Source organism: Afifella pfennigii DSM 17143 (assembly GCF_000688515.1).
GTDB classification, from domain to species: Bacteria; Pseudomonadota; Alphaproteobacteria; order Rhizobiales; family Afifellaceae; genus Afifella; species Afifella pfennigii.
Genome location: NZ_JHZK01000002.1, coordinates 165,387 through 221,127 on the forward strand (window position 1 = coordinate 165,387; position 55,741 = coordinate 221,127).

Annotated in this window: 52 protein-coding genes (1 of these 52 running past the window's edge); 21 read left to right on the top strand and 31 right to left on the bottom strand. The window is 65.8% G+C overall.

Annotation, left to right across the window (positions count from 1 at the left end):
- Window positions 1–195: the 5' portion of a hypothetical protein gene (locus Q331_RS19675; RefSeq protein WP_210164896.1), read on the bottom strand. The gene continues 72 nt to the left of window position 1, outside the view; the window shows 195 of its 267 coding nt (coding positions 1–195); its start codon is at window positions 193–195; its stop codon lies beyond the left edge, outside the window.
- Window positions 196–253: 58 nt separating this feature from the next.
- Here Q331_RS19675 and Q331_RS0102865 point away from each other — a divergent pair, with 58 nt between their 5' ends.
- Both Q331_RS0102865 and Q331_RS0102870 read left to right on the top strand, forming a co-directional pair.
- Complete coding sequence (locus Q331_RS0102865; RefSeq protein WP_034490858.1) at window positions 254–709, top strand: hypothetical protein; 456 nt, start codon at window positions 254–256, stop codon at window positions 707–709.
- Window positions 710–714: 5 nt separating this feature from the next.
- Window positions 715–963, top strand: coding sequence for a hypothetical protein (locus tag Q331_RS0102870; RefSeq protein ID WP_156953246.1), 249 nt, complete (start codon window positions 715–717; stop codon window positions 961–963).
- Between the two features lie 136 nt (window positions 964–1,099).
- On the opposite strand, the gene Q331_RS0102875 is transcribed toward Q331_RS0102870, so the two are convergent.
- Window positions 1,100–1,327 (bottom strand): hypothetical protein, encoded by a 228-nt coding sequence (locus Q331_RS0102875; RefSeq protein ID WP_026379437.1) that lies wholly within the window; start codon window positions 1,325–1,327, stop codon window positions 1,100–1,102.
- Between the two features lie 16 nt (window positions 1,328–1,343).
- Between Q331_RS0102875 and Q331_RS0102880 the strand changes: the two genes are divergently transcribed.
- On the top strand, window positions 1,344–1,523 hold the full coding sequence (locus Q331_RS0102880; protein WP_026379438.1) for a YegP family protein: 180 nt from the start codon (window positions 1,344–1,346) through the stop codon (window positions 1,521–1,523).
- Between the two features lie 352 nt (window positions 1,524–1,875).
- Here the strand turns inward: Q331_RS0102880 and Q331_RS0102885 are convergent, their stop codons facing one another.
- Window positions 1,876–2,838: an IS1595 family transposase gene (locus Q331_RS0102885; protein ID WP_026379439.1), complete on the bottom strand. Its 963-nt coding sequence runs from the start codon at window positions 2,836–2,838 to the stop codon at window positions 1,876–1,878.
- Between the two features lie 106 nt (window positions 2,839–2,944).
- Here Q331_RS0102885 and Q331_RS0102890 point away from each other — a divergent pair, with 106 nt between their 5' ends.
- Window positions 2,945–3,166 carry a DUF6471 domain-containing protein gene (locus Q331_RS0102890; RefSeq protein WP_026379440.1) on the top strand — a complete coding sequence of 74 codons (222 nt, stop codon included), beginning with the start codon at window positions 2,945–2,947 and terminating at the stop codon, window positions 3,164–3,166.
- Here Q331_RS0102890 and Q331_RS0102895 read toward each other — a convergent pair.
- Together Q331_RS0102895 and Q331_RS19680 are read right to left on the bottom strand one after the other, a co-directional pair.
- Window positions 3,163–4,089 (bottom strand): hypothetical protein, encoded by a 927-nt coding sequence (locus Q331_RS0102895; RefSeq protein WP_026379441.1) that lies wholly within the window; start codon window positions 4,087–4,089, stop codon window positions 3,163–3,165. The two genes, Q331_RS0102890 and Q331_RS0102895, sit on opposite strands and share 4 nt — an antisense overlap.
- Window positions 4,090–4,189: 100 nt before the next feature.
- Window positions 4,190–5,392: a glycosyltransferase gene (locus Q331_RS19680; RefSeq protein WP_051630442.1), complete on the bottom strand. Its 1,203-nt coding sequence runs from the start codon at window positions 5,390–5,392 to the stop codon at window positions 4,190–4,192.
- A 302-nt stretch (window positions 5,393–5,694) separates the two neighbouring features.
- Between Q331_RS19680 and apaG the strand changes: the two genes are divergently transcribed.
- Window positions 5,695–6,087, top strand: a complete 393-nt coding sequence (apaG, locus tag Q331_RS0102905; protein ID WP_026379442.1) for a Co2+/Mg2+ efflux protein ApaG — start codon at window positions 5,695–5,697, stop codon at window positions 6,085–6,087.
- A 28-nt stretch (window positions 6,088–6,115) separates the two neighbouring features.
- On the opposite strand, the gene Q331_RS0102910 is transcribed toward apaG, so the two are convergent.
- The 6 genes from Q331_RS0102910 to Q331_RS0102935 form a co-directional block, all read right to left on the bottom strand.
- The gene (locus Q331_RS0102910) at window positions 6,116–6,895 is read right to left on the bottom strand and encodes a class I SAM-dependent DNA methyltransferase (RefSeq protein WP_026379443.1); all 780 of its coding nucleotides are present in this window, start codon (window positions 6,893–6,895) and stop codon (window positions 6,116–6,118) included.
- 149 nt (window positions 6,896–7,044) lie between these two features.
- Complete coding sequence (locus tag Q331_RS19685; RefSeq protein WP_051630444.1) at window positions 7,045–10,437, bottom strand: efflux RND transporter permease subunit; 3,393 nt, start codon at window positions 10,435–10,437, stop codon at window positions 7,045–7,047.
- Window positions 10,434–11,876 (bottom strand): efflux RND transporter periplasmic adaptor subunit, encoded by a 1,443-nt coding sequence (locus tag Q331_RS19690; RefSeq protein ID WP_051630447.1) that lies wholly within the window; start codon window positions 11,874–11,876, stop codon window positions 10,434–10,436. Before Q331_RS19690 ends, Q331_RS19685 begins: the two co-directional genes overlap by 4 nt.
- Window positions 11,877–12,029: 153 nt before the next feature.
- Complete coding sequence (locus tag Q331_RS0102925) at window positions 12,030–13,028, bottom strand: Hsp33 family molecular chaperone (RefSeq protein ID WP_051630449.1); 999 nt, start codon at window positions 13,026–13,028, stop codon at window positions 12,030–12,032.
- Complete coding sequence (gene argF, locus Q331_RS0102930) at window positions 13,025–13,945, bottom strand: ornithine carbamoyltransferase (RefSeq protein ID WP_034490763.1); 921 nt, start codon at window positions 13,943–13,945, stop codon at window positions 13,025–13,027. The genes Q331_RS0102925 and argF overlap by 4 nt, the downstream gene beginning before the upstream one ends.
- A 13-nt stretch (window positions 13,946–13,958) precedes the next feature.
- Window positions 13,959–15,164: an aspartate aminotransferase family protein gene (locus Q331_RS0102935; protein ID WP_026379446.1), complete on the bottom strand. Its 1,206-nt coding sequence runs from the start codon at window positions 15,162–15,164 to the stop codon at window positions 13,959–13,961.
- 351 nt (window positions 15,165–15,515) lie between these two features.
- Here Q331_RS0102935 and Q331_RS0102940 point away from each other — a divergent pair, with 351 nt between their 5' ends.
- Window positions 15,516–16,013 (top strand): GcrA family cell cycle regulator, encoded by a 498-nt coding sequence (locus Q331_RS0102940; protein ID WP_026379447.1) that lies wholly within the window; start codon window positions 15,516–15,518, stop codon window positions 16,011–16,013.
- A gap of 146 nt (window positions 16,014–16,159) precedes the next feature.
- Here the strand turns inward: Q331_RS0102940 and Q331_RS19695 are convergent, their stop codons facing one another.
- Window positions 16,160–17,509 carry an ATP-binding protein gene (locus Q331_RS19695; RefSeq protein WP_156953247.1) on the bottom strand — a complete coding sequence of 450 codons (1,350 nt, stop codon included), beginning with the start codon at window positions 17,507–17,509 and terminating at the stop codon, window positions 16,160–16,162.
- A gap of 80 nt (window positions 17,510–17,589) precedes the next feature.
- Between Q331_RS19695 and ppk2 the strand changes: the two genes are divergently transcribed.
- The gene (ppk2, locus tag Q331_RS19700; protein ID WP_084174676.1) at window positions 17,590–18,462 is read left to right on the top strand and encodes a polyphosphate kinase 2; all 873 of its coding nucleotides are present in this window, start codon (window positions 17,590–17,592) and stop codon (window positions 18,460–18,462) included.
- A 21-nt stretch (window positions 18,463–18,483) separates the two neighbouring features.
- On the opposite strand, the gene Q331_RS19705 is transcribed toward ppk2, so the two are convergent.
- Window positions 18,484–19,662: a glycosyltransferase family 4 protein gene (locus Q331_RS19705; RefSeq protein WP_034490871.1), complete on the bottom strand. Its 1,179-nt coding sequence runs from the start codon at window positions 19,660–19,662 to the stop codon at window positions 18,484–18,486.
- A gap of 108 nt (window positions 19,663–19,770) precedes the next feature.
- Between Q331_RS19705 and folP the strand changes: the two genes are divergently transcribed.
- Together folP and folK are read left to right on the top strand one after the other, a co-directional pair.
- A complete protein-coding gene (gene folP, locus Q331_RS0102960) occupies window positions 19,771–20,673 on the top strand; it encodes a dihydropteroate synthase (protein ID WP_245615498.1) in 903 nt (300 codons plus the stop codon).
- Window positions 20,670–21,173: a 2-amino-4-hydroxy-6-hydroxymethyldihydropteridine diphosphokinase gene (folK, locus tag Q331_RS19710; RefSeq protein ID WP_034490764.1), complete on the top strand. Its 504-nt coding sequence runs from the start codon at window positions 20,670–20,672 to the stop codon at window positions 21,171–21,173. The genes folP and folK overlap by 4 nt, the downstream gene beginning before the upstream one ends.
- Window positions 21,174–21,437: 264 nt before the next feature.
- On the opposite strand, the gene Q331_RS0102970 is transcribed toward folK, so the two are convergent.
- The 5 genes from Q331_RS0102970 to Q331_RS0102990 all read right to left on the bottom strand — a co-directional run bounded on the left by Q331_RS0102970 (window position 21,438) and on the right by Q331_RS0102990 (window position 27,901).
- On the bottom strand, window positions 21,438–22,895 hold the full coding sequence (locus tag Q331_RS0102970) for an NAD-dependent succinate-semialdehyde dehydrogenase (RefSeq protein WP_026379449.1): 1,458 nt from the start codon (window positions 22,893–22,895) through the stop codon (window positions 21,438–21,440).
- Window positions 22,896–22,898: 3 nt separating this feature from the next.
- Window positions 22,899–23,909, bottom strand: coding sequence for an Ldh family oxidoreductase (locus tag Q331_RS0102975; RefSeq protein ID WP_026379450.1), 1,011 nt, complete (start codon window positions 23,907–23,909; stop codon window positions 22,899–22,901).
- Entirely contained in the window at window positions 23,906–24,841 is a 936-nt protein-coding gene (locus Q331_RS0102980; RefSeq protein WP_026379451.1) for a hydroxyacid dehydrogenase, read from the bottom strand. Before Q331_RS0102980 ends, Q331_RS0102975 begins: the two co-directional genes overlap by 4 nt.
- 18 nt (window positions 24,842–24,859) lie before the next feature.
- On the bottom strand, window positions 24,860–26,842 hold the full coding sequence (locus Q331_RS0102985) for a tripartite tricarboxylate transporter permease (protein WP_026379452.1): 1,983 nt from the start codon (window positions 26,840–26,842) through the stop codon (window positions 24,860–24,862).
- Between the two features lie 102 nt (window positions 26,843–26,944).
- On the bottom strand, window positions 26,945–27,901 hold the full coding sequence (locus tag Q331_RS0102990; RefSeq protein WP_026379453.1) for a tripartite tricarboxylate transporter substrate binding protein: 957 nt from the start codon (window positions 27,899–27,901) through the stop codon (window positions 26,945–26,947).
- A 196-nt stretch (window positions 27,902–28,097) separates the two neighbouring features.
- Between Q331_RS0102990 and hemN the strand changes: the two genes are divergently transcribed.
- Window positions 28,098–29,444 (top strand): oxygen-independent coproporphyrinogen III oxidase, encoded by a 1,347-nt coding sequence (gene hemN, locus Q331_RS0102995; RefSeq protein WP_026379454.1) that lies wholly within the window; start codon window positions 28,098–28,100, stop codon window positions 29,442–29,444.
- A 133-nt stretch (window positions 29,445–29,577) separates the two neighbouring features.
- Here hemN and Q331_RS0103000 read toward each other — a convergent pair whose 3' ends face one another.
- Window positions 29,578–30,759 carry a UxaA family hydrolase gene (locus tag Q331_RS0103000; protein WP_034490765.1) on the bottom strand — a complete coding sequence of 394 codons (1,182 nt, stop codon included), beginning with the start codon at window positions 30,757–30,759 and terminating at the stop codon, window positions 29,578–29,580.
- Between the two features lie 79 nt (window positions 30,760–30,838).
- Window positions 30,839–31,126 (bottom strand): UxaA family hydrolase, encoded by a 288-nt coding sequence (locus Q331_RS0103005; RefSeq protein WP_026379456.1) that lies wholly within the window; start codon window positions 31,124–31,126, stop codon window positions 30,839–30,841.
- Between the two features lie 106 nt (window positions 31,127–31,232).
- Here Q331_RS0103005 and Q331_RS0103015 point away from each other — a divergent pair, with 106 nt between their 5' ends.
- The 3 genes from Q331_RS0103015 (at window position 31,233) to Q331_RS19720 (ending at window position 33,932) form a co-directional block, all read left to right on the top strand.
- Window positions 31,233–32,006, top strand: coding sequence for a GntR family transcriptional regulator (locus Q331_RS0103015; protein WP_245615499.1), 774 nt, complete (start codon window positions 31,233–31,235; stop codon window positions 32,004–32,006).
- A gap of 133 nt (window positions 32,007–32,139) precedes the next feature.
- Window positions 32,140–33,120 (top strand): diacylglycerol/lipid kinase family protein, encoded by a 981-nt coding sequence (locus tag Q331_RS19715; RefSeq protein ID WP_084174702.1) that lies wholly within the window; start codon window positions 32,140–32,142, stop codon window positions 33,118–33,120.
- Window positions 33,114–33,932: a metallophosphoesterase family protein gene (locus tag Q331_RS19720; RefSeq protein WP_034490766.1), complete on the top strand. Its 819-nt coding sequence runs from the start codon at window positions 33,114–33,116 to the stop codon at window positions 33,930–33,932. The genes Q331_RS19715 and Q331_RS19720 overlap by 7 nt, the downstream gene beginning before the upstream one ends.
- An 87-nt stretch (window positions 33,933–34,019) precedes the next feature.
- On the opposite strand, the gene Q331_RS0103035 is transcribed toward Q331_RS19720, so the two are convergent.
- From Q331_RS0103035 to Q331_RS0103050, 4 genes are all read right to left on the bottom strand, one after another.
- The gene (locus Q331_RS0103035) at window positions 34,020–34,229 is read right to left on the bottom strand and encodes a cold-shock protein (protein ID WP_026379458.1); all 210 of its coding nucleotides are present in this window, start codon (window positions 34,227–34,229) and stop codon (window positions 34,020–34,022) included.
- A gap of 195 nt (window positions 34,230–34,424) precedes the next feature.
- A complete protein-coding gene (locus Q331_RS0103040) occupies window positions 34,425–35,729 on the bottom strand; it encodes a DEAD/DEAH box helicase (protein ID WP_156953248.1) in 1,305 nt (434 codons plus the stop codon).
- Between the two features lie 444 nt (window positions 35,730–36,173).
- On the bottom strand, window positions 36,174–37,592 hold the full coding sequence (locus Q331_RS19725; protein ID WP_084174678.1) for an SLC13 family permease: 1,419 nt from the start codon (window positions 37,590–37,592) through the stop codon (window positions 36,174–36,176).
- Between the two features lie 51 nt (window positions 37,593–37,643).
- Window positions 37,644–38,756, bottom strand: coding sequence for an NADH:flavin oxidoreductase/NADH oxidase (locus Q331_RS0103050; RefSeq protein WP_026379460.1), 1,113 nt, complete (start codon window positions 38,754–38,756; stop codon window positions 37,644–37,646).
- Between the two features lie 196 nt (window positions 38,757–38,952).
- Between Q331_RS0103050 and Q331_RS0103055 the strand changes: the two genes are divergently transcribed.
- Window positions 38,953–39,678 (top strand): SDR family oxidoreductase, encoded by a 726-nt coding sequence (locus Q331_RS0103055; RefSeq protein ID WP_026379461.1) that lies wholly within the window; start codon window positions 38,953–38,955, stop codon window positions 39,676–39,678.
- Window positions 39,679–39,708: 30 nt separating this feature from the next.
- Here the strand turns inward: Q331_RS0103055 and Q331_RS19730 are convergent, their stop codons facing one another.
- The 4 genes from Q331_RS19730 to Q331_RS19740 all read right to left on the bottom strand — a co-directional run bounded on the left by Q331_RS19730 (window position 39,709) and on the right by Q331_RS19740 (window position 44,147).
- Window positions 39,709–40,851, bottom strand: a complete 1,143-nt coding sequence (locus tag Q331_RS19730) for a CobW family GTP-binding protein (RefSeq protein ID WP_051630457.1) — start codon at window positions 40,849–40,851, stop codon at window positions 39,709–39,711.
- Between the two features lie 48 nt (window positions 40,852–40,899).
- Entirely contained in the window at window positions 40,900–42,219 is a 1,320-nt protein-coding gene (locus Q331_RS0103065; RefSeq protein ID WP_169738463.1) for a metal-dependent hydrolase family protein, read from the bottom strand.
- Between the two features lie 109 nt (window positions 42,220–42,328).
- Window positions 42,329–43,318 (bottom strand): NAD(P)-dependent oxidoreductase, encoded by a 990-nt coding sequence (locus tag Q331_RS19735; protein WP_051630459.1) that lies wholly within the window; start codon window positions 43,316–43,318, stop codon window positions 42,329–42,331.
- Window positions 43,311–44,147 (bottom strand): cupin domain-containing protein, encoded by an 837-nt coding sequence (locus Q331_RS19740; protein WP_034490767.1) that lies wholly within the window; start codon window positions 44,145–44,147, stop codon window positions 43,311–43,313. The genes Q331_RS19735 and Q331_RS19740 overlap by 8 nt, the downstream gene beginning before the upstream one ends.
- Window positions 44,148–44,460: 313 nt before the next feature.
- Between Q331_RS19740 and Q331_RS0103080 the strand changes: the two genes are divergently transcribed.
- The 7 genes from Q331_RS0103080 to Q331_RS19745 all read left to right on the top strand — a co-directional run bounded on the left by Q331_RS0103080 (window position 44,461) and on the right by Q331_RS19745 (window position 52,961).
- Entirely contained in the window at window positions 44,461–45,444 is a 984-nt protein-coding gene (locus Q331_RS0103080) for a Bug family tripartite tricarboxylate transporter substrate binding protein (protein WP_026379463.1), read from the top strand.
- A gap of 23 nt (window positions 45,445–45,467) precedes the next feature.
- Complete coding sequence (locus Q331_RS0103085) at window positions 45,468–46,052, top strand: tripartite tricarboxylate transporter TctB family protein (protein ID WP_026379464.1); 585 nt, start codon at window positions 45,468–45,470, stop codon at window positions 46,050–46,052.
- A 14-nt stretch (window positions 46,053–46,066) separates the two neighbouring features.
- Complete coding sequence (locus tag Q331_RS0103090; RefSeq protein ID WP_026379465.1) at window positions 46,067–47,560, top strand: tripartite tricarboxylate transporter permease; 1,494 nt, start codon at window positions 46,067–46,069, stop codon at window positions 47,558–47,560.
- Window positions 47,561–47,567: 7 nt separating this feature from the next.
- Complete coding sequence (locus Q331_RS0103095) at window positions 47,568–49,691, top strand: acetate--CoA ligase family protein (RefSeq protein ID WP_026379466.1); 2,124 nt, start codon at window positions 47,568–47,570, stop codon at window positions 49,689–49,691.
- Between the two features lie 116 nt (window positions 49,692–49,807).
- Window positions 49,808–50,809, top strand: a complete 1,002-nt coding sequence (locus Q331_RS0103100; protein ID WP_034490769.1) for a Bug family tripartite tricarboxylate transporter substrate binding protein — start codon at window positions 49,808–49,810, stop codon at window positions 50,807–50,809.
- A gap of 126 nt (window positions 50,810–50,935) precedes the next feature.
- Window positions 50,936–51,385, top strand: a complete 450-nt coding sequence (locus Q331_RS0103105; protein WP_026379468.1) for a tripartite tricarboxylate transporter TctB family protein — start codon at window positions 50,936–50,938, stop codon at window positions 51,383–51,385.
- Between the two features lie 34 nt (window positions 51,386–51,419).
- Window positions 51,420–52,961: a tripartite tricarboxylate transporter permease gene (locus Q331_RS19745; RefSeq protein ID WP_051630465.1), complete on the top strand. Its 1,542-nt coding sequence runs from the start codon at window positions 51,420–51,422 to the stop codon at window positions 52,959–52,961.
- Window positions 52,962–53,003: 42 nt separating this feature from the next.
- On the opposite strand, the gene Q331_RS0103115 is transcribed toward Q331_RS19745, so the two are convergent.
- From Q331_RS0103115 to Q331_RS0103125, 3 genes are read right to left on the bottom strand one after another with little or no spacing between them, the layout of a single operon-like run.
- Window positions 53,004–54,152, bottom strand: a complete 1,149-nt coding sequence (locus Q331_RS0103115) for a thiolase (RefSeq protein WP_245615500.1) — start codon at window positions 54,150–54,152, stop codon at window positions 53,004–53,006.
- 8 nt (window positions 54,153–54,160) lie between these two features.
- Window positions 54,161–54,538 (bottom strand): Zn-ribbon domain-containing OB-fold protein, encoded by a 378-nt coding sequence (locus Q331_RS0103120; RefSeq protein ID WP_026379470.1) that lies wholly within the window; start codon window positions 54,536–54,538, stop codon window positions 54,161–54,163.
- A gap of 16 nt (window positions 54,539–54,554) precedes the next feature.
- Entirely contained in the window at window positions 54,555–55,721 is a 1,167-nt protein-coding gene (locus tag Q331_RS0103125) for an acyl-CoA dehydrogenase family protein (protein ID WP_026379471.1), read from the bottom strand.
- Window positions 55,722–55,741 lie beyond the last annotated feature (20 nt).

The window sequence follows — 55,741 nt, forward strand, 5'->3', positions numbered from 1 at the left end:
AGCGGTCGAGGCGATGACGCAAAGGCGATCGTTCGGGTCCATGACCCTGCGGATCGCGTCGTGGACAGCTTGCAGCGACATGTCGCTCTTGAGGTAAAAGAGTGAGAACTGGAACTGATACCACGGCCCTAGCGCATCGATGGCCTGTCGTACGGCGTCGTAGTTCTGACCGGGCGACATGAGGTCATAAGCCACGAACTAATTTGCCATTGCGTGTCCTCCCTCTCGACTATTGTTGATGGGAGATTACACGATGGACATAGCTCGACTAGCTACTACGCAGACATTCGAGCACACGATATCCGGCCTTCTCCGCAAGCGCGCCGACCTATTCAACGAGGCGGAGCGCATCCGCGACCGCCTTGCCGAAATCAAGAACGACATAGGCGCTATCGACCGCACCTTGAACGTGCTCGGCTACAGTGGCGATCTGGATGCACAGACGCCGCGACAGAAGCGGGAAGTGATCTTCGGCAGGGGAGAGCTATCGCGGGCCGTGCGCGGCGTTCTGCGGGACGCTGAACAACCGTTGACCAGCCGGCAGATCGCGCAAGAGATCGTCAGCCTGAGCGGCCACGACGCCAGAGATCGCCGCTACGTCTCCGATCTGACGAAGCGCGTGGGGAAGGCGCTGCGGAGCATGGAGAACGACGGCGGCGTAAAGCGGGCCACGGATCGACACGGCAACATCGTGTGGAGCAGATACTAAAGCTCTTGGATATTTCCGTATTATTGAATGTCGATCTAACATATCGTACAAAAGCAATATTTGGGGGCGAAACAATGTGCGATGCTCAGTGGGCGCCGCCGTTCAGCGCAGAAAATACGGCTGAAGAACTGTTTGCTTTATCGACCGCGGCCAGGAATGCCGGTTTTGGCTTCCTTGCCTACCTCTTGGAAATGGCCCGCTATGAGGCTCTGGAGATCAAGGCGCGGGATTGCGGCGACTGGGGCACGCTATGACGGCGCAGCGCGGCCGACGAGTGCAGGATGATTCTGGATCGGCACATATTTTGTGGATGACATATCCGCGTCCACAATATATTGAATCAATAGCTGTTGACGAAGGCGCGGCGGGCCTGGCTGCCACGCTGACGAATCAGCTAAAAAAAGCGTGCGTTGCGTTGCGGAATGCGACCGCGAGTCGAGCAAGAGGCCCCATCGCCGCAGGAACTCGTGCAACCAAGACGCCGTCGTATTCGGCCCAAGCAAGCGCTTTCAGCCTTGCCTTCGCCTCTTCGGCATCCTTGGCGACGATGTCTACGGTATAGGACCTGCCCTCGAAGCGGTAGCTGAACAGATGCGTGGCGTATTCTGAAACTGCCATGAAAGGAGATTCCTGTATGGCAACCACCACCGGGTACTACGAAGTGTACCGATCCGGTGGTCAGTGGCGTTGGCGCTTCAAGGCCAACAACCACGAGATCATCGCGCACGGGGAGTCGTACTGGAATAAGTCCGACTGCCTGAATGCGATTGGGTTGGTGAAGGGCTCATACAACGCCCCTGTCTACGACGCGTAGCAGAGACCCTTCACCCATCCCGTGAGATGGAGAGGCGGCTAGCCCGCCTCTCTTTTTTTATCCAAGCAAATGGCATCGGTGCTGTCCACTCGCTCGATTCGCTATGATTTGTACATTGATGTACAATGAGGGTCAATGGGCCGTAAGCGTACAACCGGCGCGCGTTTCCGGCTCGGCGCCGCTTGGGATGAAAAGCTGGACGACTTCTGCGAAGCCGCCTGGGGTGCTTCGGCGACGGATATTGTCCGACATGCGGTTGACCGATTTATTGAGCAAGAGCTGGCTCGCAACGAAGGAATCCGGGGAAGCTACGAGCAAATTAGGCGGCGACGACGTTTGAGTGAAAAGCTCGCTATTGAGCCCGCTGCCAGTACCCAGCCCACACCCGCGACACCGGATGATTGAGCGCGCCGCCGAGAAGGGCATGGGCGTTCGCTCCGTTTGAGCGGCGGCGGTGATCCTCCAGCCAAGCGGCGTGGTTCGCATACTGGTACAGGTAGCGAGCCGAGACGTGGTGATGCTGGCCACCGACCATGCGGCGGAGGCGGCTGAAATAGCTCTCAACCCAATTCGTGTGGCGGCCATCAAGCTCGCTGTAGGCCAGCGAGTGGTTGATGCGGCCAACGCCGTAATGCAGCTCCAGCGCATCCCAATGCGTGGCCTCGTCTGCGAAAAGCTGCGTCTTGTCGGCAAGGCGCGTGCGGGCGATGGCGACGCCTTCGGCTTCACGATGACGGACGAATGAGAGCGTGCGGCCCTTGCGCTGGCGAAGGGCGATGACGACGCGGCGGCGATCGGACTGGTTCTCCTTCTCGCGCCGGTCCTTCCGGTCTTCCTTGCGGTTCTCCGGGCTGACGTGGCCGCCGAAATAGGCACCGTCGATCTCGACGTCACCGTCAAGCGTGGCGTCCGTCGTCTCGGCCGCAAGAGCCTCGCGCAGCTTGTGCGCCATGACCCAAGCCGTCTTGTACTGCACGTCCAGATCACGGGAGAACTGGACCGCAGACATGCCCTTTGCGCCGTTCACGAAAAGGCAGATCGCGGCGAGGATATCGCAGAAGGCGAGCTTGCGGCTGGCGAAGATTGTGCCGGAGGTAACAGAGAACTGGTGATGGCAGGCAGCGCACTTGAACTTGCGGCGCGTGCTGATCTCGTAGTGGTCCAGGCAACCGCACTTCGGGCAAACCGGTGTGCCGTCCGTCTCCTGCCAGCGCAGGCGCTTGAACGTCTCATAGGCCGCTTCCTCGCCGTCCTTGTAGATCTCCTTAAGGGAGAGGGTGCGGGAAGCTGCGGAGAGGAGGAAGTGCTGCGCCATTTGTCATCATTTCCAGTGCGTGTGCACTAGATATGATGATTGAGTGTCACCTTGTCAATGGTAAAAGCACTCTATATGATGACAAAATGCATCATAGGAGTGTGACATGCCGGAACGGACGGATTGGGAGGCGAAGGCGCGCGGGGTCATCCGGGGTGAAATGGCCCGGCAGCAGGTGACCTATGCGCAACTTGTGGAGAAGCTGGCAGAGATCGGCGTGAAGGAGGATGAGCGGAACCTGAGGAACAAGGTGAGCCGAGGGAAGTTCACGGCGGCGTTCATGCTGGCATGTATGGAGGCGCTTGGTACCACGCACCTTGCTGTCTAGTTTTTGAGCCGAAGCAAAAGGAATTCCCGCGGCGCTAGCTCTCCGTCGTCCTTTACGTCGTACACGATGTAGACGTCCCCATGCAGGCGCGTCCTACCGAAAAGGCTTTGCGGCGTAATAGACTTATCGACTCGCATGGGCACACGATCTTCGAAAACGCCTGGAATATGGCCCGCCCAACCAGTCCTCGTTTTGTCCCGGTCCGACGCATGTAACTCGATATCGACATCAAGTTTGAATTCGGACTCGGGTTGGGCGTCCGTCTCATCGTCATCGGAAAGTGAGACGCCGATTGCTGAGCGCGCTTCCTCAACAGCAGCCCGCTTTATCGACGCGTCAGGGTTGTGAGACCGCACTTCCGCTGCGCCAGACGCTCGGCTTGGAAGGAAAAAACGGCCAGCAGAGGATGCAATAGAGCGAGAGCGCCGGCCGGTGGTGGCTGCATCGATCGCACTCTCTACGTGCTCCGGCGAGACCTGTATCAGATCGCCAGCCACATTGATCAGACGAGCGCGCTCCTCATCAAGGTTCGTACTCTTCTTGCCCGGGAAGAGCTTTTCGAATCCTTTGCTAATACCCCAAATTGCCAGGATCATTACGAGCACGGTTAGAAGGGTGTCGTACTTATCTGACACCTCCACGCCGAGCATTCCGGAGATCAAGTCTGGCACTTCTTTCTCCAGGTCCTTTTGAAACGTCATCACAACGGCAAACGCAAAAAGCTCCTTGAGCGGAGATTCTTGGGAAAGCGATGGAAGCGATACGCGCTTTGTTTCGATTTTGATGCCGGGGAAAAGGCTTTCAAGGGCTGGGATCGCTTGCCGCAGCAGCCTTTCGTTCGCCAGCAAAGACGCCGCCACGTCGCCCACCGGCACAGCCTCATCCACGACATACTCAACGTAGTGGCGAAAAACCGCGTCCATGCCAACGTTCCCCCAAAATTGGTGTAGGACGCTGGCATTCTACCTGCGGTTTTGATGAATAAATGCGTCATCTCAGCGCTCCCCGCCCTTGGTGCGTTTGCTACCGAAGGCCGGGAAAATGGTTGGAGGTTCCCCCGAGCGGGATCGGCAGGCGCCAGGTCGCGAGCGCCGGCAGGAGTACGTCGAAATTGGCGGCGTATTCCAGTGTGAACAGGCCGGAGATGAGGTTTTCCGTATTGTCGGTGGTGAGCCGCGCCTGGACGCAGCCGAGGGCGGGATCTGCGGCGAACTGGGCCGCCGCCAGGCGCAGCTGGTCGGGCTCCGGGCGGTCTTCGGCATCGTAGACGACGCAATAGCGCCCGGTGACGAAGGAAAGGCCGTAAACCAGCGCCTTCGGCTTGGTGCGCGGCTCGCCGGCCGGCACCGCGACGATCTCAAAGCGCGGATGGCGTGCATGAAACCTTGCCGCGGCGAGCGTCGGCGCGTCGTCCTCCTCGATCAACAGCAGGCATTGCAGCTTGGAGGAAGGGTAGTCGATGCGGCTCAGATGCTTGACGAGATCGGCGACGACGCCGGCCTCCCGATGCAGGGGAACGAGCACCGAATAGGGCGGCAATTCCTTGTCGCAAAGGCGCGGCGGGGCGCGCTCGCTCGGCCAACAGAAGGCCGCCGCGCCCTTGAAGGGGATGGCAAGCAGGAAGAAGGCGCAGAGCGCCAGGGCCGCCGGGGCGCCGACGGCGAAGGGGGCCGAGGCGGCCGCCGCGATGAGCAGGAGCGTGACGGCGGCGATGGAAAGACGCGCCATCGACGAGCCCGTGTGCCGGGCCGAAAGCGTCGGCGCCGCCCGCGCCAGCCGGTTGGCGGCGCTGAAGGCGAGCGCCTTGGCGCTGTGGGCGAGCAGCACGGCGCGAATGGTTTGGGGCGCGGCGATGGCGATGCGTTGGCGCAGCGACGGGGTTTGCGACAAGAGCCGATAAAGGCGGCTGACCTCGCCCTCGCCGATAGGGGCCACGAGCAGGACGGGCCGGCCAGCGAAGATGACGAGCGCCTGCCGCGCCGCCCGCACCGCCTGCGTATCGGCGGGAAGAGCTGCGGGATAGGCTGCCAGGCCCTCCGGACCGGCCACGAAGCCGATGGCGAGCTCGCGCGCCAGGCAACGCCAGTAGAGGCTCGCATCGAAGCTTTTCAGGCAAAGCAGCTCATGGCTTGCGGCCGTGCCGCGCAGGCGGGCGAGCCGGCTCGCCATCGTCAGAACCCTGGGGGCGATGCCGACGTGGGCCAGAAAGGCGATATCGGCGGGCACATTCGTGGCGCGCGACGGCCTTGCCGGTTGCCGCCATGCCGATGCCCCGCCCTCTTGCCGCCTCGCGGCAATGCCGGCATGGCCGGTCCTGCCCGCCCCCCTCATTTTTCTCGTCCCCCAGCCACGGGAGGCTTCCGGGGCTGCCCGGGAACCCTCGAGGCGAGTATGCAATAAGAATGCAACTTTTACATGAAATTTATCGGAAGAGTATTCGACGAAGGTTGCGTTCGACATGGAACGGAGGCGCTTGCCAGCACCGATCATCTCGCGCAGAAGGGGATTGAGCGAGGAGCCTAGCCAAGATGTACCGCGCCACGACCCGCAAGATCACGGTTTCGGTGGAGCCGACTTTCCTGGAAGACGAATCCAACCCCAAGATGGGCCGCTATTTCTGGGCCTATACGGTGGAGATCGCCAACGACGGGGCCGAGCGGGTGCAGCTCCTGCGCCGTCATTGGCAGATCACCGACGGCGCCGGGCGGATCGAAGAGGTGCATGGGGCGGGCGTCGTCGGCGAGCAGCCGGAGATCGACCCTGGCCAGTCCTATCGCTATACCAGCGGCTGCCCACTCGCCACCCCGTCCGGCATCATGGTCGGCAGCTACGATATGGTGAGCGAGACGGGAACGGCCTTCTCCGTCGCCATTCCCGCCTTCTCGCTCGATATGCCGGGCGTCAAGATGCTCCTCAACTGAGCACAGAAGGCTCTGAGCTCCCGGCGCGCTATTCCTCGATGCCGCAGCGCTTCAGGAAGTCCGGCGGAATGTCGGCGAGCTTCTGGCCCACGAAGGCGAAGTAATGGAGCGGCAGGCCTTCCATCGACAGGCGGTGGCGGTAGCGCTCCAGATGGTGGATGTCGACATATTGCGAGAAGATCAGCTCGCGGATGAAGCGCGAGAAGCCGGATTGGTCGGCGCTGGATAGGAAGCTTTCCTTGATGTTGAAGGCGACCCAGCCGCCATCGGCCACGAGGCGCAGCGCCTGCAGGAAGGCCTTGATGGGAATGTCGTCGAAGCCGAGGGCAGCGACCGAAGACAGGCAGTCGATGGACCAGCCCTGAAGCTCTTCCAGCATATCGTCGGAAAGGTCGGTGAAGTCGGCGACGTAATAGGCGTCGTAGACGCCCGGCCGGTCGCGCTCGGCCGCCTTGCGCGCTTCTGCGATGATGTCGACGCCGACGAGGCGGGCGACGCCGTAGGATTTCAGCACCTCGCCCATGATGCCGTTGCCGGCGCCCAGATCCAGCACGCGCCGCTCCGACAGCGCCATGCCGTTGGCGTCGAGGGCGCTCTTCAGGATCTCGCCGACCTTCCTCGGCGAGGAACACTTCAGGCGATCGTAGAAAAGCTGCTCGTAAAGGCCGGGGCGCTCGTAGATGGCGTCGTAATCGTGAAAGCGCAGGCGCAACTCCTTGTCATTCTCCCTAAGGAAGAAGAAAGCCTCGCTCTGGGAGAGCGATTTGCTCTCGGCCGCGGGAAAGCGAATACGATGTCGTGCGGTCATGGCGTCTCCTGCACCAGCGGCGCGCCGCTGGCGTTACGAATCTTCATGTCATTGAGCGAGGCGGTTGTTACACAGCCGGTCGTCACACTCAAATCGAGCGGGCGAGCGCCGGGGAAAACCGGTCGGCGGCGCGCGACGGCGGCATAAGGTCAGCGCGCGCTGGCTGGCGCGTGGCGGCCGGCGGCGAAGCGGAAGATGGCGGCGATATCGCCGCCGATGCCGATGAAGACCGGCACCAGGAAGAGCACCAGGCAGGTGGCGAAGGCGAGGCCGAAGACCATGGTGATCGCCATCGGCAGGAGGAACTGCGCCTGCAGGCTCGTTTCCGTCAACAGCGGGGCAAGCCCGGCGATCGTCGTCAGCGAGGTCAAAAGCACGGCGCGAAGCCGGTCGCGGCTGGCGCCGATCGCCGCCTCCTCCAGGTTGTCGCCCGCCTTCAGGCGGTCGTCGAGGCGCGCCACCAGGATGATGGAATCGTTCACCAGGATGCCGGCGAGACCGAGAAGGCCGAAGAGCGACAGGATGGTGAGATCGAAGCCCATCGCGAAATGCCCGAAGGTCGCGCCGACGAAGCCGAAGGGAATGATGAGCATCACCGCCACGGGCCTGAGATAGGAGCCGAAGACCCAGGCGAGCAGGATGTAGATGACGCCGAGGGCCAGAACGCTGCCCAGCTTCAAGTCGGCGAAGGCATCCTGACGCTCCTCCGCCCGGCCTGAGAAGAGCGTCTCCACGCCGTATTCGGTGGCGATGCGGTCGATGGCGCCGGAACTCCTGAGCTCGGCGAGCACGGCGCCTGGATTGGTTTCGGCAAGGTCGACATCGGCGGTGATGGAGACCGTGGACTTGCCGTCGACGCGTTGGATGGTGGCGAAGCCCTGCCGCTCGGAAAGCTCCACAACCTCCTCCAGCGGCACGTAGAAGCCGTCGGGTGTGCGCAGTTCCAGAGCCCGCAGCGCCGCCGTGCCCTCCTCGCGCAGCTTGCGCTGCACGCGTATCGTCACCTCCTCGTCGCCCTTGGCGAAGCGGCGCGGAATGGCGCCTTCCAGGGCGTTGCGCACCTGCCGGCCGACCTCCTCGTTGGTGAAGCCGAGCGCCGCGCCGCGCGGCGTCAGGCGGATGACGAGCTCCGGCTTGCCGTAGGGAAGATCGTCGGCTGCGCCGGAGACGCCGGGAAAGGCGGAGAGCGCCACCTGCGCTTCCTCGGCCGCCGCCTTGAGGCTTGCCGCGTCGGCGCCGCGGAAGCGGATATCGATGTCCCGCCCCGGCGGTCCGCCGCGCATCTCGTAGATGGCGAAGCGCTTGACGCCGGCAAGGTCGGGCGCGGCCTCCTGCCAGGCTCGGACGATTTCGGGGGTGCGCACGTCGCGCTCTTCGGAGGTGACGAGCTGGACGCGGAATTCGGCGAGATTGTCGCCTTCCGAGCGGCCGGCCTCGCCGATGGTGGTGAAGGAGGCGACGATGAGCTTCTTCTCGGGCGAGAGCTCTCCGCTCGCCTGCCACAAAGCACCTTCCAGCCGTGCGACCGCTTCTTCCACCTGCTGGCGCGGCGTGCCGGCATTGAACTCCACGCGGGCGCGCAACGTCTCCGCCTCCGGCGAGGGGAAGAAGACGAAGGAGACGCGCCCGCCCTGCACCAGCCCGATGCTCATCAGAAAGCTCGCCACCGCCAGCGCCACCGTCACATAGCGCCAGCGATAGGCGAGCGTGACGATGCCGTTGAAGGGGCGGTCGCGGAACCAGTCGAAGCCGTTGTCGAGGGCGCGGCGCAGCGCGTTGCGGCGATGCGTGCTCGCCGCCCGTCGGCGCGCGGCGAAGGCGAAGAGGAGTTCCACGAGCGCGCCGAGGCAAATGGCGGCGAGCACGATGAGAAGCGTCTGGAGGAGGCCGGCGAGGGCCCCGAACCCGGTCTCCACGCGCGACAGCCAGGGCTGGGCGAGAAGCTCCCCCATGCCGGGCCGCAGGAGAAGCACGAGCGCGGCGGCGACGAAGAGCGAGGCGAAGATCCATCGCCACATCGACCAGCCGGCCTGGCGCGCCCGGCTCAGCGAATGGGCGAGATGGCCGGGCAGGATCAGGAAGCACTCGATGAGACTGGCGAATATGACGGCGATAACGACGAGCGGCAGGGTCTGGATGAAGGTGCCGATGCCGCCGCGCACCAGAAACAGCGGCGCGAAGGCGGCGACCGTCGTCAGGCTCGCCGCGATCACCGGCGCCGTCATATGGCCGGCGCCGGTGATCGCGGCGTTAACGCCGTCGTCCCCCATGGAGGAGCGCGTGGCGGTGTGTTCGCCGACCACGATGGCGTCGTCGACGATGATGCCGAGCATCATGATGAGGGCAAAGAGGGACATCATGTTGAGCGTCTGGCCGCTCACATACATGACGCCGAGCGTCGTCATCATCGCCACGGGGATGCCGGCCGCGACCCAGAAGGCGATGCGGCCGTTGAGGAAGATGAACAGGATGACGATGACCAGAACGAGCCCCTGCAGGCCGTTCGTGACGAGCAGCCCGATACGGTCGGCGACCGCGTCGGCGCGCACGTCGTATTTCAGGATCTCCACCCCCGGCGGCAGGGTGGGGCGCACCCTCTCCAGATAATCGTCCATCAGCCGGGCCGTGGCGAGCGTGTCGGCGCTCGCCGAGCGCTCCACGAAGAGCTCGATGGCGCGCTGGCCGCGGGTCATGCCTTCCTTGTCGTCCGGGTCGAAGCGCTCCTCCACCTCGGCGAAATCGCCGAGGCGCACGCGCTCGCCGCTGGAGAAGGCCTTCACCTCGATATCCTTCAGCGCCTCCGGGTCCCCGGCATCGGAAAGGGCGCGGATCTGGCGCGAGACCGTCGTCTCCAGCTTGCCGGAGGGCAGGTCGCGGCTGTTGCCTGAGATGGCGGAAGAGACCTCGCCGATGGAAAGACCGAGGCGGCGCAGGTCGCGCTCGGCGACGCTCACCACCAGCTCTTCGCTTCGAAGGCCGGTATAGGTTACAGAATCGATGCCCGCATCGATCAGCCCGTCATGCACGTCCTTGGCGATCGCCTTCAGCGTCGCTTCCGAATAGGGGCCGGTGACGGCGAGGCGCGCCACCGATTCGCGCCACTGGCGGAACGAGACCTTGGGCTCTTCGGCGTCCTCCGGCAGGGTGGTGATGGCCGCCACCGCGGCCTCCACGTCGGCGAGACCCTTCTGCATGTCGGCGCCTTCCTGGAATTCCAGGGTGATGGTGCCGCTGCCCTCGCGGGCGGTGGAGCGCACCTCGTCGACGCCGTCCAGGAAGCGCACCGCCGGCTCCACGACATCGAGGATATTGGCTTCCACATCCTCCGCGCTGGCGCCCGACCAGGTGACGGAGACGGACACCGTGTCGGTTTCGATGGAGGGGAAGAACTGGGTGTTGATCTTGATGAGGGCGAAGATGCCGAAGAGGATCATCAGCACCATGAGCAGGTTCGCCGCGTTATTGTGACGGGCGAAGAGCTGGATGATGGGAACGGCGTCGCGGCGCGGGAAAGCGCCGGCCTCGTCCGGCGCGCCGCTCACGATCCGTGCCCCAGCGACATGGTTTGCGCCGGCCTCGGATTCTCGCCGGGGGCGGCGACCTTGAGGCCTTCGCGCGCATCGGCGATCTGCGTCGTCACCACTTCCTCGCCGGGCTCCAGCCCTGAGGTGACGATGATGTCGGCGCCGTCATCGGCGGCCACCTCGACCGGACGGCGGCGCATGCGGCCGTCCTCCACGACGTAGACGGCGTTGCCGCCATAAAGCGCCGTCTCCGGCAGGCGCACGGCGCCGGCGTAAAGCTTGTCGGGGATCGTCACTTCCACGAAGGCGCCCGGCCTCAGCTTCACCGGCGGGTTCTCCTCGGTGATACGGGCGAACAACTCCACGCCGCCGCGATCGGCGAGAACTTCCGCGCCGATCCTGTCGATCTCCGCGGCGTAGGTGACGCCCTTGCCGCCCACCGTCCAGGTCACCTCCGCTTCTCGGCCGAGAACGCCGGCCTCGTCGGAAAGAAGCCTGCCGAACTGCCGGTCGCTGACGACGAAACGGGCCTCCACCGAGCCTTCCCGGTAGAGCGTGACGATGACGTCGCTGATGCTGACCTTGCGCCCGACACCGGCCGTCTCGCTGACGACGACGCCGTCGAAGGGCGCCTTCAGCTCGGTATCGGCGAGGTTCCTCTCGGCTTCTTCCAGCTTCCAGGCGAGGCGCTCGCGGACGGCCCGCTGCTGCTCGGCGCGGGCGCGCTCGATTTCAAGGCTGCTCTCGGCCTGCTCCACGGCGGCGGTGCGCTGGCTGAGCACGAGCTGGCGCTGCTCTAGATTTTGCTGCGTTCCGGTGCCGCGGGCGCGCAGAGCCTCGGCGCGCTCAAGATCGGTGCGCGCCAGCTCCAGCTGCTCCTGCGCCCGCTTCAGCGCCGTCTCCTGCGCGGTGATGCTCGCCTCGCGTTCCGCAAGGCTCGCCTCCGCCTCGCGCAGATTGGCGCGCGCCTCCGTTACCGCGCCGCGATAGGGAAAGGGATCGACGGTGGCCAGCACCTGGCCTTGTTCGACCCTCTCGCCGGCCTCCAGTTGCGGAGCGACGTAAACGATCTCGCCCGACACCAATGCCCGCAGCTCCAAGCTTTCGCTCGCCACGGCATTGCCGAAGACGGAAAAGCGCGGCTGGTGCTCGCCGCGGACCACCTCCTGGCGCTCCACCGTATAGACCTGCTCTGTCGGCGCGCGCGCCGGGCCCTTGGGGGCGCTGGCCGTCAGATAGCGCATGCCGGCGACGGCGGCGGCAAGGACGGCGATGACGAGGCCGAGCTGGACGAGGCCGCTCAGGACGGCCCGGCCGGGCCGGGGCTTGCCGGCGGCGGCCGGCGCCGTTTTGGGGGATGGCGCGGCGGGCGCGCGTTGCGGCGAAGGCGCGCCGCGCGCAAAGCTCGTCCCCTCCCCCGAGGGCGCCTCGCGGGCCGGCTCGCCGGTATCGATCACCAGGCGCGGCGTCTTGGCCTTGTCGCTCAGCGTCGTATCCTCTCATCTGCGCGGCTCAAGGGGCCGCAAGCTCCGGCCCACACTAGCGATGCTGCGTGAACCGAGGCTGAACCGATATGGCGGCCAGAAGGCGCCCGGCAACTTACAGATTAGTCAGACGTCGTTCTTGCCAAGGCCATCCGGATCGAAACGGTACTCTTTGCCGCAGAACTCGCAGCGCACGGCGATGGCGCCGCTTTCGGCGGCTTCGGTCAGTTCTTCCGCGGGAAGCTGCTCCAGCACCGCGGCGATGCGCTGGCGCGAGCAGGTGCAGCGGTCTTCGAGCGGCGTTGCGTCAAAAACCCGCACGCCGCGCTCGTGAAAAAGGCGCAGAAGCAGCCGTTCGGCCGGGACGGAGGGATCGATGAGCTCCACGTCCTCCACCGTATCGACGAGGGCGGCGGCCTCCACCCAGGCATCGTCCTCCTCCGCCTCGTGCGGCGGCTCGGCGTCCTCGGGCGCATCGCCCGGAGGCAGGTCGCGCACGGTGATACGGTCGGGCGAGTCTGGCAGGAACTGCGCGATCAGCCCGCCGGCGCGCCAGGCTTGGCGCGCCTCGCCCGCCTCGCCGCGATCGAGGATCTCCGCAACGGCGAGGCGCACGCGCGTCGGGATCTGCTCCGACTGGCGGAAATAGGCATGCGCGGCCGCTTCCAGGCTCTCGTGCTGCAGCTTCACATAGCCCTGATAGCGGTGGCCGCTGCGGCCCTGCTCGATGGTCATGGCGAGCGTGCCGCTGCCCAGGAGGTCGGCACTGGAGGCGCGTCCCGCCTCGCTGACCCCCTCCACCCGCTCGCGGTTGCAGGTGGCGGTCGCCCGTATCTGCCCGGGCGTGCGGATATCGACAACGAGGAGCGAGACCGGCCCGTCGGTTTCCGCCTGCAGGATGAAGCGGCCGGTGTCCTTCAGGGAGGTGGCCAGCAGCGAGGCGAGCGCCACCGCTTCGCCGAGCAGGACCTTCACCGGTCGCGGCAGGTCGTGCCGGGCGAGGATGGCATCGAGCGCCGGGCCGAGGGTGACGACGCGGCCGCGCACATCGAGCGGATCGACCTGAAAGGGCAGGGCCCGGTCGTCCGCGCCGGCAATGAAATCGCTTTGGTCCTGAACGCTCACATCGGCTCCGAAAGACACCACGCAAGGATCGCCTTTTGCGCGTGCAGACGGTTTTCCGCTTCGTCGAAAACCACCGATTGCGGGCCGTCGATCACGCTGGCTGTCACCTCCTCGCCGCGATGGGCGGGAAGGCAATGCATGAATATGGCGTCTTTCTTGGCGCATTCCATCATGCGCTCGTTCACCTGATAGGGCTTGAGGAGATTGTGGCGCCTTGCGCCCTCGTCGTCTCCCATCGACACCCAGGTGTCGGTGACGAGGCAATCGGCCTCGCGCGCCGCTTCTTCCGGGTCGGCGAGAAAGCGGACCATGGCGCCCTTCTCGTGCGCCCAGACGCGAATGCCGTCCTCCGGCATCAATTCCGGCGGGCCGGCGATGTCGAGCGCGAAGCCGAAGCGCTCGGCCGCGTGCACCCAGGAATTCATGACGTTGTTGGCATCACCGAGCCAGGCGAACTTCCTGCCCTTCAGCGGCCCACGATGCTCTTCGAAGGTCATCAGATCGGCCATCAGCTGGCAGGGATGCGAGCGCCGCGTCAGGCCGTTGATGACAGGCACGGTGGCATGCTCGGCGAGCGCCGCCACCATGTCGTGATCGAGCGTGCGGATCATGATGACGTCGACATAGCGCGACAGCACCTTGGCGGTGTCGGAAATGCTTTCGCCGCGGCCCAGCTGCATCTCCTTGCCGGTCAATAGGATGGCATCGCCGCCGAGCTGGCGCATGGCGACGTCGAAGGAGATGCGCGTGCGCGTGGAGGGCTGCTCGAAGATCATCGCCAGCACCCGCCCGTCGAGCGGCCGCGGCAGCGGCGCGCCGCTCTTCTTCTCCGCTTTCAGGCGCTTGCCGTCTTCCAGGATCGCATGCAACGCCGCGGAGGGAATCTCCGACAGGTCAAGGAAATGACGCGGTCCCATGGCGGTCATCCTCTCACGCCGCCGCCGAGCTGCCGGCGGCCGCGGCAAGCGCGGCTTCCATGCGCGCGAGCGCCTCGTCCATCTCCGCTTCGGAGATGATCAGCGCCGGCAGGACGCGCACCACGTCATCGCCGGCCGCCACGGTGAGGACGCCGTGTTGGCGCAGAAGCTCCACCATCGGCCCCGGGGCCCCGGCGCATTTCAGCCCCAGCATCAGCCCCTCGCCGCGCACGCCCAGGATCTGGTCGGGATAGGTGTCGGTGAGCGAGGCGAGCTTTTGCTTGAAGAGGAGGCCCTTGCGGCGCACCTCCGGCAGGAAGTCGGGCGCCAGCACGAGGTCCAGGACGGCGTTGCCGACGGCCATGGCGAGCGGGTTGCCGCCATAGGTGGAGCCATGCGTGCCGACCACCATGGCTTCCGAAGCCGCCTCCGTGGCAAGGCAGGCGCCGAGCGGAAAGCCGCCGCCAATGGCCTTGGCGACGGCCATCAGGTCGGGCGTGACGCCGGCCCATTCATGCGCGAAGAGCCGGCCGGTCCGGCCCATACCGCACTGGATCTCGTCGAGCATCATCAAGAGGCCGCGCTCGTCGCACAATGCGCGGATGAAGCGCAGGAAATCGTGCGGCACCGGTCGCACGCCGCCCTCGCCCTGGATGGGCTCTATCAGGATCGCCGCCGTCTCCGGCCCGATGGCCGCCGCAAGCGCCTCGCGGTCGCCGAGCGGCACCTGGTCGAAGCCCTCCACCTTGGGACCGAAGCCTTGCAGGTACTTCTCCTGTCCGCCGGCGGCGATGGTCGCCAGGGTGCGCCCGTGGAAGGCCCCCTCGAAGGTGACGATGCGGTGCTTTTCCGGCGCGCCCTTGGCGTAGTGGTAGCGACGCGCCGTCTTGATGGCGCATTCCATCGCCTCGGCGCCGGAATTGGTGAAGAAGACGGCCTCGGCAAAGCTCGCCTCGCACAACCGGCGGCCGAGCTCGCGCTGGCCGGGGATCTCGAAGATGTTGGAGACGTGCCAGAGCTTCTCCGCCTGCCGCTTCAGCGCCTCGACGAGATGCGGATGGGCATGGCCGAAGGCGTTGACGGCGATGCCGCCCATCAGGTCGAGATATCGCTCGCCGGCGGCCGTCTCCAGCCAGACGCCTTCGCCACGCGTAAAGGCGAGCTCGGCCCGGGCATAGGTGGCGTAAAGAGGCGATGAGGCTTGGTCTGCGGCCGTCATGGCATCATCCGATCGGGATGTTAGAAAAACGAAAAGCCGCCTTTCGGGGCGGCTCAGTCCCTCTACCATGAGGCCGCGCGGGGGCGCAATGCGGCCTCCGGCCGGACGAAAGAGCCGAGGTTGTGACTTTCTTGACTCACTTTTGCCGCTAAGCGGGGGAAAATCGCGGAAATGACGTTCCGACTCTTGTCGGGGAGTCAGCCGATCATGTAGCTTAAGAAACCGTTAAGCACGAGATGTCGTGCGGCGGACGATGTTCTCCCACTAGTTATTGCGTCAGCGCAGGCGCCCGGCGCCCTGTGACGGCAGAGGGATTCCGTCTCACACCGACCATGAGGGAGCCAAGACACCATGTCCTGGACCGATGAACGAGTCGATCTCCTCAAGAAGCTCTGGCAGGAGGGCCTCAGCGCCAGCCAGATCGCGGGAGAGCTTGGCGGCGTGACGCGCAATGCCGTGATCGGCAAGATTCACCGCCTCGGCCTTTCCGGCCGTGGCCAGCCGACCTCCATCATCAAGCGGGCGCGCCGGACACGTTCAGCGCCGGCGCCGCGCCAGAGGCGCACCGTGACCATCGGCGCCACGGCGCTGCAGGCGGAGGAGGAGGTCGAGATGGTTCCGGAACTGCGCCCGGCGCATTCCGTTGTTGTGCCCATCGCCAAGCGTCTTCCTATCGAGAAGCTCACCGAGCGCACCTGCAAATGGCCGATCGGCGATCCCTCCGACGAGGACTTCCACTTCTGCGGGTGCGATTCACTGGAAGGTCTGCCCTATTGCGAGTATCATGCGGGCGTAGCCTACCAGAGCACCGATGCGCGCCGGCGCGTGCGCAAAGTCGCCCACGGCTAGGCAGGATTACCAGTTTCCTCCCGAAAACTGGCGTAACAAACTGGCGGGGCCTCGGCCCCGCCTTGTTCTTTGTGCGGGCAAGAACCTCGGGCTAAGGAAACCTCGCTCCAAGCCGCGCGCCGCCGCAACGGCGTGCGCCTCGTCCCTCACGCATCCGCCGACAACCGCTCTGCCGCGTTCTGCGTCGCTGCGGGCGTTGCGCTCTCGCCGTTCTCGCCTGTCGTCGCGGCGGGCAGGCGCACGGTGAAGGTGGCGCCACGGCCCAGCGTGCTGGCGATCTCCAGGCGGCCGCGATGGCGCGTCAGGATGTGCTTGACGATGGCAAGCCCGAGGCCCGTGCCCTGCTTCTCCCGGCTGGAGACGACATCCACCCGGTAGAAGCGTTCCGTTAGTCGCGGCAGATGCTCCTGTGGGATGCCGGGGCCGAAATCGGTAACGCTCGCCGAAATCGTGGCGCCGTTGGCGACCCGGCCGAGATCGACTTCCAGCCGCTCGCCGGAATTGCCGTATTTGAGGCCGTTCTCGACAAGGTTCTGGAAGACCTGGTGGAGCTCGTCCTGGTCGCCGAGCACGATCAAGGGCTCGTCGCGGATGGCGAGCGAGATCGACACGCCCAGCTCACCGGCGAGCGGCTTCATGCCGTCGACCACGCGGCGCACCACCTGGCCGAGATCCACACGCTCGCCGGGCCGCTGATGCACGCGCATCTCCAGCCGCGACAGCGACAGGAGATCGTCGAGGAGCCGGCGCATGCGTTCCGCCTGTTCGTGCATGATGGAAAGGAAACGGCTCTGCGCCGCCGGATCGTCCCGGGCCGCGCCCTGCAAAGTGTCGATGATGGCTGACAGCGAGGCGAGCGGCGTGCGAAGCTCATGGCTGGCATTGGCGACGAAATCGGCGCGCATGCGGGCGACCGCGCGGCGCTCCGTCACGTCTTCGAAAAGGACGAGGATGAAAGGATCCTCCGCCGCCGCGTGATGCACCGGCCGCACCGACACGACGAAGACGAGCTCCGCGCCGCTGCGCTCGCGATACTCAAAGGTGCTGCTCTCGTCCGACACGGCAGCTTGCAGCGCCTCGCGGAGCCGCGGCGAGCGGATCGTCATCGACAGCGTGTCGCCGGCCCGGGCCTGCGAGAAGGTGCGCATCGCCGGCTCGTTGGCGAAGCGGATAACGCCTTGGATATCCAGGAGAAAGGTCGGAGACGGCAGCGATTGGGCGACTGCCTTCATGCCGGTGTCGGGCCATACGATCGGCGCCCGTCGCATCCCCGAAAGGTTCCGCCGCGTCCGTTCTGTCGGTCGCGTCATCGTCAGTGTCGCCGCGACCAGCGCGAAGGCCAGCAAGGAGAAGAGGGCGGGGACCTGGAAGAAGAAGCTGGCCGAAACGGCCGCCAGCGCAGTGACGATAAGCGGCAGGCGGGCCGCCGCGAGGCGCATCAGCGGCATCGGTGCGCTTTCGTCCCGTCTTTCTTCCGCTTTCGGTTCGTCGGTCACTTGCCTCGCTCTCGTCAATGGCCCGATAATTCTGTAAAACAAAGCATGTTTCAGTTGAGCGTCAGCGAATCGGTCCTGGCATGAATAGCATGGACACGCCGCTTTTCGATCTCGATACCCCGCGACTGCCCGCCTGGGTGCGCGAGGGCGCCCTCATATCCGATCATTATCCTTACGCCAGCAAGTTGAAACGTCGTGCCTATGAGGAGGAATTGCGACATCTGCAGCACGAATTGGTGAAGGTTCTGGCCTGGGTGCAGGCGAGCGGCGAGCGCATCGTCGTTGTTTTCGAGGGTCGCGACGCGGCGGGCAAGGGCGGTGCCATCAAGGCGATGCGCGAGAACCTCAATCCGCGTCACGCCCGCATCGTCGCCCTCGCCAAGCCGACCGAGCGCGAGCGCGGACAATGGTACTTTCAGCGCTATGTGGAGGAGTTGCCGAGCCGCGGCGAGATGGTCCTGTTCGACCGCTCCTGGTACAATCGCGGCGTGGTGGAGCCGGTGATGGGGTTTTGCAGCCGGACCGAAGCGCAATCCTTCTTGCGCGAGGCGCCCGACTTTGAGCGCATGCTGGTGCGCGACGGCGTGCATCTTTTCAAGTTCTGGCTCAATATCGGCCGTGAGATGCAGATGCTGCGCTTTCATCAGCGCCGCCACAATCCATTGAAATCCTGGAAAATCTCGGCCGTGGACCTTGCCGCCGTCGCTTCCTGGGACGAGTTCACCACGGCGCGCGACCGCATGCTGGAAGCCACCCACAGCTCGCACGCCCCTTGGCATGTCGTGCGCGCCAACGACAAGCGTCGGGCGCGTCTGAACCTCATACGCCAGGTGCTGCGGGAACTGCCCTATGACGGCAAGGAGCCGGATATGATCGGCTCGCTCGACGAGGCGATCTTGGGCGACGGGCCGGGTTTCCTGCGCCAGCGAGCCGGCATCGAGGCGGCGAACTGACGGGCCCGGCCGGCCGGGCGCTCAGGCGGCGCTGCGAAGGTTCTGCGAGACCTCGCCGCGGCGGCGCGCCAGCGCATCGCGATACACCGCTTCGATGTCCTGTGCCATGCCGGCGAGCGAGAAGCGCTCGCGCACGCTCTGTTGCCGGGCCTGCGCCTCCGATGCGAGCCGCGGCAGGTCGTCGAGCGCATCGTGCAAGGCATGCGCCAGCACCGCCGGGTTGCCCGCCTCGATGAGACGCGCCTCCTCGCCCAGAAAGATCTCCGGAATGCCGCCGATATTGGTCGAGATCATCGGCATCCCCGCCGCCGCCGCCTCCAGGACGACGTAAGGCAGCGATTCGTGCAGCGAGGGAACGACGATGCATCTGGCGCGCGCGAAAGCCTCCCGGGCGGGCATGGGGGGATGAAACGCCACGTTCTTCAGTTCCAGCTCTTCGGCCAGGCGGGGATACGTTTCCAGGGCCTCCGGCGCGCCGCCGCCGACGATCATGACGCTTGGACTGCGGCCGGCATCCTGCAACAGCCGAAGCGATTCCAGGAAGACATCGATGCCCTTGGCCGGTCGCAGCTCGCCGATCACCAGAAAATCCGCCTGCCGGTCGGAGCTTGCCAGCGGCTGGAATTCCTCCGGCCTCAGGCCGTTATGGATGACATAGGCCGGACAGCGCGGGATGCCGACCTTCTCGCGATAGGTGGCGGCCTCGAAAGCGGAGACGTGGATGAGCCCGTCGCTCACCAGCTCCAGCATCCGTTCAACGCCGAAATAGAGCCGTCCATTGGCCGAGCGCGGATCGAAATTCAGGCTGCCGGCATGCAAGGTGTAGAAGGTGGCGACCTGCCGCCCGGCCCGCCGCTCCGCCGCCGCCGACAGGCGGGCGAAAACGCCGCCTTTGGCGCCGTGCCCGTGGATGATGTCGGGCCCCAGCGAAGCCGCATGCGCGCGCACCCGCCGAAACGCTCCGACATCGTTGGGCCTTATCGGCCGGTTCATCGGCGTGCGCACCAGGCCGAGGGAGAGGATCTCCTCCACCTTGGCGAGCTTTTCAAGCTCGAACGGGCCACCGGTGAGGGAATCGCAGATGAAGCCGACCTCGTGTCCCGCTTCGGCCTGCATCTCGGCCAGATCGCAGACATGACGAAAGACACCGCCGACCGGGGCGCGGAAGACATGCAGGATTTTGAGCTTCTGCGCCGACATCCGGCTTCTCCATTTGATATGCATGCTGAGCATTCTGGCCGATCGGCGATAAGGCCGCGTTAATTCCGGGCCTTGGCCTCACGCGGCTGCACCGCTAGGAGCATCCCCATGTCCGAAATGGCCAAGCTTCGCGCAGACCGTGCCGATCGGGGCCGGCGCTTTGCCGAGCAGCTCGCCGCCTGGCGCGGCGCGGCCGGCAAGGGGCAAGGCCCGCTCATCATGGGCGTCATCAACACGACGCCCGATTCCTTCTCCGATGGCGGCCTTCATTTCGACGCTGCCGCCGCGATTGCGGCTGGGGCGAGGTTGCGGGAAGAAGGTGCTGCGCTGCTCGATATCGGCGGTGAATCGACCAGGCCCGGCGGCGCTCGCGTGCCGGCGGGGGAGGAGAAACGGCGCGTTCTGCCGGTGATCGAAGCGCTCGCCGGCGGCCCGGCCGTCCTTTCGCTCGACACGGTCAAGCCCGAAGTCGCCGTGGCGGCGCTTGAAGCCGGCGCGGAGGTGCTCAACGACGTGCGCGGCTTGCAGGGCGATCGGGAACTGGCCGAGATCGTGGCGAGCTACGGCGCCGGGCTCGTCGTCATGCACAATCCGGCCCTGTTCGGCGCGGCGAGCGGGACTGAGGGCGATCCCGTCCCCGCCTGCCTGCGTTTCTTCGAAAAATCGCTCCAGATCGCAGGGCGCGCCGGCGTGAAGGAGGACCGCATCGTGCTCGATCCGGGCTTCGGCTTCGGTAAGAACCTGGCGCAGAACCTCGCCCTTCTGGCACGGCTTGACGAGCTGCATGTCCTCGGCCTGCCGCTGCTTGTCGGGACTTCCCGAAAGACCTTCATCGGCCGCGTCACGGGGCGCGATGTCGGCGATCGCCTCTTCGGCACGCTCGCTACCGGCATCTGGGCGGCAGGAAAGGGCGCCGCGATCTTGCGCGTGCACGACGTTGCCGCCCATGCCGACGCGCTTGCCATGACGCAGGCCATTCGCGGTCAGGAAGGCCCGTGGCGCGAACCATGAGAGGCGTCAGGGCCGTCCTCGGCCTCGGCGGCAATCTCGGCGAGCCGGCCGAGGCCTTCCGCCAAGCCGCGGCGCTGCTGCAAGCGCGGGACGCGGTGAAGGTGCTGGCCTCCGCGCCGATCTATGCCAGCGCGCCCTGGGGCATGACCGATCAGCCGGATTTCCTCAACAGCGCGCTCCTCGTCGAAACGACGCTTTCGCCGCGCGGGCTTCTGGAGACGATCCTCGGCGTGGAGCGGCAACTCGGCCGCGTGCGCGAGACGCGCTGGGGTCCGCGCGCCATCGATATCGACATCCTCGTCTATGGCGAGACGGAGGTGGAGGAGGCGGGCCTTGCTATCCCGCATCCCTTTCTCGCCGAGCGTGCCTTCGCCCTGAAGCCGCTCTGCGATCTGTGGCCACAAGCGCCGGTGAGAGGGCGGCCCGCTCTGGCATGGCTGGCGGAGCTGGAGGCCGCGGAGCTGCGCCCGGTGGCGCCGGCCGGATGGCACCTGCCATAACACACGGTGTGCCTCTCTCGCGGCGCCGGTAGAGCGCCTGCAGAAGGCGGCCCTTCAGCTCAACGCTCGTTGTCGTCTTGGCCGGGCTTGCCCCGGCCATCCATGTCTCGACCGCCCATCTATCCGCCGTCGCCGCGAGGTCACATAACGCGGACCGGCTTCTGAGACGCCATTGGCCCGGCTTGGTATCCCCGCGCCACTTTGCTCTGAAGCGAAGATGGCCGCGCCATCTGCGCGGCCTCGCATTGCGAAAAATGCGGCGAGCTACATCCCAAGGCCGCCGATGCACACGTATTTGATCTCCAGATAATCGTCGATGCCGTATTTGGAGCCTTCGCGGCCGAGGCCGGATTCCTTGACGCCGCCGAAGGGCGCGACCTCGGTGGTGATGACGCCCTCGTTGACGCCGACGAGGCCGTATTGCAGGCCTTCGGAAACACGGAACGCGCGGCCGAGATCCTGAGTGAAGAAGTAGCAGGCAAGGCCGTATTCGGTATCGTTGGCGAGCCGGATCGCCTCTTCCTCGGTCTCGAACTTGTAGAGCGGCGAGACCGGGCCGAAGATCTCCTCCTTGGTGAAGCGCATCTCGTTGGAAGCTTCGGCGATGACGGTCGGCTGGAAGAAGCTGCCGCCCAGCTCGTGACGCTTGCCGCCGGCGACGACCTTGCCGCCCTTATCGACCGCGTCGGCGATCAACTCCTCCACCTTGGCGACGGCGTTCTCGTCGATGAGGGGCCCCTGCTGGGTGCCTTCCTCCAGGCCGGAGCCGACCTTCAGCTTCTTCGCCGCCTCGGCGAATTTCTCCACGAAGCGGTCGTAGATGCCGGCCTGCACGTAGAAGCGGTTGGTGCAGACGCAGGTCTGGCCGGAATTGCGGTACTTGGCGGCGATGCCGCCCGCCACGGCGCGGTCGATATCGGCATCGTCGAAGATGATGAAGGGCGCGTTGCCGCCAAGCTCCATGGAGACCTTCTTCACCGTATCGGCGGCCTGCTTGAGCAGCACCTTGCCCACTTCGGTGGAGCCGGTGAAGGTAACCTTCTTCACCGCCGGGCTTTCCATGATGGCGCCGCCGATCTCGCGCGCCGAGCCGGTGACGATGTTGACGACGCCGTCGGGAATGCCGACCTCCTGGCACAGCGCGCCCCAGGCAAGGCCCGAATAGGGGGTTTGCGTGGCCGGCTTGACGACGGCGGTGCAGCCGGCGGCGATGGCCGGGCCGATCTTGCGCGACAGCATGGAGGAGGGGAAGTTCCACGGCGTGATGGCGGCAATCACGCCGACCGGTTCCTTGGTCACCATGATGCGGCGGTCCGCCCAGGGCGAGGGAACGATATCGCCGTAGATGCGCCGGGCCTCTTCGGCGAACCACAAGACATAGGCCGCGCTCATGCCGACCTCGCCCTTGGCTTCCGCCAGCGGCTTGCCCTGCTCCATGGTCAGAAGCTCGGCGAGCGGATCCTGATTGTCCATGATGGCGTCATGCAGGTCGCGCAGAAGCTTGGCCCGCTCCGCGGCGGTCGTCGCCTTGAAGCTTTCGAAAGCGGCCGAAGCGGCGGCGATGGCGCGCTCCGTCTCCGCCCGGCCGGCATTGGGCACGGTGCCGATCGTCTCGCCGGTCGCCGGGTTGATGACATCGATGGTCTTGCCGGAATCGGCTCCGACCCATTCGCCGCCGATGAGGTTGGCTTCGCGCTTCCAGTAATGCGCTTTCTGCAGCATGTCCTACTCCCGTGTTCCTGCGGCGATCGCCTCAGCCTCGGCGATTAGCTCGTCGGCGAGATCGATGCCACCCTTTTCCGCCGCATGTCGAAGGGCTTGGCGGCGTCTTCCCGGCAGCCGCGCATCGCCGTCGGCGGCGATCGCCTCGGCGAGCTCGGCGAAGCGGGCGGTGGCGCCGGTGCCGAGCGCGGCCGGATCGATGGCGATGATGGTCTGGCCGACGCCGGGCGGGCTGCCTTCAGCATCGAAGAACGAGCTCGCCTGACCGGCATAGTTGGCGCCGGTGAGCCCCGCGGCAAGCATCTCCACCATCAGCGCCAGCGCCGTGCCCTTGGCCTCGCCGAGCGGTGCCATGGTGCCGGCAAGGCCCTCGGCGGGGTCGCTCGTCGGCCTTCCTTCACGGTCGAAGGCCCAGCCTTCCGGGATCGTCTCTCCCTTCTGCCTCGCCGCCATCACCTTGCCGCGCGCCACCTTGGAGAGCGACAAGTCGATGACCACCGGATCGGCGCCGGCGAGCGGGGCGGCAAAGCCGATCGGATTGGTGCCGAAGAGCGCTCGGCGGCCGCCCCAGGGCGCCATGGCGCCCGGCGTGTTGGCGAACATCAGCGCCACCAGCCCCTTTTCGGCGAAGGCTTCCACGGCAAGGCCGACGACGCCGCAATGCCCGGAGCGGCGGATGCCGGCGAGCGCCACGCCCTGACGGCGCGCCATCTCCGGCAATGTCTCAACGGCAAGGTCGAGCGCCGGATAGGCAAAGCCGTTCGCCGCGTCGATGGCGAGCGTGCCCGGCCGCGTCGTTTCTGCGCGCGGCACCGCGTGGCCATCGACCTTGCCGCTGCGCGCCTGCGCGGCGTAGGCGGAAAGGCGCCTGAGGCCGTGGCCGGCCTGGCCGGTCGCCTCCGCCCCCGTCAGCGCTCTGGCGACGGAAGCGGCGTTCGCCTCGCTGACGCGCGAGGCAAGGAGCGCGCGCCGGATGAGGTCGTCGATATCGGCAAGCGTCAGACGCCTCGTCATTTGCCGCCCTCCAGATGGCGGATCACGCTGTCTGCGGTCACGCCGGAGACGCGCTCGTTCGCCTCCACCGAGAGACCGGCGATATGCGGCGTCAAGATGACGTTGGAAAGGCCGGCGAAGCGGCCGCCCGCCTCGGCGGTCAAGGGCTCGGTTTCGAAGACGTCGAGGGCCGCGCCGCCGAGCCGGCCCTGGCGGAGCGCGTCCACGAGCGCCTCCTCGTCGACGACGCCGCCCCGCGCGGCGTTGATGACGACGGCGCCCGCCTTCATGCGGGCTATGGCGGCGCCGTCGATGAGATGCCGCGTCGTCTCCGTCAGCGGCAGGTGCAGGCTGACGACATCGGCTTCGGCAAGCAGCGTCTCCAGCTCCACCTTGCGGGCCTCAGCCCAGGCCCTGTCGCTCGCCGGCACATGCGGGTCGCTCGCCACCACCTCCATGCCGAGAGCGCGGGCGCGGCTCGCCGCGGCGCGGGCGATGCCGCCGAAGCCGATAAGGCCGATCACCTTGCCGCTCGCCTCTCGGCCCGCCATCAGCGCCTGCCTCGGCCAGTCTCCGGCGGTCACGCGGTCAGAGGCGAGATAGGCGCCGCGCAGGAGCATCAGCGCGGCGGTGACGACATATTCGGCGACTGAGAGGTCGTTGGCGCCCCTTGCCGGATAGACGGCGATGCCCCGACGCTCGCAAGCGGCCATGTCGATATTGTCGAGACCGACGCCGAGCCTGCCGACGCATTCCAGCCCGTCGGCGCCCGACAGGAGGTCTGCGCTCACCTGCGTCCGATTGCGCACGATAAGGGCGCGGGCCTCCGCTATCTCGTTCTTGAGGCGCGATGGCGCCTCCGCGAGGCCGGGATCGTAAAGCGTCGAAAAGCGGTCCTTGAGGCGTGCCACGGCGGGCTCGTCCATGAACTCGGATATGACGATGTCGGGCATGGGGTCTCGGAAGATGTCTCAGAAAAGGCGGCCTTCCGGCAAGGGCACGTAGAGCGCGTAGCGGAAGAGCGCGGTGAAGGCGATGACGATGAAAAGGCCGGCGAGCGGGAAGAGGAGCGCCCGGCGCAAGGTCCAGGCGTCGTGCATGGCGACCAGGATGAGGGCCATGAAGGCGCCGATCATCGCCGCGAGGAAGCCGATCCACGGCAGCGCCAGCGCGGCCGCCAGCATGACGAGGAGCAGCGCGACGCGGCGGATTGTCGAGCCGGGATGCGGCGCGGCGCGGTTGCGCAGGCCAAGGAGCGCGCGCACCACCGCCGTCAGGGACGCGAGGATGAGCACGATAGCGACGGCTTGCGGGAAGACCGCCGAATCCGGATCGCTGTAGCCGGCCGCGTCGACAAGGGCGAGGACGCCGATGCCGGCAAGGAGGAGACCGACGACGAGGGAGCCGGTATCGACCGGGCCGCGCTCGCTCGTCGGCGCCAGAACCATGCCGATGCCCGGCCCCTCGCGCCAGCGCGCGATGCGCGATTTAACCAGCGGCCAGAGCAGCGACAGCAGCGTGAAGGCGATGATGGCGAGCGAGATCGGCCGGCCGAAGAACATGCCGGGCAGATCGCCGACGGCCGTGCCGATGGTCCAGGCCTGCACGAAGCCCTGTTCGGCGATCGGTCCGAGGATGAGGCCGAGCACGATGGGCGAGACGGCGAAGCCGAAACGCGCCAGCGCCCAGCCGATCGCCCCCAGCACGATCATGATCACCACGTCGGAGCCGTTGTTGCGGATGGCGTAGGTGCCGATGACGGTCATGAAGGCGACGGCGGGAACCAGGATCGCCTTGGGGATGGTGACGATGGTCTTGTAGGCGTAGCGGCCGATGAGAAGGCCCGTCGGCAGCATCAGGAGCGTCGCCAGGAAGAGGCCCCAGACGAAGGTGTAGACGATGGAGCCCTGCGCCTCGAAGAGCTGCGGTCCGGTGCGCACGCCCTGGACCAGGAGCGCGCCGAGGATGACGGCATCGGGCGGCGTGCCCGGTATGCCGAGGACGAGGGTCGGGATGAAGCCGCCGCCGACGGTGGCGTTGTTGGCCGATTCGGTGGCGAGGATGCCACCGGGCTCGCCCTTGCCGTAGGCCTGATCGGGACGGGCGGTGCGCCGCGCCTCCGAATAGGCGACGAGACCGGCGACCGAACCGCCGGCGCCCGGCAAAATGCCGACGAGCGTGCCGACGACGGAGGAGCGCAGGAGGTTGAACTTGTTCCTCAACAGGGAGCCCCAGGCCTCGCCGAGACGGAAGCCGCGCGAGGTCGATTCCACCTTCAGATGGCGGTCGGGCGTCGCCACGAGATCGATGAGGACCGGGATGCAGTAGAGCCCGATGAGGGCGGCGACCACCTGGATGCCGCCGATCATCACCTGCGAGCCGAAGGTGAGACGGATATCGGCGGAGACTTCCGCGACGCCGATGGTGGAAAGGAGCAGGCCGAAGGCGCCGCCGGCGAGCCCCTTGACCAGGGAGCCCTCCGACAAGGCGGCGATGAGCGAAAGGCCGAAGATCGCCAGCCAGAAATATTCCACCGGGCCGAAGGCGAGCGCGACCCGCGACAGGGGCGGGGCGAGCGTCAACAGGAAAAGAGCGCCGACGAGGCCGCCGCAGACGGAGGCAAGGCACGCGATGGTGACGGCGAGGTCGCCATCGCCCCGGCGCGCCATCGGATAGCCGTCGAAGGTCGTGGCGATCGCCGAGGGCGTGCCCGGCGTGTTGAGGAGGATCGCCGAATAGGCGCCGCCATAGATGGCGCCGGTATAGATGGCGCCGAGAAGGATGAGCGCGGAGGCGGGGGCGAGGGTGAAGGTGAGCGGCACCAGGACGGCGACGGCCATCGTCGCCGTCAGCCCGGGGATGGAGCCGATCACCGTGCCCGCCGTCACCCCAAGCAGCGCGAAGGCGAGGTTGAGCGGCGTCAGCGCTTCCAGGAAGTGCTCAAAGCCCGTCATGAAACTGGCCGATCGATGAAAGGAGACGGACCGCCCGCAACAAGCGGGCGGCCGGAGCTCGGCTGGCGCCTTCCGCTGCCGGGCAAGACGCCAGCATGCCCGCTAGTTGAGGATGCCGGCTTCTTTGGCCGCGGACAGATACTGATCGCGGCGCTCGTCTATCCAGCCCTGCATGTCGCCATAGGGCACGTCGATGAGCGCGAAGCCCCCGTCGAGCATCTTCTTCTGGAAATCCGGGTCGGCGTTGATTTCGCCGATCATCTCAGACCAGGCCTGCCGGGTCTCCTCCGAGACGCCATCGGGAACGGCGATGCCGCGATAGGCGCCGCCGACCAGATCGAAGCCGAGCTCCTTGAAGGTCGGAACGTCGGGAAAGAGCGGGTGCCGCTCTTCCATGGCGACGGCCAGAAGCCGCACCTGGTCGCCCTGCTGCGAGCCGACCGTGGTGTAGCCCCATTCGGCCATGACCTGGTTGCCGAGCAGCGCCTGCACGGCCGCGCCGGTTCCCTTGAAGGGCACATAGGTGGTGGTGATCTCGGCGAGCTGGTCGAAATTCACCTGGGCCAGATGGTTGGCCGTGCCCTTGCCGGAGCCGGAGAGGGTGAGCTTGCCGGGGTTCTCCTTGGCATAGTCGATGAGATCCTGAAGCGTCTGGAAATCGCTGTCGGCGCGCACCACGATGGCGTCGGGCGTGTAGTGGAACCAGTAGACCGGCACCAGGCCGTCGGTGGTGTAGCCGACATCCTTCTGGGCGGGCTGGATGACGATATGCGGCAGGTTCACGCCCATGATCGTGTAGCCGTCATCGGCCATGGTATTGAGCTGCGACCAGCCGACCGCGCCGCCGCCGCCTTCCTTGTAGGAGATGACCAGATCCTGGCCGAACTTGTCCTTGAAGAAGGGCTGTTGCAGGCGCGCGGAGATATCGGATTCGCCGCCGGGGCCGAAGGGGATGATGTATTCGACCGGCTTTTCGGGAAAATCCTGCGCCAGCGCCGCGCCGCCGAGGCCGGTCAGGCCGAGGCCGAGAGCCATCGCCTTGATTACGGATCTCTTCATAGCTTCCTCCGTGTTGCTCGCTTGGGTTTTCGGCTTTCTACAGGCCCTTCTTCGTTGGGACCGTTGAGACAAATTGGCGCCCTCTTCTGCTTTGAAAGCAAGGTTTTATGCCGCCAATGAAGCTGCCGACCGGATCGGTGGGGCCTTGATTGACCTCGATCAAGGCGAACCGGGGCACTGTCCGCAAGATGCGGCCATGGTTCCCGATCTCGTCCACAAATACTCCGCCCCGGTTCCGCGTTACACGAGCTATCCGACGGCCCCGCACTTCACCGAGGAGGTGGATAACGAGGTGGCGCGGGGATGGCTCGCCGAGCTGAAGCCGGGCACCACCGCTTCGCTCTACCTGCACATTCCGTTCTGCGACACGCTGTGCTGGTTCTGCGGCTGCACCACCCGTCACGTCCTGCGCTACGACCCTATCCGGCCATATCTGCAGACGCTGAAGGATGAGCTGAAGCTCGTCGCCACGCTGGCGCCGGATTTGAAGGTGGAGCGCGTGCATTGGGGCGGCGGCTCGCCGACGCTCTTGAAGCCGGAAGATATCATCGGGCTCGCCGGCGCCATCCGCGACGCCTTTCCGAGCGCGGGCGAGGCGGAATTCGCCGTCGAGGTCGATCCGCGCGAGCTTGACGACGAGCGCGTCGCCGCGATCGGCGAGGCCGGCTTCACCCGCGCCTCCATCGGCGTGCAGGATTTCTCCAAGAAGGTGCAGACGGCGATCAACCGCATGCAGAGCTTTGAGGAGACGCAATCGGCGGCCGAGCGTCTTCGCGCCGTCGGCATCAAGTCGATCAACGTCGATCTCGTCTACGGCCTGCCCTATCAGAGCCGCGCCAATCTCATCAGCACGGTGAAGAAGATCCTTCAGCTGAAGCCGGACCGGGTGGCGCTCTTCGGCTACGCGCATGTGCCGAACGTCATCCCACGCCAGAAGATGATCCCGGACGAGTCGCTGCCGGACGTGGTGGAGCGCTTCGCCCAGGCGAACCGGGCCGCGACCCTGTTCACCGGCGCCGGCTATCAGCGCATCGGCTTTGACCATTTCGCCCTGCCGGAGGATTCGCTGGCCGTGGCGGCCTGGGAGGGTCGGCTGCACCGCAACTTCCAGGGTTATACCGACGACCAGGCGGATGCGCTCATCGGCTTCGGCGCCTCCTCCATCAGCCAGCTCCCGCAGGGCTACTTGCAGAACGAGAAGACCAACCGGCGCTACACGGCGGCCATCGAGGAAGGCAAGCTCGCCACGGTGCGCGGCTTCACGCTTTCCAATACCGACCGGGTGCGCGCCTTCGTCATTGAGAGGCTCTTGTGTGACTTCGCCTTCTCCGGCGCGGCGTTGAAGGCGCGCTTCGGGGCGCTGGCCGATCCGGTCATCAACGATGCGCGCTATTTCGCCGAGGCCGATCCGGACGGGCTGTTTGCCCGCGTCGGCGACCGCTTCGTGGTCACCGATCGCGGCCGGCCTTTCGTGCGCTCGGTGGCGGCCTCTTTCGACACCTATTTCGGCACGCGCGCGGCCACGCATTCGACGGCCGTTTAGCGGCCACATCGTTTCCGGGGGGCGCCGGTCGGCCAGGGGGGCGGGTCGACCGGCCCTTTTTTTTGGCGGACCGACGCTTGTGCCAGAGGCGATCGTGTCAGGCTGAATGGCCAAGCTGCGCCTGCGCTCCTTCTCAGGCGCTGCGATAGAGCTTGGTCATGACGAATTCGCGGTGGCCGAGCGCCTCCGCGGCCGTGCTGCGGCCATTGGCGGTACGCCCGATCATGTCGATCAGCGTATCGCCCGCCTCCTCAAGCGTCATATCGCGGCGCAGGATGCCGGTGACATCGACGTCGATATGCTCCGACATGGTGCGCAAGGTTCGCGGATTGGCGGAGATCTTGATCACCGGCACGATCGGGTTGCCGACGACATTGCCCTGGCCGGTGGGAAAGGTGTGGATGACATAGCCGCCGGCCGCCATCAGCGTCACGCATTCGGCCGCCGCGGAGGACGTATCCATGAAGTAGAGGCCGGGGCCGTTGGTGGGCTGCTCGGCCGGCTCCAGAATGTCGATGTAGCGGCAGGAGCGGCCGATTTTCTCAAGGTTGCCGAGCGCCTTTTCCTCGATGGTGGTCAGGCCGCCTTCGATATTGCCCTTGGTCGGCTGGCTTTCGGAAAGGTCGTCGATCTTGTGCGCCTCGATGACCTCGTCCTGATAGGCCTTCCACATCGCATACCAGCGCTCGCCGACCTCCGCGCTGGCGGCGCGCTCCTTGCAGATATGCTCCGCGCCGGTGATCTCCGACGTCTCGCCGAAGACGCCGTAGATGCCTTCCGGAATCAGCTTGTCGTACATGTTGCCGACGGTAGGGCAGGAACCGAGGCCGGTCGTGGTGTCGCTCTCGCCGCATTTGGTGGAGATCCACAATTCCGACATCCTGCATTCCTCGCGCGGCAGCTCGGACGCCCAATGGACGAATTCCTTGGCTTTGCGCGAGGCGTCCATGATGGTCTTCAGGTCGCCGTTCTGCTCGATGGCGAAGCCCTCCACCGGCTTGCCGGTCTTGGCGATGCCCTCCACGATGCGCTGCGTCCATCCAGGCTCGATGCCGATGACGATGACGGCGGCGACATTCGGGTTGGAGCCGGTGCCGATCATGGTGCGGAAATGCAGGTCGAGATCCTCGCCGAACTGCAGCCGGCCATAGGCGTGCGGCAGGGCCATCGTGCCCTTGATGTTGTTGGCCACGGCTTCGCAGGCCGCGTTGGAGATATCGTCCACCGGCAGGATGACGACGTGGTTGCGCACGCCGACCCGGCCGTTCTCGCGGCGGTAGGCGCGGATCGTCGATTTGCCGTTCAAGGCCATCATAGGGTCTCCCTGTCATCGGCCGGCCTGGGCTGAGCCGGCGGTCATGCGCGGCCGGGTGCCAGCGCGCGGCGCTTCCTCGTTACCAGCGCTTGGTCTTCAGGTTGTGGACGTGCACATGGCCGCCCTTCTCCACATCGGCGACGAAGCGGCCGATATCCTCGCCATATTTCATCGCGGTGTCGCCCGACTTCAGGTCCTTCAGTGCCACTTTGTGGCCGATCGGTACGTCCGCCTTGGCGGTCAAATGGAAGGAGGAATTGTCGGCGGTGACGACGCAGAGCATGTCGGCGCCGGCCTTGAGGCCCTCCACCACCACGACGCCGACATTGTCGGCCTGTTCATGCACGAGAAGATGCGGCTGGCTCATTTGTCCTCCCAGGCAATGCGATGAGGGCCGTCGGCCTCGCCGAAATGGCCCGGCGGAAGCTCGATCCCTTCCGCTGCGACGAGAAGTCTTATATAAGACATAAGACATGACGGAAGCGAGCGTCAAGGACATGCCGGAGACGACGGCCAAGGAGAGGGCCAAACAGGAAGGCCCTCTCTTCAAGCCGCTCTATCTGCAGGTGCGCGAACGGCTGACCGGCCGCATGATCGAGGGATTGTGGCCGCCGGGCATGCTGTTGCCGAGCGAGCAGCGCTTGGCCGCCGAACTCGGCGTCAGCCAGGGCACGGTGCGCAAGGCGCTCGACGCCATGGCGGCCGATCACCTCCTCGTCCGTCGCCAGGGACGCGGCACCTTCGTGGCCGAGCCGGAGGAGGGGCGTATCCTTTTCCAGTTCTTTCGCCTGCGCCCCGACGATGGCCGCGCGCCCTTCCCGGAAAGCACCGCGGTCTCGCTACGGGCCGACCGGGCGGATGCGGAGACGGCCGCTCTGCTGACGCTGGAATCGCGTGCACGCATCTGGCGCTTGAAACGGCTGCGCCGCCTCGACGGTGTTCCGCTCATCGTGGAGGAGGTCGTCCTTCCCTTCGCCCGCTTCCGCCATCTGGACCGGGAGGAGCCGCTGCCGAACAATCTCTATGCTCTTTACGCGGGTCGCTTCGGCGCCACTATCGCCCGCGCCGAGGAGCGACTGAAGGCGGTGGCAGCTGGCCGGGCGGAGGCCACGGCGCTTGGCTGCCCGGAAGGCGCGCCGCTTCTGCGCATCGACCGCATTGCCTATGGGCTCGACGACAGGCCCGTGGAGCAGCGTGTCTCGCTCTGCCTGAGCGAGCAGCACCACTACGCTAATTCCCTGCGCTGAGCGCCCTTGCCGTGCCCGGTCCGACGATCCTCGGCGCCGCCAACTCGGCGAGGCCGGGCGAGGAGGTGAGGGATTGAACCGGCGGCGCGACGGCACGTTTCACCAGCGAGAACATCCGGCCGAGCCGCGCAAGATGGAACAGCCTCGCCTCCATGTCGTCTTCAACGAACGTTCCGGCGCTTCCGCCGAAGCGGGCCTGACGGCGAGGGAGCTCGCCGAGCGCCTCGCTGAGGCTGGTTTTGAGGTCGAGATCGACGTGGATATGAACCGGCCGCTCGCCGATCGGGCGGCAGCGGCGGCTTCGGGGCATGCCGATATCGTGGTGGCGGCCGGTGGCGACGGCACGGTGACCACGGTGGCGTCCGCTCTCGCGCGCGGCGGCAAGACGCTTGCAATCCTGCCGCTCGGTACGGCCAATCTTCTTGCCCGCGACCTCGGCATACCGATGGATCTTCGCGAGGCGATCGTGGCGCTTGGCCGGATGCGTCCGCGGCGCATCGATGCTGGCGAGGTCAACGGCCGTCTTTTCCTGCACAAGGTGGTCATCGGCCTTGCCCCGGCGATCGCCGAGGAGCGCGAGAAAATCCGGGAGAATCAGAGCTTTGCCGCGCTCGCCCGGCTTCTCATCTCCTTCCTGCGTCGGCTCGGCGAAGCGCGCGACATGCGTGTAGTCCTCACCATCAACGGCCGCCCCAGTGCCGAAAAGCTCCGGGTGCGGGCCATCGCCATTGCCAACAATGCCTATGATGAAGGGCTCGGCCGGTTTTTCGCACGCTCGCGGCTCGATGCGGGACGGCTCACCGTCTACGCGCTGCGCCGGCTCGCTTTCAAGGACTTCCTACGGCTCACCCTGCGCATGTTGCTCGGGCGCTGGCGGCGGGACGATGCCTTGATGATCCGTCAGGCCGAGTGGGTGACGCTGCACTCGCGCCGGTGGCTCTTGAAGGTGATGATCGACGGCGAGGTGGAGCGGCTCGCCACGCCTTTGCGCCTGCGCATCCTTGCCGGCGCGATATCCGTCCTGGCGCCTGTGATGGAGACGGGGAGTGTGCTCGACAGCGCTGAACAGGACGCCAGCCTGGCCGAGCCTGCCGCCAAGGCGGCCTCATGCTGATTGCGCATCTGTCCGACCTGCATTTCGGCCGGCACGATCCGGTGCTGGCGGCATCGCTGACGCAGGACCTCATTCAGACAGCGCCCGATCTCGTCGTCGTCAGTGGCGACTTTGCCCAGCGCGGAAGAAACAGAGAATTCGCCGAGGCGGCGGCCTTTCTCTCCAGCTTGCCGATGCCAGTCTTCGCCGTTCCCGGCAATCACGACATCCCGGCCTTCCATCTCATCCAGCGTTTTCTCGATCCCTATCGCCGCTATCGCAGCTATATCGACGACGATCTGGAGCCCTTTCTGGAGATGGACGGCGTGGCGCTCGCCGGGCTCAAGACCTCTCGGCGGGCGCGGCGCGGGCTCAACTGGTCGCACGGCTCCATCAGCCGCGAGCAGCTCGACGCCCTCGGCAAACGATTCCAGCAGGCGGACCCCGCCGCTCTGCGCATCGTCGTGGCGCACCATCCTCTCTTGCTGCCAGAAGAGGGGGGCGAGATGCGCCCGGTGAAACGTGCCGATCTGGCCTTGCAGCGTTTCGCCGAGCTCGGGGTCCGGCTGGTCCTTTCCGGCCATTTTCACATGGCCTATGTGCGCCGGCACGGTTCGCCAGGAGGGGAGCGCGAGGGCGTGCCGCCCACTACAGGCGCCCGCCGGGCCGCACATGCGCCGATCCTGGTGGCGCAGGCGGCGACTTCCATTTCCACGCGGCTCAGGGGCGAGCCGAACGCTTACAACGCCATTACCATCGAGGCGGGGAGCATCGACATTGCCGTGCATGCCTGGAACGGGGTGGCGTGGCGTCCTGCCGGCCGGAGTATCTGAGGGCGAACGAAAACGGCAGGGCGCATCGCGCCCTGCCGGGGAATTCAAGACAGGTGGCGCCCGCTCGCCTGGAGCGGGCGGCCTTCCTTATGCCGGCTGCAGGTTCGCCGCAGCGCTCTTGCCGGAGCGCCGGTCGGCCTCCACGTCGAAGGAGACGCGCTGGCCTTCCACCAGGCCGCGCAGGCCGGCCGCTTCCAGGGCCGTGGCATGGACGAAAACGTCCTTGCCGCCATCCTCCGGCTGGATGAAGCCGTAGCCCTTCTGGGCGTTGTAGAATTTCACAGTGCCGATCGCCATCATAGTATCCTTTCGCTGACGCGTTTTAGGCAGCACGAGCGCTTTGCGCCCGTGCGGGAAGATCGAGTTTTGGGAGAAAGTCTGAACGCGCGCCCAGCGAGCCAGGCGATACGGCCAAGTCGTCCGGCCAAAGTCGATACGCCCTTTTAAGCCGGGAATGCGGCCGCAGCAAGGCGCTTGCTGCGCATAGCGCCATCACGCCGCGGCGAGGCGGCGCTTGGGACGACGGCTACGCCCCCGGGCGGCGCGCGCCGGCTTCGCCTCCCGGTTGCCTGTCTTCCCGTCTTCGCGGGAAGGGGCGGGCCGTGCGGGGCGTCCTTGGCCGCGCTTGCGACCGCCGGGGGAGCCTGCGGCCGGCGCCTCGTCTGCCCTTGCAGGCTGGCCGCTGGCAACGCGGATCGGCACGCCCGTCAGCTTTTCGATGCCGCGCAGAAGCTTCACATCCTCTGGGGCGCAGAACGCGACCGCCTCGCCGGCCGCGCCGGCCCGCGCCGTGCGGCCGATGCGGTGAACGTAGCTTTCTGGCACTTCCGGCAAATCGAAGTTGTAGACGTGGCTGACGCCGGGAATATCGATGCCGCGAGCGGCAACGTCGGTCGCCACGAGAATGCGGATGTCTCCGTCGCGGAAGGCGCGAATCGCCCGCTCACGCTGGTTCTGGCTCTTGTTGCCATGGATGGAACCGGCGGCGAAGCCGTCCTTGACGAGGTTCTTCATCAGCTTTTCCGCGCCATGCTTGGTGCGGGCGAAGACAAGGGAGAGATCGTCCGGGCGCTCCGCCAGGCACTCCCTGAGCAGGGCGGGCTTCTCGGTCTTGGCGACGAAATGCACCGACTGAGCGATCTTGTCGGCGGTGCGCCCGCGAGGAGCCACCTCCATCTGGACCGGATCGACGAGGTAGGCGCGCGACAATTCCTCGATCTGCTTTGGCATTGTGGCGGAGAAGAGCAGCGTCTGGCGCGGCGTGCCGACCAGCTTGGCGATGCGGCGCAGCGCGTGGATGAAGCCGAGATCGAGCATCTGGTCGGCTTCGTCGAGGACGAGGAAGCGGGCGCTTCCAAGATGCACCGCGCCGCGTTCGGTCAGATCGAGGAGCCGGCCGGGCGTGGCGACGAGGATGTCGGTGCCGCGCTTCAGGCGTCGGATCTGGTTGCCGATAGAGGCGCCGCCGACGACGGTCGCGACGGTGATCTTCGTGCCGCGCACATAGGCATCGAGATTGGCGGCGATCTGGTTCACCAATTCGCGCGTCGGAGCGAGGATGAGGGCCGCGACCTCGCGCGGCCGGGGCCGGCCGCCCTCCTCCATGAGCTTGTGCACGAGGGGCAGGCCGAAGGCGGCCGTCTTGCCGGTGCCGGTCTGAGCGAGGCCGAGGACATCGCGGCCCGCCAGAGCCGGCGGAATGGCCTTCGTCTGGATGGGGGTCGGTGTTTCGAAGCCGAGAGCGGCGACGGATTGCAGGATCATCGGGTGAAGCCCGAGCTGATCGAAACGGATCAAAATATAACCTTTCAGGGACGAAGGCCGCCCTCGTGGCGGCCCGCCCATGTCGACAGTCAAACGAGAATGGCGTCCGCCGCCTGAGCGGGGCGCTCTCATCTGCGGTTGCGGGCGGGCGCTCGCCCGGGACCGAAATGTCCTCAGGTCGCCCGACCGTCAGAACCCCGCGTGAAGTGGGAACTTGCTTGGAAAACGGCTGTGGCTGGATGGCCTTTGCCGGTAGGTCTCTTGCGCCGGAAGGTCTGACGGCATGCGAGCCGCAAGGTCTCCTTCAACGGCGCCAGCTGCTCACGCGGCAGCGAGACGTTGCAAGGCATATCGGCTGACGCGCGCCGAAAGTCAACCGGTCGCTTCCAGGTGCCAGAATGGCGGCCGAGGGTGGGACCTTGCCGTGCCAAGGGGCCCGCGCCGAGCGCCTCGCCTTCGGCCCTCCTGCGAGCGGCCTCACAAGAGCCCGATTGCCTTCCACCAAAGATAGGTGAGCGGCACACCGACAAGAAACATGGCCGCGGCGAGGATGAGGCAGACCTTGACGAGATCCAAGACCCGCACTTCGCAAAGGCTCAGCATGACGATCAGCGGCGGACCCTGATAGGGCAGGAGCATGGTGGTGAAGCCGACGAGCTCGGCCATCAGCACGCCGCTGAGTGGCAGGCCGGTGACGGCGCTGATATCGCCGGCGATCGGGACCAGCAGGATGGGCGCGGCGGGCGCTGTCGTCACCATGCAGATGGCCGAAGAAAGCGCCGTCACCAGATAGAGGTTCAGAAAATCGCTCGTCACGCCGAGATCGACGAAGGTGAGGGCAAAGGCGCTTACCGTCTCGTCCAGCCCGTTATGGATCATGATGGCGCCGATGCTGAGAATGCCGGCGATGTAGAGCACTGGGGCGAAGTTGATCTTGTCCTTGAAGGCGGTCGGGCTGATGAGCTGCATCGCCGGCCACAGGATGACGACGGCGGCGCCCATCGCCACCCAGGCGGGATGGACGCCGTGGAAGACGTCCGTCATCCATAAGATGAGCGCCAGGACCAGGACCGCCGCAAGCCGTCGCTGGCGTGGATTCATCGGCTCTGCCTTGATGTCGGCGACCTCCCTGGCCGGTTGGCGAAAGAGAAGGAGGATCGCGGCCACCAGCACCAGGGCGCGGAAGATGCCGGTGACCGGCAGATGGTAGAAAAGGTATTGCCCGTAGGAGATGGCGACGCCGTAGATCGATTCGATGGCGCCGACATGCACGACGGCCGGCAGATTGGCCGTGACGATGGCGAAATCGGGGAAGAAAGTGCCGGCACCGACGGCAATGGCGAGGCCGGTATAGCCCTTGCTGCCGGGGCGAAGCTCCATCGCCTCGGCGATGCCGAGCGCAATCGGCATCAGAAGGATGATGCGCGGTATCGTCGCCGGCACGAGGAAGCCCAGAAGAGCGGCGATCACCACGAGCAAGACGATGGCCCGGGCGAGGCTGAGGCGCCAGAGGCCGAGTAGCCGGCGGGCGAGGAGCACGCCAAGCCCCGCCTCCTGAACGGAGTTACCGATGATGATGCCAGAAAAAAGCAGCCACAGCGCGCCGACCTCGAAGCCGGAGAAGATGACGGCGGTTGGCGCCACCTCGCCGAGGACGGCCAAGAGCATGATGGTGAGGGCCGTCACATGCTCCGGCAGGACATGGGTGGCAAAAAGCGTGATGGCGAGGACGACCAGAGCCCAGGTCCGCAGCTCGGCGTCGTCCGCTCCGGCGCCGAGGGAGAGAATGACGAGGAGCCCGGCTAACGCTGTCCCGGCGACCGCGAGGGTAAGCGAGAGGGAGCGTCTGGAGAGATTGCCGCGCCGCGCCGTGAAAACCTGCAAGGCTCTTAGCATGGCTTCAGGTCCCGCTGGCGCGCCTTGCAGACGAAGGCCCCCGACCACTCATCAGCCACTTCGGTCCGCTCGCGTCAGGGCTGCGCCGGGCCAGATGCTTGGATGAGCGCGTTCATATTGGGGTGGATAGGCGTGTTCGGCGCCAAGCTCCAGCGCCGCGTGATAGGGCCAGCGGGGATCGAAGAGCATCGCCCGGGCGAGCGCCACCGCATCGGCCTTGCCGGAAGCGACGATCTCTTCGGCCTGGGCTGCCGAGACGATGAGGCCCACGGCGGCCGTGGCAAGGCCGGATTGCCGCCGCACATGCTCGGCGAGGGGCACCTGATAGCCAGGCCCCAGCGCGATCTTCTGGCCAGGATCGACGCCCCCACCGGAGACGGTGATGAGGTCGATCCCTTCTGCGCCGAGCTCGGCGGCGAAGCGTCCGGCCTCCTCCAGCGTGAAACCGCCCTCGGCGAAATCGGAGCCGTTGATCTTGATGCCGAGCGGCTTCTTGCTATGCCAGACGGCGCGCACGCGGCGCACCACTTCCAAGGGCAGGCGCATGCGGTTCTGAAGGCTGCCGCCGTAGGCGTCGCGGCGATGGTTGGCCAGCGGGGAAAGGAAGGAGCTCAGGAGATAACCGTGGCCGCAATGGACCTCCAGATAGTCGAAGCAAAGCCGGTCCGCCCGCTCCGCCGATGCGGTGAACCGCGCCAGCAAGGCTTCGATATCGGCCTCATCCATCGCCCTCGGCACCGGGCCGCCGGGCGCTATCGGCAGCCCCGAAGGGGCGAGGGTCTGCCAGCCGCCCTCTTCTATCGGCAGAGGATCGCGCCCCTCCCATGGCCGGCGGCTGGAGGCCTTGCGCCCGGCATGGCCGAGCTGGATGCCGAGCGGTATCGGGCTCGCCTCGCGCAGAATGGCGAGCACTTCCGCCATCGCTGCCTCAGTGGCGTCGTCGTAAAGGCCGGCGTCGAAAGCGGAGATGCGTCCCTCCGGCGAGACGGAAGTAGCCTCGAAGGTCAGCAGCCCAGCGCCGGAAAGCGCCAGCGAGGCGAGGTGCGCGACATGCCAGGCGCCCATCTTCCCATCGACGGCGGAGTATTGGCACATCGGCGAGACGAGGATGCGGTTGCCAAGGGTCAGCTCCCTCAGCCTCAGCGGGGAGAAGAGCCGGTTCATGACAGGCGGTTCGCGGGCGCCTGGAAAGGCCGCTGTGCTGGCGCAGGGTCGCGGGCGGGCATCTCGTCCTCCATTTCGCCGGCGCCTTTCAGGCCTTCGCTGCATGCTTGGCCGTCATGGTGCGATCAATATGGTTCACACAGCGCACTTGTGTTTTATTCAGCATGGCGCATGAGATCAAGCTTGGAGGCAGGCCGTGGCCGAAACCGTCGTCATCACCGGAGCCAGCAAGGGTATCGGCCTTGCAACGGCCGAGCGCCTCGCAGCGCAGGGGGCTCAGGTGATCGGGCTTGCCCGTTCGGAGCCGCGAGGCTTCCCCGGCGTTTTCGTGCCGGTCGACCTCGGCGACGAAGGGGCGAGCGCGGCAGTTCTCGCCGATCTTGCCGGCCGTCACGCGGTCGAGGGTGTCGTTAATAATCTCGGGCTCAACATCCTGGAGCCGCTTGGCAACATCGATCTTGACCATTTCCGCCGCGTCGTCGATCTCAACCTGCGCACGACGATACAGGTCACGCAGGCATTCCTGCCGGGCATGCGTGCGCGCCGCTACGGGCGCATCGTCAATCTTTCCAGCCGCGGCGCCCTAGGGCGCGAAAAGCGCTCCAGTTATGGTGCTGCCAAGGCCGGCATCATCGGCATGACCCGCACCTGGGCGCTGGAGCTCGCCACCCAGGGGATCACCGCCAATGTCGTCTCGCCCGGGCCGACGGCGACGGAGATGTTTGTGCGCAATAATCTAACGGGCGAGGCGGCAGAAAAGAACCGCCAGCGCTTCCTGGCCGACGTGCCGATGGGCCGCTTCGGCGAGCCGGAGGAGATCGCCCATGCGATCGCCTTCTTCCTCAGCCGCGAAGCCTCCTTCGTGACCGGCCAGGTCCTGCATGTCTGCGGCGGCTCCTCGGTCGGCCCGGCGCCGCTTTAGAGCGGGGCGGGCGGCGCCGACCGGCGCGACCTAGTAGCGCTCCACCGGGTCGAAGCCGCGCAAGGCGTCGACGAAGCGGACGTAGTCCTGCGCATTGAAGAGGTTTGGCGCGGCCTCCTTACCGCCCGTTCCGAAATCGAGTGCAGACAGGGTCGCCTCGATCTCGCCGCGATTGAGGTCCTGGGCGATGAAGACGATACGCGTGTCGCGCTCCTCGCTCGGCCAGGCGGCTAGCCTCTCCGGCTCGTGGAAGAGATGCTGCACCGCGTGGACGACGATCGGCTTGCCCTCAACATTGAAGATGCCCTTGACGCGCAGAAGGTTCGGTCCGCGAAAGCGGGCGAGGGCGTTGAGCCACAGACGCAGGCCGTCGGCCGTGATCTCGCCGGGGCGGCGAAGCGAGAAGGTCGCGATGCCGTCCTCCGCCGCGCCATGGTCGTGCCCGTGACGATGGGGATGGCTTTGGCCGTGCTGCGCGTGGCCATGATGCCGACCGGCGGTGCCGGCCTCGCGCTCGATGTCCTGGGCGCCGAGCCAGGCGGACCAGTCGCGCTCCTGAGGCCGGTCGCCGAGCAGCTCTTCGGCGGCGATCTCGCCGCGCACCGCCGTCAAAAGACGGGCGCTGCGGTTGAGGCGCCGGAGCTTGGCCGTCAGGCGTTCAAGCTCGTCCGGGCCGGCGAGATCGGTCTTGGAGAAGACGATGCGGTCGGCGACGGCTGCCTGCTTGACGGATTCAAAATGCATATCGAGCTGCGCCCGTCCGTGGACCGTATCGACGACAGTGACCACGGCATCGAGACGGAAGGCGGTCGAGATTTCCTCGTCCGACAGAACCGTCTGCAGCAGCGGCGCCGGATCGGCGAGCCCTGTGGTTTCGATCACGACCCGGTCGAAGGGCGGCAGCTCGCCTTTCTGCCGCCGCTCCAGAAGGCGGGACAGCGTGACCACGAGATCGCCGAGAATGGCGCAGCACAGGCATCCGTTGGACAAAAGGACCGTCTCGTCCTCAGGCGTTTCCATGAGGAGATGGTCGAGCCCCACCTCGCCATATTCGTTGACGATGACGAGCGTGCCCACCATTGCTTCCTGGCGGAGGAGCTTGTTGAGCAGGGTCGTCTTGCCGCTGCCGAGAAAACCGGTGAGGATGGTGATGGGGAGTCTTGGCTCAGTCATGGCCTGTCCGCTTCAAACGCCTTCTGTCCTGTCGCGCTCAGTCGCCGCCTAGGCGTCGGCGATCCGCCAGGAACCGTATTCGTGGGGGATGACCCGCACGTCCTCACCTTCGCGGCGATCGACGAAGCGCTTGCCCTCCTTCACCACCATCTTGATGTTCTCGCGCGGCTCCAGGACCTTGATGTCCTCTGCCGGGTTGCCGTCGACGAGGACGATATCGGCGAGCTTGCCCTTCTCCAGCGTGCCGAGCTCCTCCTGCCTGTGCAGCGCTTCGGCGGCGTTCTTCGTTGCCGTGACGATCGCTTCCATCGGGGTCATGCCGAGATCGACATAGATGGCGAGCTCGGAGGCGTTGCTGCCCATATCGGGCTCAAAGCCCATATCGGTGCCCATGGCGATCTTTACGCCCGCCTTGTGCATAACCTGGAAGGTGTTGAAGCAGTTCGGCTGGATCGTCTTCATCTTCTCCAGGGTGAAGTTGGGCGTGCCGATCTCGCGGCGGATCTCGATCGCATGGTCGGTGCGGTGCAAGAGCGTCGGCGTCACCGGGATCTGCGCTTCCACGATGCGCGCAATGGAATCCTCGTCATGGAAGACCATGTGCTCGATCGTGTCGGCCCCGGCCTTGATCGCCATGCGGTGCGCGTCCGGCGTGAAGCAGTGGATGGAGCAGAAATGGTGCTGGGCATGCGCCTCGTCGCAGACCGCGTCGAGCTCCTCCTGGGTATGGTTGCGCACATCCGGCGCCTCGCGATCGGTGCCGCCCCCGCCCGATGCGCAGGTTTTCAGCCAGTCCGCCCCCTTCAACAGGTTCTTGCGCGCGAGCTTGCGCATTTCGTCCGGCCCGTCGGCGGTCGCCTCCGGGTTGCGCAGCGAGGCGCGTGGCATGATGAGGTCGAGATGCGAGCCCGTGCCGACGGTGAAGGCGCCGCAGATGAGCCGCGGCCCGCCCAGGATGCCGTTGTCGATGGCGTCGCGCACGGCCACCGCCTGATCGGTCATTAGTCCGCGTGTCGACATGATGCCGAGGTCGCGCAAGGTGGTGAAGCCGCGTTCCAGGCAGAGCTGAGCGTGGAACAGCATGTACATCTGCTGCAGCTCGGGCGTCACCTCCCATTGCGCCACGCGATAGTTCTTGAAAGTGAGATTGTTGAACATGCACAGATGGATGTGCAGGTCCATCATGCCCGGCATGGCGGTGAGGCCAGGCTCCTCCACGAGTGTGGCGCCCTCCGGGATGCGGATATCGGAAGCCGCGCCAACCTCCTTGATGTGCTTGTCCTCCACGACGATGACGGTGTTGTCGATGACCGGCCCCCCGTTGCCATCAATCAGCTTTCCCACCTTGTACGCGGTCGTTGCAGCCATCATCGCTCCTTCCGTCCCCGGTCGAAGCGGTGCGCGCTTCGCCAATTAATAGGTTTGCACAAAGAAACTTTGTTTCATTTACATATTAAGTGAACCCTCTTCAAGAGCGTCAATCGTCGGTGACACCTCGTCCCTCGCTCGCCCGCTGCGGGGCGATGGTAAGGCCGGCTTCGCGCTCCCACAGCTTGACGATCTCCGACTGATCGACGGCTGCGCCGATCTCCTTGCTGCCGCGCTGCCACAGCTGCAGGCAGCTCGCCATGACCGGTGCCTCCATCCCAACGCCGTCCGCCAGGCCGCGCGCCAGTCTGACGTCCTTGGCGATGAGCGACAGGGCCATGCCGGTAGCGAAGTCGCGCGTCAGCACCTGGCGTCCGATCTTCTTCTCCAAGGGATGGTTGCGCCCGGTGGTGGCGGAGGTCAGGGCCTCCATCATCACCTGAAGGTCGAGGCCGAATTTGAGGCCGACGGTCAGTGCTTCCGCATAGGTAATGAGGGCCTCGGCGTTGACGAAGTTGTTCAGCACCTTCATCGCATGGCCGGCGCCGAGCGGTCCGCAGGGGAAAAGACGCTCGCCGAAGCAGGTGACGACGGGATGGGCCCGCGCGATCGCATCCCGCGTGCCGCCCAGAAGGATGTCGAGCGTGCCGTCCTTGGCGAAGACGACGCCGCCGGCGACGGGCGCGTCCACCATGACGAGCGAGCGCTTGGCCAGCGTCTCGCCGAGGGCGCGCGTCTCCAGCGGATCGGAGGAGGAGGAATCGACGACGAGGCTGCCGGGCGCCAGCCTCGCGGCAAGGCCGTCCTCGCCGCTTTCTCCCATCAGTACCGCACGCACCTCCCGGCTCGTCGGCAGCATCAAAACGACGATGTCGGCGTTGGCCGCAAGATCGGGAAGGGAGCGGGCCGGCCGCGCCCTCCTTTCGCAGCAGAATCGGTCGATCGCCTCCCGGCTGAGATCGAAGACCGTCAGCGGCAAACCGGCCTCGGCGATGTGTTGCGCCATAGGGTTGCCCATGCGCCCGAGCCCGACGAAACCGACGCGCTCGAGGCGGATACCGGGCTTGGTCTGCGCGTGCGGCATGGAGGTCTCAGCCATGGGCTTGCTCGATCGCCTCCTCCAGGACGGCGAGTGAATGCACGCTAACGAAGCGGGTAGGCGTGTTCCCGTCGCTGGCGAGGCGATAAGGGACGCCCTTGCCGATCTCGGCGATGTCGCCTGTCCGCATGTCGTTGCGATCGTTGCCGACCTCCGCCGTCAGCCTGCCGCTCAAGACGTAGACGAACTGCTCGTGGGGGCTTGCCTCGCTCGCCAGCTCGCCGGCGCGCGGGAACTCGAAGAAGCCGAAGCCGCAGCGCTCTCCCTCCAGCCATTCCCTGCGGCTGGCGCAGCGCAACGGTGCCTCGATTGCATCCGCCAGCTGATAGTAGCAGTCCGGCACGCCTTCCACGATGGCCTGACTGGCCTCGCCATTGCCCGCCGGTCTTGCTCTGGCAGGGCCCCCGGAGACGCCCCCGGAGACGCGCTTGGAGGCGATCGCGGCCGATTCCTCCACCGTCAGCGCGCGCTCCGGCGGCGCCTCGTCGGCGCCAATGCCGACCACCGTCCAGGTGCGGTCCTTGATGTATAGATAGGCGCAGTCACCGTCCTCCGTCGCCTTCATGGAATGGCGCACATTCGGCGGGATCATGAGGAAGGCGCCTGGCCCGACGATGCGCCGATCCTTGCCGACGACCGCATTCACCTTGCCCTTCAGGACGAAGATCAAGAGCTCGTTCGGATGGTAGTGCAGCTCCGATCCGGTTCCCGCCTGTTTCTGATTGAGGCAGAAATAAAGATACCTGCCCTCGATGATAGGCGCTCTGCCCGACGACAGATGCGGGGTGAGGAGCTTCGATTCGATGGATTCGAAACGATGGAACGGCATGGGTGCGACGTCCTCTGCAGGCGCCTTGTTGGCTAATTGTTGGTTCATCCAACGCAACTTCGTATCTTTAGATAGAACCATTTCGGAGCGAGAGCCGCAAGCATCTCGCAGCAGGCTTTGGCGAACAGGATGTGTTGCCCCGCAGCTTACTGAAGAAAGAGAAGGGGGTATCGCTCCTTCGTCAGCGGGGCATGCTGTTGACAGAGCATCTGGCTTGTCGCATGTTTTTTGAAACTCGTATCATTAAATGAAAACATATGAAGTGCTGGCCGCCGGCGTCGCCGCGACCGCATCTCAACCGGGAGGGACGAGGATGCCTAACAAGACCGGGAGCGCCGGCCTCAGGACGATCGCCGCAGGACTGGCGCTCGGCGTCGGTCTGTTCGGCGCCGCGCCGTCGGCCCTCGCATGGGAGCCGAGCGAAGACGTCCAGATCGTGGTGCACACCAAATCGACCGGCTCCACCTATGCCTACGGCGCCGCCGTCAAGGCGGCGATCGAGGATGCGGGGCTGATGGGGCAAGAGATCGATCTGCGTTCCATTCAGGGCGCCGGCGGCGCCAAGGCTCGCCAGCATGTCGCCCAGACCAACGCCGGCAATCCGCATGTGGTGCAGGTGCTGACGCCCTCGCAGATCAACAATCCAATCCTCGCCCGCTCCGACGTCAACCGCGATTCCTTCAGGGGCATCGCCATTAATGTGGTGACGCCGCTCTTGATGGTTGTGCACGCCGATTCGCCCTATCAGTCGATCAACGACATCGTCGCCGCGGCCAAGGAGAAGCCCGGCGAGGTCATCCAGGGCGGCGGCGCCGTCGGCCAAGTCGCCTCGTTGGTGGGCAAGCTCTTCGCCGACAGCCAGGGCGTCGACATCACGTATACGCCCTTCGACGATGAGGGCGTGCTGCAGCTTGCCGGCGGGCATGTCGACTTCATTCTGGAGAACCCGGCGCAGGTCAAGAAATTCGTCGATGCCGGCCGCATGCGTATTGTCGGCACCAGCAACAAGCTGAGTTTTGCGCCCGACGTTCCCACCTTCGAGGAGGCGGGCTACGATTTTCCCGTCTTGCAGCAATATCGCGGTCTTTGGACCTCGGCTGACGTGCCTGAAGAGGCGCGGAGCTACTACGGCGACCTTCTCAAGAAGGTCAGCGAAAGCGACAGTTTCAAGGAATACGTGCAGACCAATGACCTGACGCCGGTATGGATTTCCGGCGCGGAGCTTGAAAAAATGCTCAATGCGGAAGCTAAGGCCTATCGGGATCTTTCCGAAGAGCTTAATCTCATCAGCAAATAGGCCGCACGCGGCTGGGCCCGGCGATGAACGAGGAGCAGGAGACGCTCCGCAAGGTCTATGTGCGCAGCAAGGCGCACGGGCGGCGAGGCATCCTCGCCCACGCCCTCACCGGCGAGCGGCTGCTCGCGACGCTTTTCCTCGTGCTTTCGATTTCCTACGGGCTCGGCACCTTTTCCTTCTACCGCACCTTGAGCTCCGACGTGGTCGGGCCGGCCTACTTCCCGCGCATTCTGGCGGTGATCGGCGTAGCGCTTGCTCTCGTCTATCTCGCGCGCAGCCGGCTTGAGCGCCGGGAGGAGAAGCCTTTCGAGGCGCAGCGGATCATGGCCTCGCTCGTGGGCGAGCTCTGGCCGGTGGTGCTGGTCCTCGCTTATGCGCTCCTGTTAACGCCGCTCGGCTTCATTCCCTCCACGCTCCTCTTCTTCGCTGCCACGATGATCGCCCTCGGCGAGCCGATAAGATCGGCAGTTCTTTATGCGCTCGTCGTCACCGCGGCGCTGTTCTTCCTTTTCTTCGTCTTCCTACAGGCCGAGCTGCCCATGGGCACCTTCCTGCCTCTCGACCGGATGGTCCCGCAGATCGGCGATCTGCGCCATCTCTTGTTCTAGGGCGGGCGAAGGCGGTGTATGGCGACGTCTGGTCATCGCTTCTAGGCGGTTTTGAGCTCGCGCTGACGCCGCAATATCTCGCCTATTCCTTCGGTGGCGCCTTTCTCGGTACGGCGGTCGGTGTCCTGCCGGGCATCGGCTCGGCGGGAGCGCTGGCGATGATGCTGCCGATCGTCTACGCGCTCGATCCTGTCGGCGCCATCATCATGCTGGCGGCGACCTATACCGGCGTCATGTATGGTGGCTCCACGGCCTCCATCCTGTTGCGTGTGCCGGGCGACACCTCCGCCGTCATCGCCTGTCTGGACGGTCACGAAATGGCCAAGCAGGGCCGGGCCGGCCCGGCGCTCTGCATTGCTGCCATCGGTTCCTATATCGCCGGCACCATCGCCGTCGTCGGGCTGATGCTGCTGGCCCCCATCGTGGCGGAGATAGCCCTCGCTTTCAGCGCGCCGGAATACTTCGCGCTTTATCTCTTCGGCCTGACCGCGGTTTCCGCGCTTGCCGGCGATTCGCTCCTGAAGGCACTGATGGCCCTCGTCTTCGGCCTGATGATCGCCACGGTCGGCCAGGACCTGATGGGCATTCAGCGCTTCACCTTCGGCAGTCCGGCGTTGTGGGACGGCATCCAGTTCCTTTCCGTCACGCTCGGCCTCTTCGCGCTATCGGAGGTCCTGGTGAACGCCCGGGCGGTCAAGAGCGACACCTTCGGCAAGCTCATCTCCTACCGTATCTACATCACGCTGAAAGAGATTCGCGAGAGCCTCGGTGCCATCTTCCGTGGCGGCGTCATCGGCTATGCGATCGGCGTCCTGCCGGGGGCGGGGGCGGGCATCGCCTCCTTCGTCTCCTATGCCACGGAACGCCAGATCAGCGATCATCCGGAGCGCTTCGGCAAGGGCGAGATCAAGGGTGTGGCTGGCCCGGAATCGGCCAACAACGCCGCCAGCGCCGGCGCCTTCGTGCCGATGCTGGCGCTGGGCGTGCCGGGCTCGGCCACCACCGCCATCATGCTCGGCGCCTTTCTCGTTCTCGACATCCAGGCCGGGCCGATGCTGTTTCTGGAGCGTCCAGACGTGGTGTGGACGCTGGTCGCCGCCCTCTACATCGGCAACTTGATGCTCCTCATCCTCAATCTGCCGCTGATCGGGCTCTTCGTGCAGATTCTGCACACGCCGAGCCGGCTGCTCCTGCCGCTCATCGTCGCCATCTGCATGATCGGCATTTTCGTCAGCGACGGGCTCATCACCAGCCTCGTCTTCTTCTGCGTTTTCGGGGTCGTCGGCTATTACATGCGGCGCTTTCGCTACCCCCTGGCGCCGGTCATCCTCGGCGTCGTCCTCGGCGGCAAGATGGAAGAGGCCTTCCGCCAGTCGATGATCATGAGCCAGGGAAACATCCTGAGCTTCCTCGACCGGCCGATCGTGCTCCTCTTCCTCGGCCTGTCCGTGGTCATTCTGATTTTGCCGCAGATCATGGGCCGCGTGCATCTGTCGGATGACGAGTAAGATGCGTGTGAGCGAGAGGCAGCCGCAGCATCGGCGGGCGCTTGCAGCGCTGTTTGCGGCCCGCAGCATTGCCGTGATCGGCGCCTCGGCGGACCCGGAGCGCATTGGCGGGCGCCTCGTCGCCTATCTGAAACGCCACTTTGACGGCAATATCTATCCCGTCAATCCGCGCCGCACCGAGATCCAGGGGTTGGCAGCCTACCCCTCCGTCACAGCCGTCGGCACCCGTATCGATTTGGCGCTGATCAGCGTTCCGGCGTCTGCCGCGGTGGAAGCGCTCTCAGCCTGCGCCGAAGTCGGAATTGGCGCCGCCATCGTCTTTTCCTCTGGCTTCGCCGAGGCAGGGGCGGAGGGCGAGAAGCTGCAGACGCGAATCCGCGGCGTCGCGGAGACGAGCGGCATGGCCATCCTCGGGCCGAATTGCCTCGGAGCCATGGACGTGCGGACCGGCGTGACGGCGACCTTCTCGCTGGCCCTTGACGTTGCGCCGCTAAGGCCCGGCAACGTTGCCGTGGTCAGCCAGAGCGGCGCCTTCGCGGCACATGTCCTGGCGTTGACCGGGCAGCGCGGCCTCGGTCTCAGTAAATGGGTGACCACCGGCAACGAGAGCGTGCTCGATGCCGCCGATATAATCGCATTCCTTGCGGGCGACGCGGCCACCGACGTCATCATGCTGTATCTGGAGGGCTGCCGCGACGGGGCGAAGCTGCGCGCTGCCCTGGACCGGGCGCGCCGGGCCGGCAAACCGGTGATTGCCATCAAGGTCGGCCGCTCCGAAGAGGGCGCGCGCGCCGCCCTTTCCCATACCGCTGCCATCGCCGGCGCCGACGAGGGTTTTGAGGCGCTGTTCAGGGCAACGGGCGTTTGCAGGGTGAAAAGCGTTGACGACTTCGTCGACGTTGCCGCGGCCGCTGCCGCAGGCCGGCTGCCGGCAGGGCGCCGCCTGGGGCTCGTCTCCATGTCGGGTGGCGTCGGCATTTTGATGGCCGATCGCTGCGCCGATTTCGGCCTTGCCGTGCCCGCCCTGCCGCCGGCGCTGCAGGAGCGCCTTTCAACCCTCCTGCCGCATTCTTCCGTTGCCAATCCGATCGACGTGACGGCGCAGATCATCAACGAGCCGCACCTTTTCGCACAGGCGGTCGATGCGGTGCTGGACAGTGGCGCCTGCGACGCCCTCGCCATCTTTTTGACGACGCTCGCCCACGCACCGCGGCTTCGCGAGCCGTTGATGAACGTCTTTCGCGAGCTGCGGGCCAAGCATCCTGAAAGCGTTCTCGGGATTTGTATGCTCGCCCCGGAGGCGGTGCGGCGGGAGCTTTCGGAGCTTGGCTACATCCAGATCGACGAGCCCTCTCGACTGATCGAGACGCTCGGCGCTTTGGCCGATATTCGCGGCGCGCTTGAAGCGCGCGATGTGCCGGGGCCGATCGCATCGCCGGAGCTCTACCTTCCGCTTGACGGCGGCGCTCTCTCCGAACATGCGGCCAAGGCGATCCTCGCCCGTGCCGGCCTGCCCTTCGCCGAAGAGCGCTTGGCGCGATCGGCGGCGCAGGCGCGTCGGGCCGCACGCGCCATCGGCTTTCCGGTGGTTGTGAAACTCGCCTCGCCGGATATTGCGCACAAATCGGAGATCGGCGGCGTCGTTCTGGGCCTTTGGGACGATGAGGCGGTCGCTGCCGCCTACGATCGCGTCCTCGCGCGCGCAAGCGAGGCGGCGCCGGAAGCCGAGGTCGAAGGCGTTCTCGTCGCCGCTATGCTGACCGGCGGCCATGAACTCATTGTCGGCGGCCATATCGACGAGGTGGCCGGACCGCTGGTGACGGTCGGGGTCGGCGGCGTCTTCGTCGAGGTGCTGCGCGATACGGTCAGCGCCTGCGCGCCGATCGACCCTGCAGCCGCCACGCAATTGATCGGGCGGCTCAAGATTGCGCCGATCCTTGCGGGCGCGCGTGGCCGGCCGAAAGCCGATCTGCCGGTTCTTGCCGAGATCGTGGCGCGCCTTTCGCAGATCGTTGCGGCGAATGCCGACCAGATCGACAGCCTGGAGATCAATCCACTCTTGGTGCGAGCGGAAGGCGAAGGCGCCCTCGGACTCGATGCACTGATTGTTTCAAAACGCACAATGAGGTAGATTTTTGAAACTCCGGTTGACAGAGCGATACAACCTTGGAGAGATACGCTATAGCCGCTCCCAGAAAGCGGACCCTGCGCGTCACCGCGACGCGGACCAAATCAAGGGAGGAATGGATGGAACTTTCTTTCAATGGGCTTCCGATGCGCGCCAAGGCGCTGGCGCTTGGCTGCGCCGCAGCTATCGCGCTGTCGGCGGCACCGGCCTTCGCCCAGGATTATCCGAGTGGCCCGATCGAACTCGTCGTGCCTTGGAAGACCGGCGGCGGCACCGACCGTAGCGCCCGCCTATTTGCGCCATATCTGTCAGAGGCGCTCGGCGTGCCCGTCAATGTCGTCAACATCGATGGCGGCGGCGGCTGGGTCGCCTGGGACCAGATGGCCAAATGGGATCCTGGAGAGGACGATCACAAGATCGGCCTCGTCAACCTGCCGCATGTTTTCGCCTATCTCGACCCGAAGATGGGGCGCAGCGAGACGGTGGAGGATTTCAATTTCATCTCCGGGCAGACCTTCGATCCGTGCCTGTGGGTCGTCAGAACGGGTGATGAACGCTTCTCCAGCCTGGAGGAGTTCGTCAACTACGCCAAGGAAAATCCGGGCGAAGTGGTCGTCAGCACGACGGCGGTCGGCTCGGACGATTATCAAGGCCTTGCCTTCGCGGAGAAGAAGATCGACGGCTTCGAGGTCGGCAAGGTCTACGCCAACAACGACGCCAAGAAGGTGCAGGAATTGCTCGGCGAGCATACCGACGCGGTCGCCGGTAATATCTCCTACTATGTCTCCTATATAGAGGACGGTCAGATGCAGCCGCTCGCCGTCTTGAGCCGAGAGCGCTCGCCCTTCCTGCCGGATGTGCCGACCTTCAAGGAAGCCGTCGGAGTGGAGAATATTTGCTTCGCCGGCCGCACCCTGGTGGCCGCGCCGGGCCTTCCCGATGAGAAGTACAAGGTGCTCGCCGATGCCATCGCCGAGGCGCAGGCCAACCCCGAATACCGCGACAAGGAAAAGGCCGGGTCCAGCCAGATCTGGGAAGTAAGCGGCGAGGATCTGCAGAATTTCATCAAGCAGACCGAAGAAAGCGTCAAGGAAGTCGAGTACTGGAAACAGGATAGCTGATCATGGCTTTCGGCCCGCCGGCGAGCTTGGCCGGCGCGCCGATCGATCGGCCAAATGTTGCCGCGCTCTGCAAGATCCGAAGGGCGCGGCAACCATGTGACCGCGTTGCGACGTGGAGGCGCATAAATGCCGCGCTATGTCGGCGAGATCATCACGGCCCTTTGCATCCTGGCGATTGCCGGCTTGGTCATCTGGCATGCTGCCGATCTGCCGGCCGGCGGCGGCAACTTCCCCATCTTCGCGGCCGCCTCCACCATCGTACTGTGCCTCTACTGGATCGCCATGGCGCTTGCCGGCCGCCGTCAGCCGGAGCGGGCCGCGCCGGTGGATTTCGATTTCGGCTTCGACAATCTGAAGCCGATCATCGTCGTCGTCCTGACGATCTTCTATGTCGCCCTGATGTTCCCGGTCGGCTTCTTCACGATGACGGCGATCTATCTCGTCGGCATCAGCGCCCTGCTCGGGGTTCGCAACTGGCTGATGCTTGGCGCCACGCTGGCCGTGGTTATGCCGCTCATCTACCTTTTCTTCGTCTCCTTCCTGGGCGCGCGGCTGCCTCAGGGTTTTGCCGTATGAACCGCGTCGTCCCGCGCGAGTGCAGGAGCCGGCTGTGCTGATTGAGGCGCTCAGCTACGCCACGGCTCTGTTGTCGGTCGACGTGATGCTGGTGCTCTTGATCGGCGTGGCCGTCGGCCTCGTCATCGGCGCCATTCCCGGCCTCAGCCCGCCCATGGCGATCGCGCTGATGATCCCGGTCTCCTTCAATTTGCCGGCCGAACAGGCGCTGGTGATGATGGTGGCTTGCTACGCCGCGGGCATTTATGCCGGCTCGTTTTCCGCCATCCTTTTGCGCGCGCCCGGCACCTCCGCTTCGGCCGCCTCGTCCATCGAGGGCTACGAGCTCACCCGGCGGGGCAAGGCCGTCGAGGCGATCCGTATCTCCACCTTCGCCTCCGTCGTTGGGGGGCTCTTGAGCGGCTTCGTCCTGCTACTGCTCGCCCCACCCCTCGCTCAGGTCGCCCTTCTCTTCGGTCCCTCCGAGTATTTCCTCATCGCCATTCTCGGCCTGACAGCGATTGCCTCCGTCTCCTTCGGCGCGCTCGCCAAGGGTCTCATCTCCGGCATGCTGGGCCTCTTCCTGGCCACCGTTGGCATCGACCTCTATTCCGGTTTTCCGCGCTTCGTCTTCGGCATCACGCCGCTTTCTTCCGGCATCGACATCATGCCGGCGATCATCGGCCTGTTTGCCTTTGCGCAAGGCCTGCAGCTCTGCCTCGGCCCGGCGCACGACACCATCGCCGGGGTGACGAAGCTTAGCTGGAACCTGTTTCCCAAACGCTCCGAAATTCATCATGTGCGCTGGTCGCTGGTGCGCGGCTGGAGCTGCGGTCTCGTCCTCGGCATCATCCCTGCCGCCGGAGCGAGCGTGGCGCAATGGATCGCCTATGCCTGGGAAATCCGGCGCGGTAAGCCCGGCGACAAGTTCGGCGAGGGCGAGATCAAGGGCCTGGCGGCGACCGAAGGCTCCAATAACGGCTCCACCGGGACCTCGCTCATTCCCATGTTCGTGCTCGGCGTGCCGGGTGGCATCTCGGCGGCGGTCATCCTCGGCGCGCTGATCATCCATGGGCTGCAGCCGGGCATGCGGCTCTTCACCAACAATCCCGACGTCGTCTACACCGTCATCTGGGGCTTTATCCTGGCCAATATCGTCATGGGTGTTCTAGCCGCGTTGATGGCGCGGCTTCTTGCCTATTCCACGGTGTTCCCGAAGGGCCTGATTGCACCGCTCATCCTGATCTTCTCGGTCCTCGGCACCTACACCAACTCCCACAACCTCTTCGATGTATGGCTGATGATCGCCTTCGGCGTCCTCGGCTATTTCATGATGGCCTATCGCTTCTCCACGGCGGGCGTCTTGCTCGGCCTCATCCTCGGGCCGATTGCGGAGAACGGCTTGCGGGACCTGATGGTGGTCTCGCATGGCAGCCCGATCCTGTTCACCCTGCAGCGGCCTATCTCGCTGGCGCTCATCGGCCTTATCGCTCTCGTCGTCTTCTATTCCACGCGCCAGACGATCCGCGAGCGCCGCGACCGCGAGACGATTGCCAAGGTGACCGGCGAGGAAGACGTGGCGAAGGGCGAGGCCTGAAGGCAAACTCCGCCTCCGTCGGGGCCGCCGGCCCCGGTCGCCTCAAAGCGCGGCTTCGGTGCCTAGAAGAACGCTCACCTCGGCGGAAAGCGTACCGCCATTACCGTGGCAAAGCGCGATCTCGGCGCCCTTCACCTGCCGTTTGCCCGCCTCTCCGCGCAGCTGCCGCGTCGCCTCTATCAGGAGGAAGACGCCATACATGCCCGGATGACAGCAGGAGAGGCCGCCACCGTTGGTGTTGACCGGCAGATGACCGCCCGGCGCGATGCCGCCGCCCGACACGAAGGCGCCGCCCTCGCCCTTGTTGCAGAAGCCGAGATCCTCCAGGAACAGGATCGTGTTGATGGTGAAGGCGTCGTAGAGCTCCACGACGTCGACGTCCTCTGGCGCAAGGCCGGCCATGGCAAAGGCCCGCTCGCCGCTCTCCTTGGCCGAGGTGACGGTGAGGTCTTCGGCGGCTGAGATCTGCCGATACCAGGTGGCGGCCGCCCCGCCGAGGAAATAGATCGGCGCCTTCGCCATGTCCCTGGCGCGCTCGGCCGCCACCATGACGATGGCGCCGGCGCCGTCGGTGACCAGGCAGCAATCTCGCACGGAAAGCGGATCGCAGACCATGCGCGCGGAAAGGACCTCTTCCAGGGTGGTTTCGCCGCGTTCACTCGCCTCCGGGTTCATCTGCGCCCATTTGCGCGCCGCCAGCGCCACCTCGGCGAGCTGCTCGCGCGTGGTGCCGAATTCGTGCATGTGCCGCGCGGCGCTGAGCGCGTAGGCGGCGATCGGAAAGCGCGGCTTATAGGCCGCCTCGTATTTCGGCATGTCGGCCATAGTGGTATGGCGGCCGGAGGCTGAACGCTGGTTGGAGCCGTAGCAGATCAGTGCCACCTTGCAGAGGCCGGCTTGCAGCGCCATCGCCGCCTGGATGACGTAGTCCTCAAACGAGGCGCCGCCGAGATTGGTGCCGACGGTGACGGCCGGCTTCAGGCCAAGATATTCAGCCGTCGTCAGGGTCGGGAAGAAGTTGACGAGGCTCGCCGTGAACAGCCCGTCGACGTCGCGCATCGTCAGCCCGGCCTCCTCCAGCGCCTGTTTGGAGGCCTCGGCGATGAGTTCCAGATGCGAGCGCCCCGGAGCGAGGCCGATACCGGCCGTGCCCGCCCCGACGATGGCCGCGGCGCCTTTGAGATTGCCCATCATCGCACCTACGCCGGATCGAAGACGACGAAAGCGGTATCGCCATCGCGGGCGATGCGCGCCTTGACGGCCATGCCGATCGCCACCTCTTCAGGGCGAACGCTTTCCACGCGGCTCATGAGCTTCGGGCCTTCGGCCAGCTCGATGATGGAAAGATTGTAGTCGCCGCCGCGCTCCGGCTTCTGGCGGATGATGGTCGTGGAATAGACCTTGCCGTTGCCGCAGGCTTCGACCCAGGTAAGGTTGTCGGAGCCCGAATAGGGGCTGAAGCGGCGGGGATAGAAGACATGCCGGCCGGTATCCTCGCAGCGTTGGATGCAGAACCGGCCTTCCTTGAGCCGTTCTTCGAACTCGGCGTCCGGGCCGAGTCGTTCCGTCTCGCTCATGGCGTTCCCCTTGGTTTCAAGGTCCTTGTTCGGCACGCGCCCGACGGATCATGTCGCGCGCGATGATGAGCTGCTGAATCTGCGAGGTCCCCTCGTAGAGCCGGAAGAGCCGGACATCGCGGTAGAGCTGCTCGATACGGTAGTCGGCGACGTAGCCGGCGCCGCCATGCAACTGCACCATGCGGTCGGCGACACGGCAGACCATCTCGCTGGCGAAATACTTTGCCGCCGCGGCCATGCCGGTGATCGCCTCGCCCTGATCCTTGCGCCGGGCCGCGTCGAGAACCAGGCTGCGGGCCGCCAGCGCCTCCGTCCGGCTGTCGGCGAGCAGCGCCTGGACGAGCTGGAATTCGGCGATCGGCTGGCCGAACTGGCGACGCTCGAGCGCATAGGCGAGGCCGTCGCCGATCATCCGCTCGGCATAGCCGACGCTGGCCGCGGCAATATGGATGCGCCCGCGGTCCAGCACCTTCATCGCCGTTGAAAAACCCTTGCCTTCCTCGCCGCCGAGGAGGGCATCGGCGGGCACCTGGCAATCCTCGAAGATGACGTCGCAGGTATGGGCGCCATGATGGCCCATCTTGCGGTCGACCTTGCCGAGCGAAAGACCTGGCGCGCCGGCCTCCACCAGGAACGCCGAGACGCCCTTCGCTCCCATTTCCTGGGTGCCGGTGCGCGCCATGACGGTGAAGAGCCCGGCCTCGGGCGCATTGGTGATGTAGCGCTTGGTGCCGCTCAGCACGTAGCCGCCATCGGTCTTCCTCGCCGCGGTTCGAAGCGCCTTGGCGTCGGAGCCGGTATCAGGCTCCGTCAGGCAGAAGGAGGCGAGCATCTCGCCGCGTGCAAGCCGCGGCAGGTACTTCTGTCTCTGCTCTTCCGTCCCATCCATGACGAGGCCCTGCGAGCCGATGCCGATGGTGGAGGCAAAGGCGGAGCGGAAGGCCGGTGCGGCCTGGCAGACCTCAAACAGCACGCGGACTTCTTCCTCCATGCCAAGGCCGAGTCCGCCATAGTTTTCGGGAATGGTGAGGGAGAAAAGGCCGATCTCCTTCATCTGCAGGAGAACGCCGTCGGGGATGCGGTCCTCCTCCTCCACCGTCCTCTCGGCCGGCACGAGAACCTCGCGGGTGAAGCGGCCGATCGTGTCGAGAAGCTGCTGGAAGACGTCTGGATCGAGGGCCATGCGGGCTCGTCTGGGTGCGG

Bases quoted from the DNA above. Each gene is read 5' to 3' on its own strand.
- Q331_RS0102865 (WP_034490858.1), top strand. From the start codon at position 254: ATGGACATAGCTCGACTAGCTACTACGCAGACATTCGAGCACACGATA.
- Q331_RS0102875 (WP_026379437.1), bottom strand. From the start codon at position 1,327: ATGGCAGTTTCAGAATACGCCACGCATCTGTTCAGCTACCGCTTCGAG.
- Q331_RS0102880 (WP_026379438.1), top strand. From the start codon at position 1,344: ATGGCAACCACCACCGGGTACTACGAAGTGTACCGATCCGGTGGTCAG.
- Q331_RS0102885 (WP_026379439.1), bottom strand. From the start codon at position 2,838: ATGGCGCAGCACTTCCTCCTCTCCGCAGCTTCCCGCACCCTCTCCCTT.
- Q331_RS0102890 (WP_026379440.1), top strand. From the start codon at position 2,945: ATGCCGGAACGGACGGATTGGGAGGCGAAGGCGCGCGGGGTCATCCGG.
- Q331_RS0102895 (WP_026379441.1), bottom strand. From the start codon at position 4,089: ATGGACGCGGTTTTTCGCCACTACGTTGAGTATGTCGTGGATGAGGCT.
- apaG (WP_026379442.1), top strand. From the start codon at position 5,695: ATGTACCGCGCCACGACCCGCAAGATCACGGTTTCGGTGGAGCCGACT.
- Q331_RS0102910 (WP_026379443.1), bottom strand. From the start codon at position 6,895: ATGACCGCACGACATCGTATTCGCTTTCCCGCGGCCGAGAGCAAATCG.
- argF (WP_034490763.1), bottom strand. From the start codon at position 13,945: ATGGGACCGCGTCATTTCCTTGACCTGTCGGAGATTCCCTCCGCGGCG.
- Q331_RS0102935 (WP_026379446.1), bottom strand. From the start codon at position 15,164: ATGACGGCCGCAGACCAAGCCTCATCGCCTCTTTACGCCACCTATGCC.
- Q331_RS0102940 (WP_026379447.1), top strand. From the start codon at position 15,516: ATGTCCTGGACCGATGAACGAGTCGATCTCCTCAAGAAGCTCTGGCAG.
- ppk2 (WP_084174676.1), top strand. From the start codon at position 17,590: ATGAATAGCATGGACACGCCGCTTTTCGATCTCGATACCCCGCGACTG.
- Q331_RS19705 (WP_034490871.1), bottom strand. From the start codon at position 19,662: ATGTCGGCGCAGAAGCTCAAAATCCTGCATGTCTTCCGCGCCCCGGTC.
- folP (WP_245615498.1), top strand. From the start codon at position 19,771: ATGTCCGAAATGGCCAAGCTTCGCGCAGACCGTGCCGATCGGGGCCGG.
- folK (WP_034490764.1), top strand. From the start codon at position 20,670: ATGAGAGGCGTCAGGGCCGTCCTCGGCCTCGGCGGCAATCTCGGCGAG.
- Q331_RS0102970 (WP_026379449.1), bottom strand. From the start codon at position 22,895: ATGCTGCAGAAAGCGCATTACTGGAAGCGCGAAGCCAACCTCATCGGC.
- Q331_RS0102975 (WP_026379450.1), bottom strand. From the start codon at position 23,909: ATGACGAGGCGTCTGACGCTTGCCGATATCGACGACCTCATCCGGCGC.
- Q331_RS0102980 (WP_026379451.1), bottom strand. From the start codon at position 24,841: ATGCCCGACATCGTCATATCCGAGTTCATGGACGAGCCCGCCGTGGCA.
- Q331_RS0102985 (WP_026379452.1), bottom strand. From the start codon at position 26,842: ATGACGGGCTTTGAGCACTTCCTGGAAGCGCTGACGCCGCTCAACCTC.
- Q331_RS0102990 (WP_026379453.1), bottom strand. From the start codon at position 27,901: ATGAAGAGATCCGTAATCAAGGCGATGGCTCTCGGCCTCGGCCTGACC.
- hemN (WP_026379454.1), top strand. From the start codon at position 28,098: ATGGTTCCCGATCTCGTCCACAAATACTCCGCCCCGGTTCCGCGTTAC.
- Q331_RS0103000 (WP_034490765.1), bottom strand. From the start codon at position 30,759: ATGATGGCCTTGAACGGCAAATCGACGATCCGCGCCTACCGCCGCGAG.
- Q331_RS0103005 (WP_026379456.1), bottom strand. From the start codon at position 31,126: ATGAGCCAGCCGCATCTTCTCGTGCATGAACAGGCCGACAATGTCGGC.
- Q331_RS0103015 (WP_245615499.1), top strand. From the start codon at position 31,233: ATGACGGAAGCGAGCGTCAAGGACATGCCGGAGACGACGGCCAAGGAG.
- Q331_RS19715 (WP_084174702.1), top strand. From the start codon at position 32,140: ATGGAACAGCCTCGCCTCCATGTCGTCTTCAACGAACGTTCCGGCGCT.
- Q331_RS19720 (WP_034490766.1), top strand. From the start codon at position 33,114: ATGCTGATTGCGCATCTGTCCGACCTGCATTTCGGCCGGCACGATCCG.
- Q331_RS0103035 (WP_026379458.1), bottom strand. From the start codon at position 34,229: ATGGCGATCGGCACTGTGAAATTCTACAACGCCCAGAAGGGCTACGGC.
- Q331_RS19725 (WP_084174678.1), bottom strand. From the start codon at position 37,592: ATGCTAAGAGCCTTGCAGGTTTTCACGGCGCGGCGCGGCAATCTCTCC.
- Q331_RS0103050 (WP_026379460.1), bottom strand. From the start codon at position 38,756: ATGAACCGGCTCTTCTCCCCGCTGAGGCTGAGGGAGCTGACCCTTGGC.
- Q331_RS19730 (WP_051630457.1), bottom strand. From the start codon at position 40,851: ATGACTGAGCCAAGACTCCCCATCACCATCCTCACCGGTTTTCTCGGC.
- Q331_RS0103065 (WP_169738463.1), bottom strand. From the start codon at position 42,219: ATGGCTGCAACGACCGCGTACAAGGTGGGAAAGCTGATTGATGGCAAC.
- Q331_RS19735 (WP_051630459.1), bottom strand. From the start codon at position 43,318: ATGGCTGAGACCTCCATGCCGCACGCGCAGACCAAGCCCGGTATCCGC.
- Q331_RS19740 (WP_034490767.1), bottom strand. From the start codon at position 44,147: ATGCCGTTCCATCGTTTCGAATCCATCGAATCGAAGCTCCTCACCCCG.
- Q331_RS0103080 (WP_026379463.1), top strand. From the start codon at position 44,461: ATGCCTAACAAGACCGGGAGCGCCGGCCTCAGGACGATCGCCGCAGGA.
- Q331_RS0103085 (WP_026379464.1), top strand. From the start codon at position 45,468: ATGAACGAGGAGCAGGAGACGCTCCGCAAGGTCTATGTGCGCAGCAAG.
- Q331_RS0103100 (WP_034490769.1), top strand. From the start codon at position 49,808: ATGGAACTTTCTTTCAATGGGCTTCCGATGCGCGCCAAGGCGCTGGCG.
- Q331_RS0103105 (WP_026379468.1), top strand. From the start codon at position 50,936: ATGCCGCGCTATGTCGGCGAGATCATCACGGCCCTTTGCATCCTGGCG.
- Q331_RS0103115 (WP_245615500.1), bottom strand. From the start codon at position 54,152: ATGGGCAATCTCAAAGGCGCCGCGGCCATCGTCGGGGCGGGCACGGCC.
- Q331_RS0103120 (WP_026379470.1), bottom strand. From the start codon at position 54,538: ATGAGCGAGACGGAACGACTCGGCCCGGACGCCGAGTTCGAAGAACGG.
- Q331_RS0103125 (WP_026379471.1), bottom strand. From the start codon at position 55,721: ATGGCCCTCGATCCAGACGTCTTCCAGCAGCTTCTCGACACGATCGGC.